The following is a 57671-nucleotide window of genomic DNA, read 5'->3' as shown; positions in this document are numbered from 1 at the left end:
TAAATGACCATGGCCCCTCAGCATTCCAAGATTTCAACCAACCCGATTCAGGACATGACCTTTACTGGTCTGCACTGGATCGAGGCTTCAGCGGGGACGGGCAAGACCTATACCTTGTCCAGCTTGATGGTGCGAATTTTTCTGGATAAATACTATCCGCATCAGGTGATTGCAACGACCTTTACCCGTAAGGCAACAGCTGAACTAAAAAGCCGGGTACGTGCGCGCGTGGAAGAAACCTTGCGTTATATCCAGCGCTATCAGCACCTCAATTCTGTAGAAATGGTACAGCAGATTGAGCAGGAAGCTGATCCGCTGTTCCAGAAAGTGCTGAAAGATTATGGTAGCCGGATGGACTATGCCCGCCGCCGTCTGGGACTGGTGTTAAACCAGTTGGATGAACTGTTTGTCGGCACATTGGATAGCTTTAGCCAGAAACTGCTGCGTGAATTTTCCTTTGAAAGCGGTCGCATTGAACGGGCAGAATTAACCGAAGATCAGGACCTATATATCCAGCAGTTGATTCATGATGTGTTACGGGAATGGATCCAGCAGCAGCCACAATATGTCATCAATCAGATGTATCTGCAAAACCAGCTAAAAGCACCAGAACAGTATGTGGGACTGGTACGTGATGCACTGAATTTTAGCGCCAATCATTTCCAGCCAGTGCAACATGTAGAATGGGACTTGAGCGAACTGGATGCCTGTATCGAGCAGCTGGTCAGAATTCCTATTGCTGATGTGATGCAAATTAATCAATATTGCCTTGAAAATAAAAAGTCTTTTCATAGTACTTTTTTGAAAAAATTACAGGAGCTCTGTGAGAATTTTAATGTCTGGACCGAACAGTTAGGTGCCCAAAAGGGCATGAGTTTCTTTGATTCCAATCTAAGCCAGTTGATTTTTAAAATATGTTATTTACTGCGAAAAGCTGGCTTGCAGCTAACTACACAACTCTTTAATAAAAGTTATTCGGATGCGGATCGGGCAGCGTTTCTGGCATGTCCATTTTTTCAGGCTGTTGAAAATTTAATTGCTACAAAATTAAAAGTCGATCAGCAGTTCAAACAGCTCACCGCTTATCTGGAATATCACCTGATTCGTAGCGTACAGCATCGATTGCCGCAAACCTTGCAGAAGCAGGGCGAAACTACATTCTCCCAGCAGATCCGTACCCTGACTGAAGCTCTGCAAGGCGAACAAGGCCGCCGTTTTGCCCAGTTTGTGCAGTCACGTTATCCCCTCATTCTGGTCGATGAATTCCAGGACACCAACCAGGATCAGGACGACCTGCTGGCCAGAATCTGGCGTGATGCAGCGCGAGTACAACTCGGCTGTATGATCATGGTCGGTGACCCGAAACAGGCGATTTACGGATTCCGCGGCGGTGACATGCTGACCTATAACAAGGCGCATGCCGATGTGCGATTAAAGCAGGGCCGGGAATATACTCTGACCCAGAACCACCGTTCGGTCAAACCTTTGGTCGAAGTGGTGGATGCGCTGTTCCAGCGGCAGATGGATTTTGGTGAAAGCGTCACTTATAGCCTGATTCAGGCCGGTAGCCGTCCGCATCCAGACTTGATTGATTCAGGGCAAAGCAATCCTTATCCCTTACGTTGGATTCAGCTGGGTGAACAGGATCAGGAAGCTGATCAGGTGGCTTGGAAAATCCGTGAATTACTGAATCAGTCCGCCCAGCAGCAACTGTATTTCCAGAAAGAAGATAGCTCTACTGCACTGACTGAAGATGACATCGCAGTATTGTCCTTTGGACACTATGCGTTGGAACAGGTGAAACAGCGTCTGCAGCGTATGGGAATAGCCTGCTACAAGGAATCCAAGCAGAGCGTTTTTGCCAGCAGTGTGGCGAAGGATGTCGCCGCGGTGCTGACTGCGATTATGGACCCGTTTAATGAAGCTAAAGTCCGTCGTGCGTTGGTGACCCGGTTGCTGGGTTTTGATCTGAAAAAACTGCTGGAGCTGCAACAGCAGCCAGTTGGCTTAAGTACCTTTATTGCCGATTTTGAAGCGATCCGGGAAATGTGGTTTGACAAGGGCTTTCTTAGCGCCTGGAACTATGCCTTAAACCTGTTTGATGTCTGGACCAATCTGGTGGCGAGCCAGAGCATTGACAATGAACGGGTGGTGGTCAATCTGCGTCATCTGACCGAAATCCTGTCACAGCAAAGTGAATATTATCAGGGTGCACAGAAGTTGTATCACTGGTATCTGCGCCAGTTGCAGTCGCCATCCGGCAAGGATAGTGAAAAAGAACGTAAGTTGTCTGGCGACCGTGGCGTGCAGCTGCTGACCATTCATGCCTCCAAAGGTTTGGAATTTAAAGTCGTGTTCCTGATGGGCGCCGATGCCCCATTTGATGTGAATAAGGGTAACTTGAACTTCTCGCTGGCAGGTCATGAGCAGGGAGATATCCTGAACCAGTCACGGGTGATTGCGGTCAACAGTCAGGATCTGCATGAACAGGCGCAGCTGCAGAATGCCGCACGGAATGCCGCAGAGAATCACCGGCTTTGGTATGTGGCGCTGACTCGTGCCAGTCACCGGGTTTATGCCATGCTGCAGGACCAAAGTGGGCAATCGGATTCCTGTCTGGCTTATTGGCGTGGGCAGGGTGATCAGGTGTTTCAGCATCCGCTCAGCTGTGTGGAAAGCCCTTTAATAACTGAACCACCACGTATTGTGGTGCAGCAGGAGAAAGCTACTCCAGAACTGATCGCGCATCCTCTGCCGGAACAGCAGTTCTATCCACGCACCAAAACCAGCTTTACTGCGCTGTCACGACACCAGCTGCATGCAGCCGTGCTGCAGGATGATCTGGTCAGTTTGCCTGAGCTGGCCGAAAGCGCCGCCGATGAAATTCATCTGGAGGCCGAAGCCGAAGTACTGCAGCAGCCACTGGACTGGATCAAGCTGAATTTTCCTAAAGGGACAGTAGCAGGAACTTTCCTGCACAGCATTTTTGAACATCTGGATTTTCAGGACAGCAGTTACTGGAATCTGGAAATCCGCCGCCGTTTTAAGAACACGGCACCGCATATCTGGACGGAATTGAAAGATCAGTTTCAGCAGGATTTCCAGATTCTGGACAGGCTACAAGATGCCTTTCAGCAGCATTATCAACAATCTACAATTAACCTAAATACACTGTTTAAGCGGGTAGCCAGCAATGCCGGGTTAAAAGCAGAAACCCTGGCTGAGACAATCATGCGTGTTATGGCCAGTGTCAATTACAAGCTGCTGACCGGGATTCGCTTGCATGACCAGAGTGCTGCTTATCGTGAGACATGGCATAGTTTCTTCCAGCAGCCCCCGTTAGACGTAAGCCTCTTCCTGCAGTTTATGACCCAATTTGAGCGTTATTTTCTGGAACTAGAAGATGATGCCTTTATTGAACAGTTTGAACAGGAGCTGGGCAAGCTGCCACGTGCTACATCCAGTCAAACTGTCGATGTTACGGAACTCATGCAGCAGTCGGCACAACTATTCTTTGAAGAGCTGAGCGAAGATATCTTGCTGAACTTGATGCATGATTGGGTCGGGGAAATTCTGAATACCCCAATCCAGAATGAGTTTCGCCTCAGCCAGCTGGACCAGCAAAGCTTCCTGTCGGAATTCCCGTTCTATCTGTCTCTGAGTGACGCACCGTTACAGATTCGCCAGATTCAGCAGCTGTTTGCCGATTACGGCCTGATCATGCCGGACTTTAATGAAGCCAAATCGGCACGTTACCTGACTGGCGCGATCGATCTGGTCTATTTTGATGGGCAGCGTTATCACATTGCCGACTACAAGAGTAACTATCTTGGGGCCAATCAAAACGATTATCTGCCGGAAGCGATTCATGACAGCATGACCCATTCCAGCTATTGGTTGCAGGCGGCCTTGTATTTGGTGGCAATGCATCGCTATTTAAGTGGCAACCTGCAGGGCTACGATATCCAGCAGCATCTCGGTGGGGCGACTTATCTTTACCTGCGTGGCATGAATGGACAGGCTGGACAGGGCTTGTATCACTGGCAACCTGAGGTGGAATTTATCCAGAAACTGGATCAAATTCTGGGCTATTATGCGGTGAATAAATCTGCATAAAATGGCTAAACTTAAAAATATAGATAACAGAAACAGAAGATTATCCTGTGGATAACTTTGAGGATAACTGTGTGGAAAATGAGCAAAATCACGTGTCACAGCTGGCTTCGCCCTTGATGCCATGGATTGAGCATTTATGTCAGCCGCCATTTAGCTCGGCACACTTTAGCGATGAAGCCAAACTGCTCATGCATGCCGTGCTGGAAGCCATGCAAAATGGCAACAGCTGTATCGATGCAACAGAAGATCAAGTTACCTTGCTGCACAATCTGGTGCGCCGTGGCGAAACTGATCAGCAAGCGATTGCACCTTTTATTTTTCAGGATCAGCAGCTGTACCTGTACCGCTACTGGAAACTGGAACAGGTCGTCGCAGCACATGTAGCACGGATTAAATCTCAGCAGTTAAAAGCTGTTCCCTTGAGTGAACGGCATCTAAGCCTGCTTTCCGATCCACAGCAGCAGAAAGCACTGGAAATGGTGGCGAGTAAAGGTTTCAGTATTATTACTGGTGGGCCGGGCACCGGGAAAACCTATACCTTGGCGCATATCATTACCGTGTTGAATGAAAGTCTGCCTGAGATCCGGATTGCTATGGCCGCACCGACCGGGAAGGCGGCACAACGGATGAAAGAAGCGCTGCAAAATGCCTTAAGCAGTCCGGCACTGGCTCAGTTTGATCTGGAAACGCTGAAACAGCTTCAGCCGGTGACCTTGCACCGACTCTTAGGCCTGGGCACGACTGCACAGCCAAGGTTCCATGCCCGACAACCACTGCCTTATGACGTGATCGTCGTTGATGAAGCTTCTATGCTTGATTTAAGTCTGTCACAAATGCTGTTGGCTGCAGTACCGGATGGTGCTCGCTTAATCCTACTGGGTGATGCCAACCAGTTAGCTTCTGTGGATGTGGGCACGGTATTGGCTGATCTGCAGCTAGTACCAGCTTTGGCCGATAACCGGGTCAATCTGATTACCACGCGTCGCTTTGCTGAAGGGGCCCGCATTGGCGCACTGGCACATTTTATTCAGGATGCTGATCCTGAGCATGATCTGCTGACCGAGTTTGAACAGCAGATCGTTGTGCCCTCTGAGCTGCATGCGATTGACCTACAACAGATCGAAATTGATCATGTACAGCTGCAATACCTGCCTGAAAATATTCTGCTGAATGATGCACAGGCTTATTATGATCAGCTGATGTATGGCTATCAGGGTTATCTACAGGCACTAAAAGCCGGGAAGGGTGACCAAGACTTTAATGCATTTGTGCAGCAGATCATTCAGCATTTTGATGATTACCGTATTTTGACCGCGATTCGGCATGGCACTTTTGGCCTGACTAAACTGAATCAGCAGATTGAACAGCGTTTGCTCACCGCGACCGGGCAGGTCAAGCAGGGTGACTGGTATATCGGGCGTCCGGTGATGATGACCTATAACGATTATCAGCTTGGACTATCCAATGGTGATATCGGCATCTGTTTTCTGCGTGAACATCTGGGGCAGCGTCGGTTTGAAGTCTATTTCCCGAGCCTGGAAAAATGGGTACTGGCAACACGTTTGCCAAAAAGTATTGAAACGGCATTTGCTTTAACCATTCATAAATCCCAGGGTTCGGAATTCCGGCATACTGCTGTGGTGCTGGACCATAAGGCAAGTAATTTGCTGAGTAAAGAACTGATTTATACAGCCATTACCCGTGCGAAAAAAGTGGTGACATTGCTGGTGGATCGTGAGGCCTTCAAGCAATCCTTAAGCCTAAGAACCACACGTCGCAGTGGATTAAGTCAAAAAATTATTGAACAGTGTTGTAATCTATCTGGTGAAAATTGAGCAGCTAATGTAAGCATTTGCTTACATGGATTCAGGAGATTTGCGGATAGAGCTGCCTGGCAGTTTTTGAGAAGATGAGCGGCATAAAGAGCTTGACAAGGAAAGTTGGGTAAAATCGCATAACAATTACAATAAAGTCGAGAGACAGCGAACTTACATGATGTAAGGAATAAAAGAGGAAACTTACAGCCGCTAAGCCTTGTAGTTTTGGGAGAGACTACAAGGCTTTTTTATTGGTTGAGATATTGGAAAGGTGCCATAAACTTTCCAATTGTTGAGCTTGCTTAAATGTGCGAACTGGTTGGCATAAGCTAAGTAAGAAAGTGTTAAATGTGCAATATTATGGGGGATTTTGGTTAATTAATGTACGAAAATGCTTACGTGATGATACGAAAAATGCTTCTATCAGCGAATTTCCATTGTGGCAAAATCAATGACACAAGGACAGTGAATAAAAACAAGGATAAGTTTTTATAAACAATAATAAAAATAAAAGCGCGAAACAGCGTAATAACAATAATAAAGAATAAAAATAATAACGAAAAAAGAAGAAACTACAGCGCACAAGAAACCCGAGCCCAGCTCGGGATTTTTTTGTTTTGAATTTGCTATCCTTATTCTTTCTATTAGATGAGCCTTATAACTTCAGCCTATAGCAAGTGAATTTGCACATGTCTTTTACATGCAATTGATTTTAAAAAATTCGAAAGGATTAAATGCAGAGATTAAAGCTGGCGAGGGGATATTTTACTCTGCTGCAGAACTGAAGCAGATCAGCTGTCGAAAGATCGATCTATTTTTGCAATCCCATGCAAATTCCCTTAAAATATGCAACTTGCTGTAGTGATGCACGGCAGTCAGTGTTCTGAATTCTCATTACATTGATTTTTATCAAGATACATAAGCATCTCGGAGAAATCGAATGGCTTTAACAAACGCAGATCGCGCAGAGATCATCGCTAAATTCGCTCGCGCTGAAAACGACACTGGTTCACCAGAAGTTCAAGTAGCTCTTTTAACTGCTCAAATCAATGACTTACAAGGTCACTTTAAAGAGCACAAACACGACCACCACAGCCGTCGCGGTCTGATCCGTATGGTTAACCAACGTCGTAAGCTGCTTGACTACCTGAACGGTAAAGACCACGGTCGTTATGTTGCTTTGATCGGTGCTTTAGGTTTACGTCGTTAATTCGATTTAAGCTTTATTTTCGGGTTTATTGCATGCATTGTGCTGTATTACTGAAAACTAAAGTTGGCTTGGCCATTGGCTAGGCTTGGGGAAGGGGCGAATGTTTCGCTCCTTCTTTGTGTTTAAAAATAGTGTTTATTTCTAGTGAGGTCGGCTTCTAAGCTTTGTCATTTACTCAACCGATTGGGTGTGAATGCCAAACCTTAGGGGTCTCCACTAGAATAAAATCAGGAAAAAATAAAACATGTCGATGTTTAATATTGTTCGTAAAGAATTCCAGTTTGGTCAACACCAAGTGGTTCTAGAAACTGGTCGTGTTGCGCGCCAGGCAAACAGTGTATTGATCACTATGGGTGGTGTATCGGTACTGGTTGCTGTTGTGGCGGCACCTACTGCTAAAGCAGGTCAGGACTTCTTCCCACTGACAGTTAATTATCAAGAGAAACAATACGCAGCAGGCCGTATTCCGGGTGGTTATGGTAAGCGTGAAGGCCGTGCATCTGAAGCTGAAACACTGATTTCACGTCTGATCGACCGCCCAATCCGTCCATTGTTCCCAGAAGGTTACTACAACGAAATCCAAGTCACTGCGACAGTTGTCTCTTCTGACAAGACTATGGAAGCTGATATCGCTGCGATGCTGGGTACTTCTGCAGCACTTGCGATTGCAGGTACTCCATTCCGTGGTCCAATCGGTGCAGCACGTGTTGGTCTGATCAATGGTGAATACGTTCTAAACCCAAGCTTTGAACAATTGGCTCAATCTGATCTTGACCTTGTTGTTGCAGGTACAGAATCTGCAGTACTAATGGTTGAATCTGAAGCGAAAGAACTGTCTGAAGACCAAATGCTGGGTGCAGTTTTGTTCGGTCATGACGAAATGCAAATTGCAATCCAAGCGATCAAAGAATTTGCTGCAGCTGCTGGTGCAAAAGAATCTGACTGGGTTGCTCCACAGAAAAATGAAGAACTTCGTGCCAAACTGAAAGAAGCTTTCGAAGCGAAAATTTCTGAAGCATATACCATCGCTGTTAAACAAGAGCGTTATGCTGCGCTTGATGCACTTCAAGCAGAAGCACTGGCTCAATTCGTTCCAGAAGGTGACGAAACTGGTCTGGCTGACGAAGTGAATGAACTGTTTGAAGACCTGAAATACCGTACTGTACGTGACAACATCCTGTCTGGTAAGCCACGTATCGATGGCCGTGATACCAAAACTGTTCGTGCACTGGACATCCAGGTGGGCGTATTAGACCGTGCTCACGGTTCTGCACTGTTTACTCGTGGTGAAACTCAGGCATTAGTCACTACTACACTGGGTAACACTCGTGATGCGTTGATGGTAGATACCCTTGCAGGTACCAAAACTGACAATTTCATGTTGCACTATAACTTCCCTGCATACTCTGTAGGTGAAACTGGTCGTGAATCTGGTCCTAAACGTCGTGAAATCGGTCACGGTCGTTTGGCGCGTCGTGGTGTACAAGCTGTGCTTCCACCAGCTGACCGCTTCCCGTATGTGATTCGTGTGGTATCTGATATTACTGAATCTAACGGTTCATCTTCTATGGCTTCTGTATGTGGTGCTTCTCTGTCACTAATGGATGCAGGTGTTCCACTGAAAGCGCCAGTTGCAGGTATCGCAATGGGTCTGGTGAAAGAAGGCGAGCGTTTCGCGGTTCTTTCTGACATCCTGGGTGACGAAGACCACCTTGGTGATATGGACTTTAAAGTTGCAGGTTCTGCCAATGGTATTACTGCACTGCAAATGGATATCAAGATCGAAGGGATTACCGAAGAGATCATGGAGGTTGCATTGAACCAGGCTTATGCAGGTCGTATGCACATCCTGAATGCCATGAACCAAGTGATTTCACGTGCTCGTCCAGAAATCTCAATCTTTGCGCCGACTTTCCAAGTGATCAACATCAACCCTGACAAGATCCGTGACGTGATCGGTAAAGGTGGTGCGACGATTCGTCAAATCACTGAAGAAACCAAAGCTGCGATTGATATTGAAGACAATGGTACAGTACGCGTATTCGGTGAAACCAAAGCTGCTGCACAAGCTGCGATTGCGAAAATCCAAGCGCTGACTGCTGAAGTTGAGCCAGGTACCATCTATGCAGGTAAAGTGATTCGTATCGTTGAATTCGGTGCGTTCGTCAACATCTTGCCAGGTACTGATGGCCTGCTGCACATTTCTCAAATCTCGAATGAGCGTATTGCCAATGTTGCAGACGTTCTGAAAGAAGGTCAAGAAGTGAAAGTACAGGTTGCTGACGTAGACAACCGTGGTCGTATCAAACTGACCATGAAAGACATCGAACAAGCATAATTCGATGGCTTTTTAAGTCTGAAGAAGCCCGCATTAATTGCGGGCTTTTTTATATGCATTTTTGGATAATCAATTAAGTGAACAATATTTAAATATTGGCAGAGGTGTTGTTGACCTCATTTTTAAAATTTCGATTATCAAAACAATTCGGTCTATTCCTTCATCGTTTAGCTTAAAGGATTGGCTTCAGAACTCCTCAGTAAGCGGTACATTTCATCTTTGAGTTTCAGTTTCTTGCGTTTAATCGCTTCAATATCAGTATTGATATGATTCACGGGATCCAATTCGAGCTGTGCAATTTGCCGATCCAATTCACCATGTTCCTCGAAAATCTGTGCGAAATAGGGATTTTCATCACGCATCTGAACAATCCGATCACGGTATTCCGGGAACATATGTTTCAATTTTTTATTGCAGTCTCTGGTTTTCATAATGAGTTGCTAACCTAAAAAAGAATATAAATCATTCCTATGCCGTCTCAGCACAGACTGAGACAGAACAGGGGGTAAATAGATTATTTGAAATGTAAATGCTTCACTTCACGACGCAATTCTTGAACTTCATCGATTAGATCTAGCATCATGGCGACGGCACTAAAGGATGCATCGAAGTCACGTTGCAGCCGGTAAGCGCGTTGTGCGCGGGTGATATCTTCACCTAGAAAACGGTAAGTATTGTTCTGATCACGGTTCGGCAAGATGCCATGTTCAATCAGTTGCATAACCCATTCAGGACTCTGACCACAGGCATCGGCAAAATGCTTCAGGTCAAACTGGTAGTCATCCATGATTTCAGGAGGAATGAAACTATTAGAACCGTTAGGAAAACTTTCATTATATTGAATGGTAGTCATGGCCTGCTCCTTGAATGTTGAAACTGAAGTCATAGCTGTGAACCAGATTCGATGTATGTGTGGATGGGTATTGAGTAAAAGCGTACTGAGAATCTGATTGCCCATGATTCAATATAGATACAGCACGATGAATGGATGTGCTGATCATACCAATGCAGCTAAAAGTGAATTTAAGCAGCTGCTGGTGTAATTGCTGTGCTTTGCAATTCAGGGAATTTGTAACAACTAGGAATCTGTTGCGGAAAATGTCAAAGAAGAATTCATCGAGTTTATTGTTTTTTGGCAATATCCATATGCAATGGCTACATGCAGTGAATGAGCCAGAAGATCGGTGCAATAAGAGGTCATGCGATCTGAACATAGTAATGGATAAAAAATAACCGTGTTCAAGTCATTATTATCAGTTCTGGTGAGTCACAACAGTGCAGATTTGTACCTTATTGTTTCAAATCATGACAAAGCTCATCCTAAGGGCTAGCACCTAAGAATAAGTAATTGTTATCTTGGGATTTTATCTAGGCCACACTTCGTCTGATCATAGAAATAGCCACACAGCTATGCAAAGTGGAGTGCTTGTTCTTGGTGCTGAGTCTAGCTTTTGGCTTATAAAAAAGCCCAAAATGGGCTTTTAAAAACTTTAAAATATTTTTTATTCTTTGATCCAGGTCATGTTGCGGCCGACCGGTGCACCTTCAGTGCGGCTGTGAATCGCCAGATGACGGCCATTATTTTTTAAGCGGGCGCGTGCCTGATAAACCTGACCGGAAACTGGATCGAGCAGGGTGCCGTTAATAAATTCCTGTTCATTGTCCGGATTGATGCTTAGTCCTTTCAGCATGGTCAATCCCACTAGTGGCTGATCCTTGAGTGCACCTTTGCATTGGCTACAGGTCTGCTGTCGGGCCGCCCCAGGGATTTCACGCACGTGTACAATCTTGGCGATATAACGGTTCTGACTATCCTTACTAATGACTACATCGGCTAGGGAGTAACCGGTACGGTCATCAATAGTTTTCCAGTGCCCGACTAGGGGATCGCTATTAGTAGAAGCCGCGAGGCTGATAGTACTTACTGCTGCAAAAATTATGGAACCGAACAGTTTGAATTTCATAGCCATATATCCCCCAATTGATTTCAAAAAAGCCGCTTTAAAATAAAACCATAAAAATATTATGGGATTAATATAGCGTGAAAAATAGATTAATTACCAGAAAATAATTCAATAAAAGTGAATAAAATTAGAGCCAAGTCTGATGAAAAATCACACTAAATAGGGAATATGCGACCAAGTTAAAATTTAAGTGATCAGGAAATTGAAAAATAAAGAGCGAAACGCTGCCTAGATAAATTCAGACCTTATCTAGACAGCAGGAATTATTGTAAATCAATGAAATAGGACTTTAATGGGCTCTGACCCAAGATACCGTACGTCCCAGGATCGGGGTGCCGACATAGCCACGCAAGGTCAGTACATTCCCGCGTGAATTCAGTGTTCCCTTGCTTTTATACACGTTGCCGTTCAGTGGATCCAGGATAGAGCCATCGATAAATTCATTTCTCTTGTTGGGACTCGGTTTCAAACCGCTCAAGATAGATAAACCTAAAATAGGGGCATCTTTGAGTTCCCCTTTGCATTTAGTGCAATGGGTATTTGCCGGGCGATTAGGAATAGCATGGATACGAACCACTTTGCCGGTATAGGTGCCGTCTTCGAGTTTGCTGATTTCAACATCTGCGCGTGCGTAGCCGGTTTTGTCATCAATGGCTTTCCATGTACCGCTAATGTCCGCTGCATTCGCGAAGCCTTGAATAACACACAGTGCCAACCCCATCCAATATTGAATTTTCATCTAAAGCCTTCCGTTTATTTTTCGATTTTTTGTTTTGCGTGCAAAGCACCGTTACTATTTTTGACTTTTATCGGTATAAAGATTTTAACCAGATTGCAGATTTTAAATAAATTACATTTGTATATTTTTATAAGGACATTTGGGTCAATGTTCGAAAATAAAAAAGCACCCCAATGGAGTAATGCCAGTCAGTTAAGAGATTGACTGGCTTTTTCTTGGGTATTTTTGAGGTTTTCCTTTTACAACCCTTGGATAACTCCTCACTCTTCTCTCAGGTATAACATACCGATTAGATTTCTCCATTAAACTTTCCAGATGTTTGGGTAGATTACCTGCAGAAGCCAAAGAGTCGAATCTGAGTAAATTAAGAAGGGCAATAGATGCAATATGAAAACTGATCCTCAACGGGCTTACTTTGGCACGTTGAGCCATATATTTCATTTGTCTTCTTAGAACATTATAAGCAATCAAGACACCCCATAATTCTTGATAAATTAAGTCTGGCTGTTTGCTCCTTAAGTGCTTACCTTCCTGTAAATTGCTTTTAATTTCTCGGTAACACATTTCAATTTCCCAACGCTGAGCATATAACTTTGCCAAGGCTATAAGTGGGTATGTCTTTGAATCTAATAATGAAGTAATGTAACGTCTGATTTTTCCTGCCTGCTCAACTTCAATTAAACGTGCTTCCCAGTAATCTCCTAATGCTGGATTAAGTTTTTTGGCTCTTGCTGATATTGGCATCCTGATATGAAAATCATGTGGGGAATTCCGTTTAATTATGTCATAACGTAAATTATCTTTTGCTCGCATCAGCCAATGACTTGATTCTCCACGTGTTTGCCAGCCTATTAAAAAATCAGCAGAGAAATAAGCTCGATCAAACAAAGTAATACTTTGTGCTGGAGGAGATAATTGATTTACTAATGTGAGTTCACCTTGATCCATACTGCCTATTTGGGCATCTATGATTTCATGAGTATTGGTATTCACTAGACACGTGGCTCTAACTTGTGGGTAAGGTGCTACAGCAGTTTTACCTTTAGATGAGCCAAAATGATTAAAATTCTCCTTGGTCAGTGGCATAGACCAAACCACCCCGTCAACAGCACATACACTAAGACCTTGAAAGGTTGAATATTGTTGTTGTGATTCATCAAACCATGCTTGGCTGATTAAGGAGAATAAGGCGGCTAAGGGTTCTCGACCTAAACGTTGTCGAGCTTGGACAGCTGCACTAGGAACACAATAATCTGTTGTACCAAACACGAGTTTTAATTGTTCTACCACATAGCTGATGGGTTGATTGCGAAACAAGGCAAGCCCAAGAACAAGCCAAACCACGTGCTCAGCAGGTAATTTTCTCCTTCTGATCGATGCCTTACCTGTTTGATGCAGAGATGTTTCAATCCAATTTAAGTCAATAAGTTCACAAAAATGGCTAAGTGATGGGAGAGCATGTTCAAGAGTGGATTCTAAATGTTCAGATAAAGACATAAAAAAATGAGCGTATTTACATACACTCATTTTTACTACATTTTTCTAATATTTGCTTAACTGACTGGCATTACCCCAATGGAGTGCTTTTAAAAGACCTGTTTCAGTCATTAACTGAGATGTTCACCAAATAAACCCAGCGCTTCTTCAGCGGTAAAAGTGTAGTGGCTATTACAGAACTGGCAGTTCATTTCAATCGGATTCTGGAATTCCAGGGTCTCACGTACTGCTTCTGCACCAATCTGCTGTAGGGCAAGGGCACAACGCTCTTTGGAACAGGTACAGCCGAATTTCAAATGTTCGACTTCCGGTAAACGTACCTGTTCTTCGTTATACAGGCGATACAGGATTTCATTGGCATCCAGACCAATCAGCTCTTCGGCTTTCAATGTTTCGGTCAGCATGGTCAGACGTGGCCACAGGTCTTCATCGACACGGCGTTGCTCTTCTTCGCTGTTACGTGGCAACAGCTGGATCAGCAGACCGCCAGAGCGTTTCAGGTCACTCGCCAATACAATATGGGTCGGAATCTGGGCAGACAGGTCATAGTATTGCATCAGGCAACCAGCCAGCGTGTCACGATCCAGCGGAACAATCCCCTGATAACGTTCACCAAATTCTGGTTCGATATTGATAAATAGCACCGGATTGGTCAGGGATTTTAAAACGGTACTGCTGTCTTCAGCGACCTGAAAACGTGGGTCTTCTTCATAATCTGCCAACGCACGGACTTCACCCAGATGGTTACATTCAGCCATGGCCCATTTAAAGGTACCCGAAGCCTGAATCTGCAGACTGATACGGCCCTTGATTTTCAGGGTGCTAGCCAGTAGCGCCGTCGCACTGAGCATTTCACCAATCAGGATTTGTACCGCAGGGGCGTAGTTACGCTGTGCCAGAATGGTTTGTAAAGTTTCCTGAAGATGCACTACTTCACCACGAACAGGGCTATCTTCAATAAAAAAGCGTTGGCGTAAATCAGACATAAAATTCTCCATAACCCTGCTTTAATGGTGGCACTATTGTAAAACACAAGTTATGACAGATCATCTGTTAAAGCATCAATTCCTGTGCCGTTTGAATTCTGTTGTTTCTGTATTAGCTTGTTGATGGTTTTGCCATGCTGATCCTGTTCAAATAGATGGCTGAGTTCAGCCATGCTGCTGTGGTGCTGTTCATATAGTGGGGCAGAACCCGGTTCAGCTTGCTGCTGAGCTGTAAGCAAAGCTTCATCGTGTTTTTTGAATTTTAAAACTGCCTGTTTGGCGTCCTCGACAGACTGAATGGTTTCGGTCAGAAATGCTTGGGTCAGCGCCAAGGCAGAGAGATAGGTTTCCCGGAAAATCTGTTCCACACCCAGTTCACTCAGCAAATGTGCATGATGACGATCCCGGGCACGTACCCATAATTTCAGATCGGGATAATTCCAGCGTAGATGACGTACGACCAGTAGCGAGTCTTCAATATCATCAATCGCAACGATGATCTGCTGTTTAGAATCAATATCAACTAACTGTAATGAAGTGGGTTCAGTTGCATCAGCCTGATAAAAGGGAATGCCTTGTTCTTTGAGTAGATTAGAGGCTTCCACGCTATTGTCCATGACGCTAAAGCTCAGACCTTGTTGATGCAGAATCCGTCCGATGATCTGCCCAAAACGGCCAAAGCCGATCAATAGAATCGGCGTAGTAGGCAGACTTTCACTCTGCTGTTCAAAGTCTGTGACCAGATAAGATGGCTTGTTCAGTCGGGGCAAAATTTGACGATCCAGCAGCCAGTATAAGAGTGGCGTAAACAGCATGGACAATGAAACTATTGCCAGCAATAGGGACAGTAATTGTTGATCCAGTATTTGATGGTTTATGGCAATGATCAAGGCAACAAAGGCAAATTCACCACCCTGTGCCAGACTGGCGGCCATCAAGCTGCTGGTGCGCCAGCTGTTTTGGTAATAACGGGCAATCGCCAGACTCAGTGCAAATTTACATAGAACCAGCAGCAAAGTACCGCCAATGATCAGTCCCGGTATGTTCAGTACATCGGGTAACTGAATCGCTAGACCGATACTAATAAAACATAATCCGATCAGTAAGCCTTGAAATGGCTGTACCGCATGATCAACATGGGATTTAAATTCAGAATCTGCTAACAGGATACCGGCAAATAGAGCACCCAGATAGAGATTCAGTCCCAGAGTTTGCATTAGAACTAGCAGCCCTAGCGTTACAGAAATCGCGACGACTGCATGTAGGTCATGACTGTGGCTACGGGCGATCCAGCGATAGAGGGGCTGCATCAAATAACGATTGCACAGGAATAACCCGGTAAAGGTCGCGATGATCGCAGCAAAATAGGCCACGCCATGTTCGGTAGAGTTCATGCCCGCAAACAGGGGAATCACAGCGATTAAAGGAATCACGAGCAGTGCCTGAATCAGCAGGCTGCTATAGCTGAGCTGTCCATGGCTGGTATTGAGCTGATCCTGACGTATCAGCTGCTGAATACTTAGGCTCATGGCAGACAAGCTGCCTGCTAGCCCAATGACCACACTACTGACCAGACTTTGCTGTAGCAATAGAGCAGCTAATAGGGTGAATACTGTCGCGGAACCAAAGACTAGGACTGCCGTTGAAATCCAGGTCGATTGCTTGATCTGGAGAAAGCGTTGTGGCTGTAGCTGCAGGCCCACCCAGAATAATAATGTCAAAATGCTGACTTCGAGTAATCTAGATTGCAGGGCAGGATCAATTTCTAGCCCTAATACACCGGAACCCAGCAACAGTCCAACCAGTAAATAGCTAAGTACCGCAGGCAATTTCAGATATCGGGCTATGGGAACGAACAGCAGGGCCATCGCCAGAATCAGGGTCATTTGCAACAGTATCGACATTTCTAACCTTAAATTTTATTTCATGTACCACAGACAGGCTTAGCTCAGCTCTTGAGGATCGACATCTAGCGTGAGTTTCATGGAAGAGGGTTTATCCTGCAGCATGGCCTGCCACCATGCCCGGACATAATAGTGCAAGCGGGCACGCTCAGCAGAGAGCAGTACCATATGCGACTGGTAACGTCCCGCCTTGCGTTCCATGGGGGCCGGAATTGGTCCCCAGATCTCTAGATCAAGGTCCTGATATTGCCTCAACAGCGCTGCATGTTTCTGTAGGAATTCAGTATTTAAGTTCTGGTCACGTGATTCACAGCGGATCATCACCGCATAGCGATAGGGTGGCATGCGGGCAATTTGCCGCTGTGCCAATGTCTGTTTGGCGAAAGCACGGTAATTTTCATTGACCAGAGTATTCAGCAAGGCATGATCGGGACGCAAGGTCTGTAAATAGACATCGCCTTTACGTTCACCACGGCCAGCACGGCCCGCCACCTGTACAATCAGCTGGGCGGTACGTTCCGTGGCTCGAAAATCGACACTCAGCAGGCCAGAGTCAATATCCAGGATTGCCACCAGCGTCACATAAGGGAAATGGTGACCTTTGGCCAACATTTGGGTGCCGAGCAGAATTGCCGGTTCGCTTTTCTGAATCTTGTCATAGATTTTCTGCCAGCTGCCGACCCGGCTGGTCGAGTCGCGATCGACCCGGATCACCTCATGATTCGGGAAGAGTTCATTCAGCTGTTCTTCAACCTTGCCGGTGCCCATGCCTAGGGTTTTTAGTTCGGTATGGTTACAGCTCGGACAATGATCCGGCATGCGGTGAATGGTACCACAGTGGTGGCAATGCAGATGCTGATAAGGCTGGCGGTGCACCGTGAAATTCGCATCACAATGCGGGCATTGCGCCTGCCAGCCGCAGCTGTCACAGATCAGTACCGGTGCATAACCACGACGGTTCAGGAAAACCAATACCTGTTCCTTTTTATCCAGCCGTTTCTGCATTTCCTGAATCAAATGCAGACTGATGCCATGCTGCTTCTGAGCAACTTTCAGGTCCAGAATATGCAGTTTTGGCATCAATGCCGCACCGGCACGCTGGTTCAGTTCCAGCACCTGCATCTTGCCATTTTCCACTAATGCATAACTGTCGATGCTTGGCGTGGCAGAACCGAGCACGACGGGACATTGCTGTAAATGTCCACGATACAGGGCCACGTCCCGAGCATGATAGCGGAAGCCTTCCTGCTGTTTAAAAGACAGGTCGTGTTCTTCATCCAGAATAATCAGGCCCAGATTCGGCATTGGGGTATAAATTGCAGAACGGGTGCCGAGTACGATCGAGGCTTTACCGGTTTCTGCGGCCTGCCAGGCTTGCAGACGTTTCGAGTCATTCAGGCCAGAATGCAGCAGGGCAATATGGCAATGGAAGCGTGATTGGAAACGACTGATGGTTTGCGGGGTCAGGCCAATTTCCGGTACCAGTACCAGCACTTGTTTGCCCTGTTTCAGTACCTTTCCCATGATCTGTAAATAGACTTCGGTCTTGCCGCTGCCGGTCAGGCCATCCAGCAAAAAAGCCTGGTATTTATTTTTGTATTTTAATACCTGCTGAATGGCATGCTGCTGTTCCGGGTTTGCAGTCAGTGGCATCTGTGCCAGCTGAACAGGTGGTGGGCTAAAATCCTGCGCTTCCAGCACACATTCACAAATACCTTTTTTCTCTAAAGCCTTCAGGGTTGCGGTATCAACACCCGCCAGATTCAATATGGTTTCTGTAGTACCGACAGGATGCAGTTTTAAAATCTTATAGGCTTCTTGCTGACGTTCGGAACGACGAACTTTGGCTTCAGCCTGATCATCCAGCAGTTTCCAGGTACGTGCCAGCAGGTTATAAGGTTTGCCTTGACGGAGTAATGTTGGTAGGGCACTTTGCACCACTTCACCAATCGGGAACTGATAATACTGCGCCGACCAGTTCAGCAGATTGAGTACTTTGGCATCAATAATCGCCCGATCATCCAGCAGCTCGGTAATGTCTTTGAGCTTGAAACTGCTATCCAATGGAGCATCTGGAGGCAATTTTTCCATAATTACCCCAACCAGATGCTGCCGACCAAAAGATACTGCCACGCGTGCGCCAACTTCGGCCTGCTGGTATTGTCCTGCACTTAGGCTGTAATCAAAACAGTCAAACAGATGTACAGGCACGGCGACACGGACGCGATAAATCGGAGCAGGGGAAACAGGCTGATCGGGCATGGGTAAATGAGGCATCCTGATGAATTTTCGTCGTGCTGAAAAGTCAGTTGTGTTAGAGTGAGCAGATAATTTATATCTAAGAATATGAATGATTTTGATGGTCTGACGCAACTGCGTTAGCGCAATTTTTGGGAAAATTAGAGCATTACAATGCCTGCATATCAATTTATCGCGCTTGATGCCTCGGGCAAGCAGCAAAAAGGCGTGCTTGAAGGAGACTCTGCACGTCAGATCCGTCAGCAATTACGTGACAAAGATCTGATTCCGGTCTCCGTCGATCCGGTCGAGCAGAAAGACAAGCACTACCGGCCACGCTGGTTTGAAAAAAGCATCACGGCTTATGATCTGGCACTGATGACCCGACAATTATCGGTGCTGGTGGCTGCCGGTATTCCGCTGGAAGAAGCGATTCGTGCCGTGGGCAAGCAGAGCGAAAAGGTGCATGTGCAGAACCTGCTGATGTCCGTGCGTTCCAAGGTGCTGGAAGGGCACAGTCTCGCGCAGGGTTTGCAGCAATCTGGACGGTTTCCGGAACTATATATTGCCACCATTGCGGCGGGTGAGCGTTCTGGACATCTGGATCTGATCATGGATCAGCTGGCGGACTATACCGAAAACCGCTTTGCCATGCAGAAAAAAATTCAGGGCGCGATGATCTATCCGATCATTTTGCTGCTGATGTCCTTTGCCATTGTCATGGGACTGATGACTTATGTGGTACCGGACATTGTCAAAACCTTTGACCAGAGTAAAGATGCCTTGCCGTGGATCACCGTGGCTTTAATGAAAGCCAGCGATTTTATTCGGATGGCTTGGCCTTTTCTATTAGCGGGTAGCGCCGTCGGTATTTTCCTGTTAATCCGTTTTCTGCGGACGACAGCAGGGCATTATGCCTTTGACCGGCTGACTCTAAAATTACCGCTGTTTGGGAAATTATCGCGTGGCATTAATGCCGCACGTTTTGCCAGTACCTTATCGATTCTGACCCGTTCTGGCGTACCACTGGTTGATGCACTAAAGATTGGTGCAGCGGTAAGTAATAACTGGGTGATTCGCGATGCAGTGAATCTGGCAGCAGAAAAAGTGACTGAAGGTGGCAATTTGGCGACTCAGCTGGAGCGTAGTGGTTATTTCCCACCGATGATGGTACAAATGATTCGTAGTGGTGAATCTTCCGGTGAGCTGGACCGGATGCTGGAGCGGGCATCGACTATGCAGGACCGCGAAGTGACCACACTGATTTCGACTTTACTGGCTTTGCTGGAACCACTGATGTTGGTGCTGATGGCGAGTATTGTATTGGTGATCGTGATTGCAGTGATGCTACCAATTGTAAATATGAATAATATGATTTAAACCGGATATGGGTAAAATTCCAATTATAGAAAGCCCAAACAGATTTTTGAAATTAAGCAATGAGAGACATTGAATGAAAAGGACTGACATGATGAATCAACAGCTAGGTTCTTCAAAAGTAGGTGCATGTATGACGCGTATCAAACATGCTTCAGGTTTTACCCTGATTGAAGTGATGGTAGTGATCGTGATTCTTGGCGTACTGGCTGCACTGATCGTACCAAATGTGATGGGCCGTGGTGAAAAAGCCAAAGTCGATACAACTGTCATTAAGCTGCAAAGCGTGGCTGGTTCACTGGACCAGTACAAGCTCGACAATGGCAAATATCCAAGCATGCAGGATGGTGGTCTAGATGCTTTAGTGAATAAACCAGCTTCAGCAAAAAACTGGCTGCCAGGTGGCTATGTCAAAGGCGGTTATCCGAAAGACAGCTGGGATAATGACCTGCAATATGTGATTCCGGGCACCAATGGTCGTCCATTTGATCTGTACTCATTTGGTGCCGATGGTCAGTCTGGTGGCGAAGGTACTGATGCTGATATTTATTATCAGCCTTAACTGAGAATCATTATAAATTTCCAGTAATGGAATATATCACTTCACTTGATTGGATATCTCTATTTTAAGTGAAGTGATAATAACTCTTAATTATAAAATATAATCTAAAATTTTGAATCTTATATAAATTTTATAATAAGCTTTATTTGAGAGTTATAATAAGAATTATTCCCATATTGATTGATTACAAATATCGTAAAATATGGAGATATATAGACTTTTCATTTTTCTAAAAAAGCTCATAATGATCTCAATGGCACTTATTTAGCCAAAGGAGATGAGTATGAAAGCATTAATTTTAGGAGATGAAATAAACCAGTTTCATTGGTCAATGCTGAAATCTGTCCTTTTGGTTTTGAGTATTCTTCCAGTCAGCCAAGGGATGTTGTATCTATGGCAAAGCACTGAAGGTAGCAGCCAGATTATGGTAGGTTTCTTTGCCTTGAGCCTGATGAGTAGCCTGTTGGCTTTGTGTTTCTGGTCTGCCTTAAAAGCTAGTGTGAGCTATGTACATCAGGAAGATGTATCATCTTTTGAGCGTACCATCGTTCAACTCTATCGTTACCTGCCGATGCTGTCTTTGGCGAGTATGATGTCTTATCTCACTACACAGATTTAATCATCTCTCCCAATAAAAAAAAACCGAGGATTGCGCCTCGGTTTTTTTATAGCTCCTCCCTTTTAAAAAGGGTGAGAAGCAATGCTTCGTAAAGGAGGGATTAAAAATAAGCTATAAATTTAATCCCCCTAAATCCCCCTTTGATAAAGGGGGACTTCATAGGTGAATTACCTTCTCGACTTAAAGCTGACATCTACTTTACGCGGACGGAAACGCCATCCAATCAATAGCAACAGTGCCGAGAAGATCAGTACCGGCCAGTCGCTCAGTTTCATATACAGGGTTTCACCCTGCATGGCAGGCAACTCACCACGTAACACAGCTTCTTTGTCCATTGGTGCGCGTTTTACGATATGCCCGTTATGGTCAATAAAGGCAGTCACACCGGTGTTGGTTGCTCGGATAAACCAGCGGCCATTTTCCTTGGCACGCATCTGTACCATTTGTAAATGCTGCTGTGGACCAGCAGTCCCGGTAAACCAGGCATCATTGGAAACGGTTACCAGAAAATCACTCTGGCGGGCATTGCGACGGGTCAGGTTTGGATAAGCCACTTCATAGCAGATCGCAGAACCGAGGTGATGCTGTTTCACATTTAACGGTTTTTGATCCCGTGCACCACGCGAGAAACCACTCATAGAGGGGTCATTCTGCAAGGCAGGTAGTACCCAACTGAGCGCACCAGAAAGTGGAATATATTCCCCGAAAGGTACCAAGCGTTGTTTCTTGTATAGACCACTCGCTTCATCACCGCTGGCCATGATGCTGTTGTAGTACATCGGACGGCCTTCAGCTTTGGTCTCCGCCAGATCCCAATATGGCAGGCCCGTCACCCAGGAGGTTCCAGATTTTTCTGCCTGATTTTTCATGGCATCCAGAAAATCTGGAATATCGGTCTGGAACATGGGAATCGAAGATTCCGGCCAGACAATCAGGTCACGTCCCCATTCAGTCTTGGTCAGGTTGGCGTAGATCAGCAGGGTTTTGATCTGATATTCGGTCAACCATTTCAAATCTTGCGGAATATTGCCCTGAATCAGAGAAACACTCAGTGGTTTGCTGCCGGCCTTTTGTTCCACAAAATTCAGCTGAGAAGCACCCCATGCACCCAATAATAGAAGTACAGAAGGCACCGCCCAGAACACACGGCGATTCAGGATTTCCACCAGTGCACAGGCCAAGGTAATGACTACAAAGGACACCCCAAACACGCCGAACAGTGGTGCATAACCATCAAGGAAGCGTTCGGTGAAGGCATAGCCGGCAAACAGCCATGGGAAGCCGGTAAACACCCAGGTTTTTGCCCATTCAAATAACACCCAGAGTGGGGCAAAGGTCAGCGGAGTTTCCGGGAAAAAGCGACGGTAAAGAAAGGTCTGTACCGCGGTAAACAGTCCCATCACCAGTGCCATGATCAGGATCATCAGCACGCTGAGAGTTGAGCTGGTATCCCCATATTCATGGATCGAGGTATACAGCCAGAAGGCACCGACAAACCAGAGACCAATCCCGTATGCCCAACCAATTCCAAAAGCTTGTTTGGCAGAGCGCTGACGCAGGCAGGCATACAGCAGTGCTGGAGACAGAATTGCCAGCCACCAGTAATGATAGGGTGCCAGGGCAAGGCTAAAGATTGCACCTGCCAGAAGAGACAGCAGCAGTGGGTAAATCAGCGGAAGCTGTTTGGAGTCTTCGGACAGCTTGAGCAGTTTGTCAAAATGTGCCCTCATTGACGCACAGCCCGGATCGAGTGAATGGAGCGTGCATCTGCTTCCAGAATGGTAAATGCCCAGTTATCCAGTTCCACGACCTGACCTTCCAGATCACTCACCAGGCCAATTTCCTGTAACAGCAAGCCACCCATGGTTTCGACTTCATCATCCGGGAAATTGGCATCCAGCAGATCATTAAAATATTCAATTGGTGTTAAGGCTTGCACGATCCAAGTGTTAGCCGTTTTGGAATCATTATCTGGAACAATGTATTGTGCTTCTTCATCAGCAATATCGTGCTCATCTTCAATTTCGCCGACAATCTCTTCCAGAATATCTTCCAGGGTGACTAGACCAGAAGTCGCACCATATTCATCAATTACGATCGCAATATGGGTCTGGGTGTTTTTCAGCATACGCAGAACCTGGTCAGAACGGGCACTTTCTGGCACGAATAGAGGCTGGCGCATCAAGGCACGAATATCCACCTTAGACGTTGGTTCGGTCAGGAACGGTAACAGGTCTTTGGCCAGCAGGATGCCGACAACATTATCCGGCTGATCGGCGGAAAAGACTGGGAAGCGGGAATGAGCAGATTCCACCAGCACATGCAGGATATCCAGCAGTTGGTCATCTTCCTGCAGACTGATCATGGAAGTTCGTGGAGTCATCACTTCACGAATCTTGGTCGCTGGAAGGTCGAGTACACCTTCCAGCATCGCCACTGTATCGGGTTCTAAAAATCGACGTGAATCTTGTACTAATTTTAACAGTTCGTCGCGGGTTTCGGGTGCAGTTCCCAGCCATTTGCGTAAGCCGCGCATGCCCCACGACGGGCCTGATTCCTCGTGCATGATTTTTCCTAAAGACTCTTAATATCTAAAAAAACGTGATTTTATCATACCGCAGAAAACGTGCTTGTCTATCGCAATTATTGAGGTGCTTTGTGACCATTACAGTCAGGTCTTCTTAGCTAGAATAGCGGGGAAATGCAGGCATGGGTACAAACACAGGTTTATGCTAAAATAGGCCCGTCTTTCTTTCTGAGCATGCTAATGTCTGACGCTGAAATTACCCCAAGCCTGCAATTGAATACCCGTGGTTTACGCTGTCCTGAGCCAGTCATGATGCTGCATCAGGCGATCCGTAAGTCCAAGTCAGGTGATGTAGTTGAGGTCTTTGCAACGGATAATTCAACGTCATGGGATATTCCAAAATTCTGTATGCATTTGGGGCACGAATTATTGCTGCAGGAAGAGCGTTTGGATGAAAATGGCAATAAAGAGTTTCATTATCTGGTGAAGAAAGGCTAATTCTTTTTAATTCAGAGGCGGATTCAAGCGGCAAGTGCAACAGTATAAAAACCAGCCATAACTTCACTCGGTGTATACCAACCTAGCGTTTTTCTAGGACGATGGTTGAGTGCAAATTCTATCTGCTCTATTTGTTCGTTTGACACGTCATCAAACGATGATGATTTTGGCAGATATTGACGGATTAAACCATTCGTATTTTCATTTCTAGCTCGCTGAATAGACTTGTAAGGATCAGCAAAATACGTCTCTATCCCGGCATCAGTAATTCTTTTGTGTTCGGAAAATTCTTTACCATTATCAAATGTCACACTATAAGCATGGCTCATTCGTAAACGATCTAACGCACAAGTAATCGTTTGAGAGGATGCTCTCGTTGATCCTAAATGAACAATATGTACATACAGGCTCTTTCGATCAACAAGGGTTAATAAAGCACCTTTATGATGTTTACCAATCACCGTGTCACCTTCGAAATCTCCTAAACGTTGTCGTTGATCAATGACCTGGTCTCGACAGTGAATACTTGTTTTATCAATGATTTGCCCCCTACGATCCGTGTTTTTGTAACCTCGTTTTCGATATTTCTTCTGATGCCTTAAGTGTAGATGGAGTTTACCGCCTTTTGATTTATCTTGATAAATGTACTGGTAAATCCACTCATGTGAAGGTACATCCAGCCAACCGCGTTGTGTTAAAGCACCTGAAATTTGTTCTGGTGACCAGTCCAAGCCAATTAAATAATCAATATAGGCGAAGGCAAATGCTGTCATTGATGAGGAAGGACGGTACCGTCTTTGACTTGCAAATTTAGCTGCCTGTTGAGCCCTATATCCACGTTGCCCAGTATTTCTTTTTAATTCACGGTAGATGGTTGAGCGTGAACGCCCTAACTCCCGAGCAAGGTTAGCGATTGAGCTTTTACTTTTCAAAGTAGCATAAATTTCGTATCTTTCATCTTGAGAAAGTTGGGTGTATTTCTTCATTGTGTGCTTTCCAATTGCGAGTTGAAAAAGTCTAATGATTCTATGAATACACCTAACTTTTTCAACTAACTACAAATGTGTCGCACTTGGGATTTGAATCTGCGAGATATAAAAAATCCCTGCACTTGGCAGGGATTTTTTTATGGCTTAAGAAAAATCACAGATTTTTCTCTTGCGTGATGACCGAGCAGTGCTCAATCATCACTCATATCCAAATTACATATTAGGGTAGTTCGGACCACCCGCACCCTCAGGGGTTACCCAAGTGATGTTTTGAGATGGGTCTTTGATGTCACAGGTCTTGCAGTGTACACAGTTCGCTGCATTGATCTGGAAGCGTTTCGAACCGTCATCATTTTCCATGATTTCATAAACGCCGGCAGGGCAGTAGCGCTGAGCAGGCTCATCCCATTTTGGCAGGTTTACGTTCACTGGAATTGAAGGATCAGTCAGTTTCAGGTGAGCAGGCTGGTTCTCTTCATGTACCGTATTCGAAATAAACACTGACGACAGACGGTCAAAGGTCAGTTTGCCATCCGGTTTCGGATAATTCGGTTTGAAGTTCACTGCATCAACAGTTTTCAGCGTCTTGAAGTCTGGCACCAGGTCATGCAGGGTAAATGGAACCTTGAAGACGTTCTGGTCAATAAAGTTGAATGCACCACCGATCCATTGACCAAACTTGTGCATTGCAGGGCCGAAGTTACGCGCGCTATAAAGCTCTTCTTTTAGCCAGCTGTTGTTGAACTTGTCGGTATAAGCAGTCAGTTCTTTTTCGAAGAAGTCTTCACCTTCAGTCACACGAGCAACCGCAAGGTCACCACCTTTTTCTACACCAGCCTTAATTGCTTCAAACACTGCTTCACCACACAGCATGCCTGATTTCATCGCAGTGTGTGAGCCTTTGATCTTGGCAAAGTTCAGGAAGCCAGCATCATCACCGATTAAGCAGCCGCCTGGGAAGGTAAATTTAGGCAGAGAGTTGAAACCACCTTTGACTACTGCACGCGCACCATAAGAAATACGTTTACCGCCTTCCAGATACTGTTTAATCAGTGGATGGGTTTTCCAGCGCTGCATTTCCATGAATGGATACATATGTGGGTTTTCATAAGAAAGATCCACGATCATGCCCAGAGTCACCTGGTTGTTTTCAGCGTGGTACAGCCACCAGCCGCCTGAAGAACCGGTTTCAGATAAAGGCCAGCCGGCACCGTGCATCACCAGACCTGGTTTGTGCTTGGCAGGATCGATTTCCCACAGTTCTTTAATCCCGATACCGTAGTGCTGAGGATCAGCATCTTTGTCCAGATTGAATTTCTGGATCAGGCGTTTACCGAGATGACCACGGCAGCCTTCAGCGAATAAAGTATATTTCGCATGCAGTTCATAACCTGGAGCAAAGTTATGGGTTGGTTCACCATCTTTACCAATGCCCATATCACCAGTCTGGATGCCTTTCACTGAACCATCTTCATGGTACAGAATTTCAGCAGCAGCAAAGCCCGGGAAGATTGATACTTCCAGCTCTTCCGCTTTCTGGCCTAACCAGCGAACTACGTTACCCAGTGAGATCACGTAGTTACCATCGTTATGCATGGTTTTTGGCACCATCCAGTGCGGTGCTTCTTTATAAGTAGTTTCAGACAGGGTGAAGTAGGTTCTGTCTTCGGTCACAGGAACATTCAGCGGAGCGCCTTCTTCTTTCCAGTTCGGGAAAAGTTCATTGATCGCACGCGGTTCCAGCACAGCACCGGAAAGAATATGAGCACCCACTTCGGAGCCTTTTTCCACGACACAAACGGACAGATCATTCAGGTTGTTTTCAATTGCAAGCTGACGGATTTTGATCGCCGCAGAAAGACCCGCAGGGCCTGCACCTACGATGACTACGTCAAACTCCATCGATTCGCGTTCGATGTGCTCCATGTAGGACTCCTCATATTACATTCGGTGGCAACCAAAATCGGGGTGATCAGGTGCTGCCATGAGTATTTATAATTCCTGGACACAAAAAGCTTAGTGTCTTTAATCTTGTGGGCTAGTATAGTTTTAAACCCAGTTGAAGCCAATTGGCTGAAACATATTATTTTTCCGTCATTAAGGTCTTCTACGATGAATAACGCAGCAGAGAACAATCATTCGACGAAAAATCCAGCCATGAGCGATGATAAAAATTTAACGAATATTGCACAATACATAAAAAATGCACAGGGCAGTCACAAAAGGTCAATCCCCCCTCTAGAGCAGTGGCATCCAAAGCATTGTGGGGCAATGGATCTCAAGGTTTTTGCTAATGGAGAATGGTGGCACGAAGGTCAATTGATCAAACGCCAGGCCATGATTGACCTGTTCTCGACTGTACTGTGGAAGGAAGATGGCAAGTTTTACCTGAAAACTCCGGTTGAGCAGATCGAAATTGAAGTGGAAGATGAACCGCTGTTTGTCAATCAGGTGGATCAGGTTGAGATTGAAGGGAAGACTTATCTCCAGCTCACTACGACAACGCAGGATGTGATTATTGTAGATCAAGAGCATCCGATTTTTATGCGGGCTTTTGGTGATGAATTGCGTCCTTATGTGCATGTGCGTTTCGGCATCAATGCATTGATCCAGCGTGCTGCCTTTTTACACCTGGTGGAAATGGGGGAGCTCAGTGAAAATTCGGATGGAGCGACAGTTTTAAGCTTGAAAAGTGGAGATTTAGACTTGCAATTAAGCACCTGAGGTTTAAGCTTTGTGGCATGTCCGTCCACTTGAGCACATAGCCCCGGTATGAGCGCCATTTATCCGATTTCTTCAACACTTGATCCCGTCCTTGATGTTACTGCAGACGCACCCATTGGGATTTTTGATTCAGGAATCGGAGGACTGTCAGTGGCGCTCGAAATTGCGCGATATTTACCGAATGAGCGCTTCGTTTATTATGCCGATACTGCCAATGTACCCTACGGTCCGCGTGAAGATCAGGACATTCGTGAGCTGACTGCGCATGCAATTGAATGGCTGTATCGTCGTGGCTGTAAAGCCGCTGTAGTGGCTTGTAATACCGCTTCAGCCTTTAGTCTGGATTATCTACGTGCCCATTATGGTGAACGTTTTCCCATTATTGGACTGGTACCCGCTTTAAAACCCGCAGTCCTGGCGACCAAATCGAAAACGGTGGCCGTTCTCGCTACGCCGGCGACCTTTCGCGGCAAGCTGATTAAAGATGTCATGACCCGTTTTGCCGAGCCGGCACAGGTGAAAGTCATTCCGGTGACCTGTCTGGATCTGGTGCCCTTTGTGGAGGCCGGAGAACAGATGAGTCCCGCGTGTCTAGCGACATTACGCCTGCTTTTACAACCAGTTGTGGACCAGGGCGCGGATTATTTGGTGCTTGGATGTACACATTACCCCTTCCTAAAATCGTCAATTCAGTATATTTTTGGTCATAAAATGACATTGATTGACTCTGGTTTGGCAGTTGCGAGACAAACTGCCCGCGTTCTGATCAAAAATGAGCTATTATTTGGAAGCGAACGTGAAGAAAACGTGCGGATTGAACTGTTTGTCAGTGGTCAAAATGCTGAGCAAATGCAACCGATTATCCAGCGCCTGATTCCAGACGATATTTCGTGGTCTGTGAATAATATTGAAGCTTGAATTTAGTTTAGTTGTCAGTCAGTGAATTACATTATTTTAAAATTTGATATTTTTAATTGGGGCACGCTTGTGCAACAGCTCATGGAGTTAGAGGTGAACTGTGCACATTCGCGGTAATTGGAGAGGGTTCGCAATGCTCGATAAACGCTATCAGGTCTTTATATCGACCTCTGGTCAGGATATGCAGCCGGAGCGCATCATCTTGGCACAGACGTTGGTGGGTATGGGGTTCTTCTCCTGGGGCCTAGAGCAGCGTACACCTCTTAGTACAGCCTTTGCTCGTCGTCAGATTGATGACTGTGATTATGTGGTAATTCTGCTCGGTAGCCAGTACGGTGAACAGTCCGTCTCTGGCGTAGGTTATATGCATCTTGAATATATCTATGCAGTGAGCAAGCAGAAACCGGTGATAGTGTTTATGCATGATGACCCGGATTCACGGGATGAATCGCTGCATGATGCCAAACCGGAACTACGTGAAAAATTCAATGAATTCCGTAAACTGCTGCAAAACGAAGTTGACCAGATCTTTACCTACCGCAGCCTGCGTGACTTGGAAATGGCTGTTCGCCTGAACATGCCGCAAATGCTGGAGCGTTATCCAGTCACGGGTTGGGTTCGTCCGCAAAATACGCAAGCGTTACATGATGAAATTGATGAACTGAAAGCTAAGATCGCGCAGATGGAAGCGGATGCCGATAAAAGCGAACCGGATCCGTTCCTGACTTTGCCGAAAGTGTCGATGCATGAAGTATTTTCCTTTGAATACCGCATGCATGCCTATCAGGATGGGAATTTCAAGGAATTAAAAGTTCAGAAAAAACTGACCTGGGCAGAATTGCTGGTCATTCTTGGCGATACCTTTATCAATCCGACACCAGAAGAATTTTTCTCTAAGCGCATGAATGAATATCTGAATGAAACTGGTCTGGAAGATGCACGGGTGGAAATGCCACGTGCCCATGCGGTTGCTCGTGCCCAGATGAATATTCGTGCCTTGCATAGTCTGAAATTGCAGATGCGTCAGAATGACTGGATTGTGCCAACCGGCCGGGATGACCGTCAGCGTTTGCTGTGGCAATTGACCTCAAAAGCGCAAAAATTGATGGAAAGTAATTTGCTGGATAAAGATCGTCTTCTTCCATATAAATCAGCGTATTAATCCATACTGTAAATACATAGAAAGCTGTTAAAGTACAGAGGTTGTCCTTCAAGACGGAAGATCTGCATGTTTGCTAAACCGAAAGTCACCATTATTCTGGCCAATCTCGGTACTCCGGATGCACCTACAGTTCCCGCAGTACGTGCATTTTTGCAGGAATTTCTGTCCGATCAGCGCGTTATTGAAATTCCAAAACCAATCTGGCAGATCATTCTGCGTCTGTTTATCTTGCCGTTCCGTCCTAAACGCGTAGCCCATGCCTATGCAGCCGTCTGGGGCAAGGATTCGCCAATGCGTGAAATCCTGTCGCAGCAGGTCGAAACGGTTAAGGCTGAACTCATTTCACGCTATCCACAGTTTGAACTAACTGTTGTTCCTGCCATGACCTATGGCAATCCGAATATTCGGGCAGTACTAAACCAGCTCAGTGCCAATCCGCAGGATCATGTCATTCTATTGCCGTTGTTCCCGCAGTATTCAGCCACTTCGACTGCACCACTGTACGATGCTGTAGCGAAATGGGTCTTGACCCAGCGTAACCTGCCAGGTCTTTCCATCATTCGGGATTATTATCAGCATCCGCTATTTATTCAGGCACTAGCGCAAAGTGTACGAGACTACCAGGCCGTGCATGGTAAGCCGGAAAAGCTGCTGATGTCTTTCCATGGTATTCCACAGCCTTATGCTGATAAGGGAGATCCGTATGCGGATCGTTGCCGCATTACTGGAAAATTGGTGGCAGAAGCTTTGAGGCTATCTGATGATGAATATGGCATCAGTTTCCAGTCACGTTTTGGCAAGCAGGAATGGGTCAAGCCTTATACTGATGCCTTAATTGAAGACTGGGCCAAGCAGGGTGTGAAATCGATTCAGGTGATGAGTCCGGCATTTTCTGCGGACTGCCTGGAAACGCTGGAAGAATTGGCCATGCAAAATGCAGAGACTTTTAAAGCCCATGGTGGTGAGCAGTATAGTTATATTCCGGCTCTGAACAGCCGTGAAGATCATTTGCAATTGCTCAATTCCCTGCTACAGGCTAATCTTGACGCATTAACCCATACTCTTGCTCACTAATTTGAGGTTTTGCAGCCTATGCTCCAAGTCAAAATTGTTCCTGTCACTGCCTTTCAGCAAAACTGTTCTATTCTTTGGGATACAGACAGTAAAGAAGCAGTTTTGATTGATGCGGGTGGTGAGCCAGAAAAACTGAAAGCCGAAGTGGAAGCGCTAGGACTGAAAGTAAAAGCCCTGTGGCTGACCCATGGGCATTTAGACCATGCCGGTGCTGTTGGTGCTTTGAAAAAAGCTTGGGATGTCCCGGTGATTGGCCCGCATAAAGACGATGCCTTCTGGCTGGATATGATTCAGGAAGTATCTGCCCGTTACGGCTTCCCGATTCCGGAAAAAGTGGAAGTGACTGAATGGCTGCAGGGCGGTGAAGTGCTGAAACTGGGTGATGAAGAGTTTGAAGTGCGTTTTGCACCCGGCCATACCCCCGGGCATGTGATGTTCTATAACCAGAAACATGGCCTGCTCTGGACCGGTGATGTACTGTTTAAAGGTTCGATTGGCCGTACCGATTTCCCGCGTGGCAACCATCAGCAACTTTTGGATTCGATCCAGCGGGAATGCTTTAGCCTGCCGGATGATACCCAGTTTATTTCTGGACATGGTCCAATGAGCACGATTGGCTTTGAAAAGCAGCATAATCCATTTGTGGCGGGTACTGCGGGTTAATCACAGCCATGTTCATATAAAAAGGAATCCATCTGGGTTCCTTTTTTATTGTAGGGGATTTATCTGAATGCGGGTTAAGCAAAAGGATTGTGTTGTAACTGACGGATCTGAAGATAGAGTATCCAAAGTGCCAAGGCCAAAAGGATACTAACAGCAATAAAAATATAATCCTGTTTCCAGATGCCAAGAACAAAGCTGGTACAGCACATCAGAAATAAGAACAACATCAATACTCTAAGCAGGAGGATAAACATAGATCAGTCCTCATTTTATTTTTGTTATTTTGAGAGAATGATTATTTAATTTTTATTTTAAAAATCAAATAGATATATTTTAAACCAAGTCTAGCATCAAATAAAAAAGGAATTCAATCCGAATTCCTTTTTTCTGGTCAGTACTTAATACTGATCTTCCTCACTGCCGCCATCCGCTTGAGGTGCATCCTGGGTTGGCAGTTTGTATTCTTCATTGGCCCAGGCACCAAAATCAATCAGCTTGCAACGCTCGGAACAGAAAGGGCGGAACGCATTGTCTTCCCAGGTGGTCAGTTCACCGCAGTGTGGGCAGGTTAAGGTGGTTGGCATCGACAATACTCCAACAAAAATCCAGGAATCAATTAGGCAAATATAGCCGCACTTGTTAGACTTATGCGGTTTTCCTTAGTTTGATCTGATTATGCTAATTCGTCAATTTCAAGCGCAGCGCATGCATGCCCCTCGTGATTTTCAAAGCATCAGCCCTGAACCGATTTGTGTAGAAATTGGAGCCGGCAAAGGGAAGCATGCATTGCTCTTTACCCGGAATAATCCAGAGCGTCAACTGATCGCGATTGAACGTACCCGGGAAAAATTCCTGGCGATGCAGAAGCAACATGCCTTGGAAGGGCAGAGCAATTTACAGACCGTACATGCCGATGCCTTGCCGTGGGTGGTCCATGCGCTTTATCCGGCACAGGTGGAACAGTTTTTTATCCTGTATCCAAATCCGGAACCGCATAATCCGGCGCAGCGCTGGGCCAATATGCCATTTTTTGAATTTCTGATTTCCCGCCTGCAAACGGGCGGTACGATTACGCTGGCGAGCAATATTCCAGAATATATTGACGAAGCAGAACAGCAGATGAAAGCGCTGTGGAAGCTACCTTATGTCAAAGAGGTGATTCCTCAAGATTCCGCCCGTACCCATTTTGAAATTAAATATCTGGAACGGGGTGAACTGTGCCAGCAGCTGATTATCACCAAGCCGGAAGGCTATAGCACCCGTTTTGATGAGTTTCAGCCTCTGCATGGGCAAAATGCAACGGCTGCGGAATAAGCTATGAGTAAACGCATTGCGATTGTTGGTGCCGGACCTGCTGGATTAATGGCCGCGGAAGTGTTGAGCCAGCAGAATTTTGAGATTTATGTCTATGAGCAGAAGCCATCTGCTGCGCGCAAATTCCTGATGGCGGGAAAAACCGGACTGAATATCTCCCATGCCGAACCAGTGGATCAGTTTGTCCAGCGTTATGATCAGTCGGACTGGCTGGCACCGTGGGTGAAACGTTGGGATGCGGTCTGGATCCAGCAGTGGATGCGGAACTTGGGCATTGAGCCTTATATCGGCTCATCGGGTCGGGTGTTCCCGACGGAAATGAAAGCAGCACCGCTATTACGTGCCTGGCTAAAACGTCTGGTTGAGAAGGGTGTGCAGTTTCATTACCGGCATCAGGTAACACAGCTTCAGCAGAACCAGCTGCAGCTACTCGACCTGAAAACAGATGAGTCACCCACTGAATCTTTTGATGCGATTATTCTCGCCTGTGGGGCAGTGTCCTGGTCGCGGCTCGGCAGTGACGGCAAATGGCAATCTTGGCTGCAAGCCGAAGAAATCGAACCTTTTCAGGCCAGCAATGCCGGGGTGGAATACCCATGGTCCAAGTTTATGCAGCCTGTTTTTGGTCAGCCGCTCAAACGGGTAGCAGCCTGGGTGGAAGGCGGTGACAAGGCCATGGGGGATATTGTCATCAGCCATTATGGTCTGGAAAGTGGCTTGATCTATAAACAGGGCCGGGGGCTACGTGAACAGGTCAAACGTGGTCAGCCAATGCAGCTGTATTTAGATCTGTTTCCGGATCAAACAGCAGCACAGCTAGCCAAAAAACTGCAGCCGAGCAAAAAGCAGTCCTTAAGCAATGTCTGGCGCAAGGCCGGGTTAGAGGGGGCCAAAGCCGCACTAGTACGCGAGCTGATGCCAAAAAATATTTGGCAGGATGCAGAACAGTTAGCACAAAGCATCAAGCAACTGATGATTCCTTTAACTGGTTTCCGCCCAATTGAAGAAGTGATCAGTTGTGCTGGTGGGGTAAAGCGTGAAGCACTCACTGAACAGCTGCAATTAATATCCAATCCGCATGTATTTTTGTGTGGGGAAATGCTGGACTGGGATGCGCCAACGGGTGGCTATCTGCTCACTGCCTGTATGGCCACCGGTCGTGCTGCAGGGGAAGGCGTAGTGGCTTATCTGACCAAAAAATCTTAAGTTTTCTTCAGTTTAAGATATTCACGCCCGTTCTAGGTTTGCGTTATATTGAGCAAAAATCATGCATCAGGATGTTTTGCTTATGTCTACGCAAGCGCATTATGCCGGGAGCTGTCTTTGTGGTGGAATCCAGTATGAGGTTCGTGGGCCACTTGGCTATATTATGCAGTGTCATTGCCGCCGTTGCCGCAAAGCCAATGGCAGTGCTTTTGCTGCGAATAGCCCGATTGCCAAGGCCGATTTCCAGTTGTTACAGGGTGAGCAGTTGCTCAAAGCCTTTAATCCGAATACGGGCGTGATCCGCTATTTCTGTAGTGACTGTGGTTCCCCGATCTATAGTGTCAGAACCGATGTACCAGACATCTATCGCTTACGCATCGGCACGCTGGATACTCCAATCGAGCAGAAGCCGGTCTGTCATATCTTTACTGGCTCCAAAGCGGAATGGGAAGACATCTGCGATGCCTTGCCACAATATGCTGAGCGTCCTTAAGGCCGGTAGTTTCTAGCTTCTTATTTTCTGGTTTGGGTTTGGCCATACTGGCTACGCCAGTGGTCTAACTGTTCCTGTGCCTGAATATATTGTCCCAAACCTTTCACGGTTTCTTTAGCATCATTCTGGCTAGCCGGTTCTGAAGCTGGCGAACTCAGAAATTTTTCCTGCTGTTCCCAGTATTTATACATCAGACCTTGGATATAGCGTCCCTGTTCGGTTTTCAGTTCCAGACTCTTGAGCAGGGCCAAAGCGCCCTGTACATGGTCAAGTTGACGCTGCTCGACCATCTCTTCACTCAAATTACCTTCACTGCGAATCCGGGCCATTTCCGTTTCAATTTCGTCATTCAGGGTCTGCATGCGCTGTTCATAATCATCCAGCACGGCAATGTCATGCTGGTCATCCGCCGTTTTCGGGAAGTCTTTGACTGGCTCGGTCTTCAATTCCCTCATCATTTCTTCAGCCGCTCCATCTTGCTGAGTGGCTTCCTGCTTAGGAGCATCTTTCTGGTTACAGGCAGCCAGTAGCAGAGCAGAGGCCAGTAGGCTGATGCGAGTCATATTTTGCAGTTTTGGCATGATTAATCCTTTAATGATTCCTAAGATATTTAAATTTTCTGAAAGACATAGACGTAAGTGACATAAGGAAAGTCGATGTGATCCTGTGGCTGCTTGCCGGTATATTTTTCGACAATCTGTTCAAACTGCTGTTTTAGTAACTGTTGCTCTTTTTCAGGCTGTGCAGCAATAAAGCTGGTCGAGAGCAGTCGTTTGGACACGACCTGCTCCACCGTGCCGGAATGAAAGTGCTGCAAGGTGGTTTCAGCGACTGGTTTAAACAGGTATTGCTCCTGAAAAACTTCGCGCCATTTTCCGCTATGGTAACGCGGTGTATCGCCTTCCATCGGCAGAATAAAGTCTGCCAGTGCCTTGACCCAGTCCACCGTGATATCACGCTGGTTCCAGACCAGTACCAGATAGCCTTGATTCTTAAGTACCCGATGAATTTCTTTCAGGCTGTCCAGATGGGCAAACCAGTGAAAGGATTGTGCACAGAACACCGCATCAATCGAGGCATCCTCCAGAGGCATTGCATCACTCATCGCTTCTAGGGTTGTAATGTCTGGATGTGCCAGCTTGAGTTGCGCTAACATTTCCGGCACCGGATCAACTGCCAGAATATTCTGGCTCAGCTGTTTTAAATGTGGCAGGAATTTTCCGGTGCCAGCACCAAGATCGAGCAGCTGGGCATCTTGAGTTAACGTAAGTTGCTGTTGCAACCAGGGCGTCAATGCTTCAGGATAGCTCGGTCGCACCTGCTGATAGCGTTCAGCAGCTGTACTAAAACCCTGTTTTGCAGCGGGATGCAGAGATTGTGTCATTTTTTGCGCTTTTTAATCCTGGTCTTCGCTATAAAATAGCATATTCATTTGGGCGGTAGATTTCGCCACAGAAATTGTATTGGAAGCGTTCGTTTAACAGGCACGGGAAAGTTATGGAAAAACAAATTGTCTTTGAAGATGAGCATATACGCGCAATCTTTATGCCGGGATCATCTTCAGAACTGATCTTTTCTTTTGGAGATCTGATTACCCGTGCCAAGGGCCTGACCATTAATGCCGAGAAGTCATTACAGAAATTTGACTTCAATGTGCTCGGGATTATGCCCAAGGACAAGTCCTGGTTCCCGCAAGGTTCCATGTGGAACATGCTGGAAGCTGTGACAGAACTGATCGCGCCATTCACGAAACGTATTGCCTATGGCGGTTCCATGGGCGGTTATGCCGCAATCAAATATTCCAATCTGCTGGATGTGCAGCGCGCCGTGGCGATGGTGCCGCAGTATTCGATTGACCCGGAAGATGTGCATGATGCGCGCTACAACATGTTTTTCCAGTCAGAGCTGAATGCTGACATGCGCATCAAGCCGGAAGATGTCAGTAGCGAACGCGAATACATCATCATTTATGACCCGCACTATGCACAGGACCGCGCGCATTACCAGAAACTCAAAGAAGTCCTGCCGGCACATCATGTGCTGCATCTGGCTTTTACCAATCACGATGCCATTGCCGTGCTGGCCAGCTCGGAACTGGTGAATGACTTCCTGCTGCATGAATTTGATGCCAGCTATTTCTACCAGAAGATGCGCCGGGTGAAAAAAAACAGCAAATTCTATTACCGCAAGGTGATTGAAAACCTGCTGCCACGGCATCGCATGGCACTGGGCCGGATTCTAAAGAATAATGACCTGCAGCTGGATGCCCAGTTCTTTGATGCCAGCCAGAAACAGACCATTCTGCGTGAGTTGCTCAGTAACAAGCAGGTCGATCAGTATGACCTGATGAAGCTTGGCATCCAGCTGAATTTGCCACAAGAAAACCGCCAGATCTTGCTGGACTGCTATGGGCATGGTCTGGTATTTAATGTGATTAGTAACAAAATTGAGAGCTATGCCGATCAGGCCATTGCACTGAATCACAAGTTCCTGATCCCGATTTATGCGCGAGGGAACGGGCTATTAACCATCACCTTAAATGACGAACGTTATCTGGTGGTGATGAATGACCGGCATATTATGAAACTGGTCAAGGAACAGGATGCACTTTCGGTCGGAATGCACCCAATTTTGATGAAACGTTATGCAGATTACTATATGTTCAGTTATAAGGAACTGAATCTCAGAACTGATGAATACGGGGCTGCGACATTCGTTGACGACAGTGACAAAAATACGCACTTTGTGACACGCAGTGAAGTGAATTAACTTAAAAAAACAATAACTTGACTTATTGTTTTGTCATCATAAGATGTACTTATGCGGTACTTAAATAGACAGTATCGCACGCGATGATTTTCGTGAAGGAGGGGTACATCTTATGCAATCCAAATCGTTTGTTGCTGCATGTTTTATGTTGATGTCAGGTCTGCCTAATCTGGCCTATGCCCGGGATCACGTTCACCCAACCATTATTTTTCTGAGTGCGACCATCATCTTTCTGATGATTTTGACCGTGTATATCGTGTTTAAAATTCGCCGTTCTTTACGCAACGATTTAGACAAGCCAGCCAATTAAAATGGCCCAAATAAATTTTATAAATCATTTAAAAAATAAAATTAAAACACTGCTTCGGAAAATATGATTGCAAAGCGGTCCTGAGTTGCTTTAAATGGTCTACCAATAAGATCTAGCAATGTGAGGGGACTGTGAAAGCGGTATATCTAGATTATAAATCCTTGGATCAAGATGATTTAAACCTGCAGGGCTTGGCGGCTATTTTTGACGAGCTGACCCTGTATCCAAGCACCGCCAAGGCGGATGTCCTTTCTCGCGTGCAAGATGTGGATGTGATCATTACCAATAAGGTGCTGATCGATGCCGATCTCATTGCACAGTGTCCAAATTTAAAAATGATTCAAGTATCTGCCACCGGTACCAATAATGTCGATTCAGCCGTAGCCAAAGCACGTGGCATCGTGGTGTGTAACTGCCAGGCTTATGGCACTGCTGCAGTGGCGCAGCACACCATCATGCTGATGCTAAATCTGGCGACCTCTTTCTTACGTTACCAGCAAAAAGTACAGCAGGGTGAATGGCAGAAGACTGACCAGTTCTGCCTGCTGAATGCACCGATCGTTGAGCTGTCTGGCAAGACGCTTGGGATTTTGGGTTATGGTGAGCTGGGTAAAGCAGTTGCAAAACTAGCAGAAGCCTTTGGCATGAAAGTCATAATTGGATCATTGCCAAACCGTCCGGGTGATGCTTCTCGTGTGCCATTTCAGGAGTTACTACCACAGGCGGATTTCCTCAGTCTGCATTGTCCACTAACAGAAGAAACCCGTGATCTGATCAGCCATGCTGAGCTGGACGCGATGAAATCAGGTGCATTCCTGATTAACTGTGCGCGGGGTGGAGTGATCAATGAAGCGGCACTAGCTCAAGCCTTGCGTGAAGGCAAAATTGCTGGAGCAGCAGTGGATGTGCTGACTGTAGAGCCGCCAAAAGAAGGCAACGTGCTGCTCGATCCAAGCATTCCGAATTTGATTGTCACTCCGCACAATGCCTGGGGCAGTGTCGATGCACGTCAGCGTATTGTGGATCAGATGATCGAAAATATTAAAGCTTTTCAGTCGGGTCAGCCGATCCGTCAGGTCAATTAAAACCAGTTTATGAAAACAAAAATGCTGATCCGAGGATCAGCATTTTTTCTGGTTTTCAGGTGTGACGTATTTTTTTAACAGGTTAGCAAATTCCATCTGTACTAGTTCAGAATTTGGATTGAACACAGTTTCCTGATAAATCCGTTTCGATTCCGGTGCCTTCTGATCAGGAAATTCCTCAAAAGAAGTCCGATATTGCGTTTCAAACATATAGCTCAGACGGTTTTGATGGAAATAGGCAGTTCTGAAGTTATAAGCAGTTTCACCATAAATGCTAATCTTTAACTTACACATGCCAGCCAACTGATACAGGTCGGCATTATTTCCGGATGCTGACTGAAACTGCTCTTCATCCAGATGTTCGATATGCTGGATTTTCTTGCCTTCTGCCTCATGGCTATATTCATTTTTGCCATTAAACAGGCTGCGTTGTGGTCGTGGTGCCTCACCATTTAAAGCGGTGATGGAAGTGAGGAGGGTTTCGCTGGAAAACAGCAGAACCAGGTAGAGGATACCGACACCGGTGAGAATGCCGACTATAAAGCTGAGGAGAATCTTTTTCATTTTTATAATCTTCTTGTGGGGTGCCTAAGTATCAGTCTAAATCCAGCTTCTGAGATGTTCAATGCTGCAAAATAAAAAGCCCATAAAGGGCTTTTTTTGAAGAGATTTTTTACAGATCGGTCACGGCATAACTGGTGGCACCACCTGAGCTGGACTCTTGCTGCGGTGCTGTGCTTTGGGTTGCAGAAGAAGATTGGCTTAGAGGCTGTTGCTCAATCGGTGCTGGCTGCTCCGGACTGCCGAGCCAAACGTCTTTGGTTTTCTGAATTTTCTGGCCAGTTTGCTGTGCTGCTTGAGTTGCGGTCTGGTCTACTTTTTCAATGGTGGTTGCAGCGGTAGATTTGGTGCTGTTCCAGGCACGGTCAACTTTTGGTCTGACTTTCTCTACCCCTTTTTCAGCTGCCTGACCGACTTTTTCAGCGGTATTGATCACGCCTTCCTGAGCTTTATAAGCAAAGACATGCAGCAGGTTTGGATTATCGCCATACGGTTTGATTGGCTTGCCTGAGCCTTGCTGCTCGGTGCTTTCACTAGCTTGAACGTTTTGAATCACAATAGGTGCGCACAGCAACAATGCGGTGCCGAGGATCATGCTTTTTTTCATCATCATTTTTTTCATGGTCATAGGGTAGTCGACCTCATCATTCGCTGGTGGTCTTTAATTGCTGTATTTCAGTGTAATGGAAAGGGATGTAAAAACAATGGATTTTCTGTGCAATTCACTTAACTGAGCGCGTGCAAAAGGAAGCAAGTTGTTTTGGTTTTGAAGAAGAAAAATCAGTGAATTTTTGTGGGAAGAATTAAAGGGGGGAATGCCCTGTATTAGTATTCAATACAGGGCGGTGACGCTTAGTCACATTGTTCGATCGCTTCTTTGGCAAAGTGGTTGCGCAGTGCCAGGAAGTTCTTCTGCACGGTCTCGCTGTGCAGTTCAAATTTTTGTGCAGTACTGGTTTTGTCGCGCTGGAAGGTTGCTGAACCAGCGTCAATTAAAGTCAGACCTTTAAATGACCATTGTTCGATCACGCGGCCTTCTTCAAGCTGGCCTTTAAATTCGATGACGCATTTGTCCATGAATTTGGTCAGTTTTGCACTGTTATTGGCGGTTTCAGGATAAACGTCAATATTTTGAACTTCCTGTAATACCCCAAGTTCCAGTTGTGGAATGGTTGGCTGTGATGTACATGCTGTAAGTGCGATACCCGCAAGAGTCGTCATAATGAGAGTTTGAAATTTCATGTGCTTCTTTCTTGTAGAGTGTTGTTAAGGTGAGTATAGGCAATTCAGATGAAATTGCCTATGATCTAAAAACTAATTTTTAAACAATAATCTACCCTTATAGATATGAATCACCTACTAGACTTATTAGATCAAATAGAAAATTTAGAAGATCAGTTACGTGATCATATTAATCGGGGAGTTCTTCATTACCAATTATTAAATGATAAGCATAAGTGGTGGATGCTATGTAGTGCTTTAGATGTTTTGGGCGATACATCTATAGCCTTTAAAGATTATTTGCAAACGGAGTTCCCTAAAGAAACAGGGCTGAAATACATTTATTGCTATGGAATTTTGCAATGTTTCATTCTTCAACAAGATAGTTTGAAGCATCTATATGAAGTATTTGCAGTTCAGTGGGAAGTAACTAGTGAGTTGAAGCAAATTCGTAAAGTTAGGAATGCTTCGATAGGTCATACAGTTTTAAACAATGAAGGAGGAAGAAGCGAAAAGGATAGGAATGAATTTAATAATTTTATTTCCCGTATCACTATTAATAAATTTGGTTTTGATCTACTGAGATATTCAAAAAAGACGAAAGATACAGTTTATGAAGAAATTCATATTCATGAGTTGCTTACGAAGCAACTGGATGAAGTGATTGTTCTATTAAGACGACTAATAAAAGAAATCATTACTATGGAAAACGAAGAAAAAAAGAAATTTGAAAATGAAAAATTAGTTGATTTACTGCCAATTTCTTATTGGTTTGAAAAAATTCATAGCATTTATGATGAGCAAAATAAGTTATTTGCTTATACAGCTTTGGATCATATCCAAAAGCAATATTTAGAGTTGAAACAGTCTTTAGAAAATAGATTATTGCAGGGTGAAGACTGGTTTAATGAAATTAAAGATTATCTAGTCGCAATTGAATTAATGAGAAAATCAATGTTAGATAATGATGAGCATACTGCACGTATATGTAATTTTTATCTTGATGAAAAGAATGATTATTTCAAAAGATTAATGGCGGAAATTGATGAAAAGTATGAAATAAGAAATGATCTCTAAAGCGGATTTTTTTTAAATAATAAGTCTATGTGAAAAATACTCTATCTCAAAGCATGCTTGATCCGAGAGTAGAATCTAAATATAAAAACTAGAAAGAAAGATATGAAAAGTTTTACTCAGATTTTTGCAATATGTATGTTGCTTGTCTTACCCATCATTACGCATGCGGATGGGGTTATGCCATTAGGCCAACTATTCGTGATGAGATTCTTTATCTTGGTTGTGATTGCATTCCTAGCGCTGTTATTGCATAGGTATCTACACAATTTCCATGTTTTGCGTTAAATTGAAGAGCATGCTCTTCAATTTTAACATCTCTCGCTTAGATCAGCGCCTTGTCAAACGTTACAACAACCTCGTTCAACTCAATATGAATCCTCTTGCTTCACTTGCTCCTGCAATCAAAGATATTGCCTCTGCTCAAAAAAAATAGTTTCGCAACGACGCAAGCTGTATGGCGGTTTTTAAATAATGATAAAATCTCATTTAAACAATTAAATGAACCTATTCAAAAACTTGCTTGTGATCAGATTAAGACATCGCTGCATCGTTATGCTTTAGTTATTCATGATTGGTCACAAATCCAATATGTGACACATCGTAATAAAACCCAAAAACTCCAAAGGACACATCAGTACGACTCAGGCTATGAATTACAAACGAGCTTACTTGTTGATGCTGCTTCTGGACTACCTGTTGCTCCATTAGCTCAGACCCTTTCTAGTGCTTCAGGTTGCTATTCGACATTCAATGAGCAACAGACCGAACGTAAAACCCATTTAGACTCCCTTTCTGAACAAATTCAAAAAGTTGAACAGTTTCCTCTTGATAAAACCTGCGTACATATTATTGATCGTGAAGGAGATTCCATTGCTCATCTCAGGGAATTAAGCAGTCATGGTTTTCAATGGCTTATTCGAGCAAAGGAAGGAAATCGGATTGAGCATCAGGGTGAAATATGTAAAGTTGGAGAAGTTGCTGAACGTATCGAAATACAGCAAGTGAAACCCATTTCTTATAAGGGTAATCAACATATGCTTTATGTTGGAGAAACCAATGTTCGGCTTACCCGTGCTGCAAAATCAAATAAAAAAGATTGTTTAGGTCAAAGAGTTGCTCCTCAGAAAGGTGCTGCAATTGAGGCTAGACTGATTATTGCGGTGGTTAAAGATATTAATGAAAAGACAGTTGCAAGATGGTCATTGATCAGTAATGTACCAACTGAGATTACCGCAGTAGAACTGACGACTTGGTATTACTGGCGTTGGTCAATCGAATGTTATTTCAAACTTCTCAAGCAAGCAGGCCATGATATTGAGTCATGGCTTCAGACTACGCCAGAAGCGATTTTAAGGCGTTTGCTAATCAGTTGTATGGCTTGTGTGTTGACGTGGAGAGTACAGCGTTGTACAGATGAACAAAATCAGAAAGTCCGTGCATTTTTGACTAGACTTTCAGGTAGACAACAGAAAAGAGGCAAGGTAGAGAGTGCGCCTGCCATATTGGCAGGACTCTCGATTTTACTAAATACTCTTCAACTGCTCTCAGAATATTCAATAGATGAACTGAATGAAATCGCAACTATTGCACTAGGTACCTAAAGATGTGTAGATACCTATGGCTGTTATTGGGTGGGGAGTTTGATGTTAAAGACGATAAAAATCAGGATAAAGACAAGTAAGAAATTATTTTCACCATAATAAAAAAAACCCGCTCTAAAGCGGGTTTTTTTATTGAATCAGAACTTAGTGTTGAAGCACTGAAATATCTGCAACTTTAGTGAACAGGTCACGCAACTGAGCAAGCAGACGTAAACGGTTTGCTTTCAGGTTAGCATCATCCGCCATTACCATGACACCGTCAAAGAACGCATCTACTGGCGCACGCAGGGCAGCCAATGCAGACAACGCCGCAGTGTAATCTTTAGAAGCAAATAGTGGCTCAACCACTGGTGTGATTTTTTGCAGTTCAGCGAACAATGCTTTCTCAGCATCTTCAACCAAGTTTGCTTCAACCACAGCACCTTCAGGTGCTGCTTCTTTGGCAAGGATGTTCGCAACACGCTTGTTCGCAGCAGCAAGCGCAGCAGCTTCAGGCAATGCACGGAAGTGATTTACCGCATTTACACGCTTGTCAAAATCAAGTGGAGATTTTGGTGACAACGCTTGAACAGCCTGGATCACATCAACATCAACGCCTTGGTCTTCGTATTTCGCACGGTAACGACCTTCCAGGAATGTAACTGCATCCGCCAGAGTCTTATCGTGGTCTTTCAATATGTCGCCATACGCAGCCAATGCCAACTTGATCAGGTCTTCAATAGATACATCCAGTTCATTTTCAGTCACCAGACGTAGGATACCAATGGCAGAACGACGCAGCGCAAACGGGTCTTTAGAACCTGTAGGTGCCTGCCCGATACCGAAAATACCAGTCAAGGTATCTAGACGGTCCGCAAGGGCAACGGTTGTACCTGTTTTAGTCTTAGGCAGAACATCACCTGCGAATTTAGGCAGGTACTGTTCACCCAACGCTTCAGCCACTTCGAGGTTTTCACCTTCAAGACGTGCGTAGTAAGTACCCGCGATACCTTGAAGTTCTGGGAATTCGCCCACCAGCTCAGAAGTTAAGTCGCATTTCGCAAGTAAAGCTGCTTTTTCAGCATCTTCCGCTTTGGCACCAGTAATCGGCGCCAGTGCGACAGCCAGTTTGGCAATACGTTGAGATTTGTCCCAAAGTGTACCCAGTTGTGCCTGGAATACCATATTGGCCAGTTTCTCTTTGCGAGAAGCCAGTGGCTGTTTCTGGTCTTGCAGGAAGAAGAACTCGGCATCAGATAGACGTGGACGAACCACTTTTTCATTACCTTCAATGATCTGGCTTGGGTCTTTAGACTCAATGTTCGAAACGGTAATGAAGTAAGGCTGTAATTTATTTTCAGCATTCACCAGACAGAAATATTTCTGGTTGTCCTGCATGGTGGTGATCAGGGCTTCTTGAGGAACCGCAAGGAAGCGTTCTTCGAAGCTTGCACGTAATGCTACAGGCCATTCCACCAGTGCAGTGACTTCGTCACGAAGATCCGCAGGAACGATGGCAATCGCATTCACTTCATCCGCCAGCGCTTTTACTTGCTGGTCGATGATGGCTTGACGCTCTTCAAAAGACGCTACCACTTTCGCAGCGCGTAGGGCATCCAGGTAAGCATCAGCATTTGCCAGGGTAATCGCTTCAGGAGCGTGGAAACGGTGACCATAAGTCACGTTGCCTGCTTTGTGATCCTGAATCGTTGCATCAATCACTTGATCATCTTTCAGCAAGACTACCCATTTTACTGGACGTACGAATTCGGTACGGCTTGCTGCAGAACGCATGCGTTTTGCGATTGGCAACTGATCCAGTGAATGTTGCAGGATTTGTGGCAGTAAAGCGTCCAGGCTTTGACCTTTGACATCTTTCAGGTAGCAAACTTTTTCAACTTTACCGGCCTGGAAAGTAGATATCTGATCAATGGTGATGCCTTGACCACGCATAAAGCCTTCAAGCGCTTTGGTTGGTTTGCCGTCGCTATCATAAGCGGCTTGCACAGCAGGGCCGTCAAAACGTTTTTGAGTGTCGGCTTGCGCACCATCTACATTCACGATTTTCAAAGCCAGACGACGTGGCGCTGCATAGGCTTCGATCGCATCGAAAGCCAGACCCGCATCTTTTAAGCCTTTTTCAGTTTCGGCTTTTAACGCGTCACGTAATTTTTTCAGGCTTTTTGGTGGAAGTTCTTCACAGCCAAGTTCAAATAAAACTGTATGTTTAGACATTATTTGTTCTCCGCTGATTTTTCTGCTTGAGCAGCTTCGGCTTCCACTTGAGCTTTAAGCTGGGCCAGGACTTCGTCACGTAGGTGTGGTTCTGCCATTGGGAAACCAAGTTTCGCGCGTGCAGCCACATAGCTTTGTGCAATTGAACGTGCCAGAGTACGGACACGCAGGATATAACGTTGACGTTCAGTCACAGAGATCGCGCCACGTGCATCCAGCAGGTTAAAGCTGTGTGATGCTTTGACTACCTGTTCGTATGCAGGCAATGGCAGTTCAGCTTCCATCAGGCGAGTTGCTTCTGATTCATAGAAGTCGAACAGTTCAAACAGTTTGTCGACTGGTGCATATTCGAAGTTATAAGTCGATTGTTCCACTTCGTTTTGATGGAACACATCGCCATAGGTCACTGTACCGAACTGGCCTTTGGTCCAAACCAGATCGTAAACCGAGTCTACGCCTTGCAGGTACATGGCCAGGCGTTCCAGACCATAAGTGATTTCACCGGTTACTGGGTAACATTCAACACCACCAACTTGCTGGAAGTAAGTGAACTGAGTCACTTCCATACCGTTCAGCCAGACTTCCCAGCCTAGACCCCAAGCACCCAGTGTTGGAGATTCCCAGTTATCTTCCACGAAACGGATGTCGTGAACGAGAGGATCAATCCCGATCGCTTTTAAAGAATCCAGATACAGCTGCTGGATGTTGTCCGGGTTTGGCTTCAGGACTACCTGGAACTGGTAGTAGTGTTGCAGACGGTTCGGGTTTTCACCATAACGGCCATCTTTAGGACGACGTGATGGCTGAACATAAGCGGCATTCCAGGTTTCTGGACCGAGCGCGCGAAGGAATGTTGCAGTGTGGAATGTCCCTGCACCCATTTCCATGTCGTAAGGTTGTAAAACGACGCAGCCTTGCTCCGCCCAGTAGTTTTGTAAGGCAAGAATTAAGCCTTGGAAGGTATCAATATGCGATATGGCGCGACTCATGGTCATCCACTTAAAATTAGAGAAAAATTGCGCTCAATTATAAGGATTTTAAGGGGGAGTGGCAAAGGTTAAACCGCTGTTCGGCAGTTTTTATCGAGAATAAGATAAATGCACGACAGTGGATGAATACAGTCATAAATTACATTGTGATTCTTTGAAAATGGGTCGGTCTCATGAAAATTTTTCATCTAATAAAAAGATTGCAATGAATAAGATAGAAAAAATGAATATTTTTTGCTCTTTATTTTGATTTAATTTCTTTAAATGAATTAAAAACTTACATTTTTATAAGCAAAAAAATGATTATTTAAAGATGTAAAATTAATACATCTTTAAGGTGGAGAGTTTTATAATGCCGCGACTCCCCAAAACAACAATTCAGGCCAACCGTGTTTCATAGCTCTTCAGAATGGCTACTCAGCCTTAAGCCGAATTTTAAGATTCTTCCTGTCAAAGACCGACTCCTGTGTGGCCTTGGTGCACTGATTGGTCTGGCACTTTCGTCCCTGATCAGCTGGTGGGTGCTGGGTGATTTTCAAGCCTGGTATATTGCGCCGATGGGAGCTTCATCGGTACTGCTGTTTGCTGTACCTGCCAGTCCATTGGCACAGCCGTGGAATATGGTGGTCGGGAATACCATTGCCGCGATTGTCGGGGTGACTTGTACTTTGCTATTCCCAAGCTTAACACTGGCATTCAGTTTTGCCGTATCGATTGCGATTATCCTGATGCTGAGCACAGATTCGCTGCATCCACCAAGTGGTGCGGTAGCGATTACCGCAGTGCTGGGTGGCGATGCCGTGCATGAGCTGGGTTATGCCTTTGTGTTCTATCCGGTCTTGCTGAACTCGGTATTGTTGATGGTCGTGGCGATTGTGTTTAACCGGATGCTGGGGAAGGCCTATCCGCAGCAGATCCAGATCAATACCCGTTCCAAAGACCCGACACCAACCCAGAAAGTCACCATTCAGCCACAGGATATTCAGGCGGTGCTGGATCAGCAGACCCAGTTACTGGATATCAGTGAATATGACCTGCAAAAAATCATTCTGGAAGCGCAGAGCAAGGCCAGCGAACGTGCCGATAGCCCGTTCCTGTGTCAGGACATTATGAGTAAGGATGTGGTGAGCCTGCAGGAAACTAATGATATTCAGCATGCTCTAGCCAAATTCAGACAGATGAACCTGATGAGTCTGCCGGTGATCAATGCCGAGAAAAAACTGGTCGGCACGCTGGCCATGTATCAGGTGGTGGAATGGTTCCAGCGGGCCAGTGATATCCGTAGCGGCTGGGAATCTGAAGTGGGGCATATCATGAGCCGCAAGGTGGTAACAGTGCAGCCAAACCAGCCAATCAAGGATCTGGTGCCGTATTTTGTAGAACGCTCATTTAACTATATCCCGGTACTGAGTGAAGAGAGAGTCGTGGGCATTATCAGCCGTGCCGATATGATTGCTGCGCTGCATCAGGAGCTGAATGCATTTAAGTTGAGTGCCTGATCTGGACTGATTCCCAAAATAAAAAAGCACGCCGTGGCGTGCTTTTTTATGCGCTGAAGTTACAGGAAGAACCAGTAAATAAACAGTGAAACGATGAATACGCACATGATATTCAGCACGACACCCACCTTCATCATTTCAGACTGCCGGATATGACCGGAACCAAACACAATCGCATTTGGTGGTGTAGCCACAGGCAGCATGAAGGCACAGGAAGCACCAATACCAATCACGATCACCAGAATTTCCTTCGGCATCCCCATCTGGTCGGCAATGGCCGCGAAAACTGGTACCAGCAGGGCAGCAGAAGCCGTGTTACTGGTAAATTCGGTCAGGAAGATAATGAAGGCTGCCACGACAAAGATAATGAGCAGAGGGGAAGCATCACCAAAGGCATTGGCCAGGGTTTGACCCAGTACCAGCGAGCTGCCGGAATCTTTTAGAACCGCACTTAAGGTCAGACCACCACCAAACAGGAACAGCACGCCCCAGTCGGTATTGTCTGCCACCTGTTTCCAGGTGGCTGTACCTAGAATCACCACCATACAGGCGGCCAGAATCGCGATCCAAGTATCTGGCTGGCTGATGCCAAAGTTTTCAGTCAGCTTTTTACTGAAAATCCAGGCCAGTGCAGTACAGATAAACAGCACCATCGTCGCAATACGGGTGCGATTCCATGGAATGTCTTCAGTGACAAAATTTACTTTATGATTCAGCTTCGGACGTAGCACCAGATACAGGCTGACCAGCATGGCAGGCAGGATGATGAACATCATTGGCAAGCCGATTTTCATCCAGTCTGCGAAGGTATAGTCTAAAGCCTTGGCAGCAATCGCATTTGGCGGTGAACCCACGATAGTGCCCAGACCACCAATACTGGCGGAGTAGGCAATCCCCAGCAGAATAAAGACAAAGGTTTTGCGGTCTTTTTCTTCATCCAGATGGCTGAGTAAGCCCAGGGCTAGCGGTAACATCATGGCTGCGGTGGCGGTATTGGAAATCCACATCGACAGTGCAGCAGTCACAATGAAGATCGCCAGTACGGCAGCACCCAAGTGACCACCAGACATCGAGATAATCCACATGGCGATTTTTCGGTCCAGCTTCTGGATATGCAGTGCCGACGCAAGCGCAAAACCACCAAAGAACAGGAAGATGGTTGGGTCTGCAAAGGTGGTCAATGCAGCCTGTGTGGTGATCGGTACCAGTTCATCCCCTTTGGCCATGGGCATGGCCAGAATCACGGCCAGGATCGGCACAAGTAGGGCGGTAATGGTGATATGAATCGCTTCGGTTAGCCAAAGGATGCCAATGAAGCACAGCAGGGCCAGACCTTTATTGGCATTCTGGTCATAGGGCAAAATCTGGTACAGGCCAAAGGAGACAATGGCGGCGATAATAATCAGCACCCATCCTTTGACAAGCCCCTTGGGTATGGCATCGGTGGGAGTGGCGAGGTTTGGGCTTGTCATAAGCACCCTCCGTAGTGTTATCTAGCTAATTTTTATTAAGAATATATTGCTACTATATAGGCTTTTCAGTGCAGAGGAAGTAGATCACGGCAAAAATAAATTGTTCGAATGTTGTAATAGGCCGACGCTTTGCCAAAGGGTCTCCACGCCCAGCACCATCAGTAGACTGAGAATCAGGAGCTTGAAATGATGTTGGGACAGGCGATGCCGGATTTTGCTGCCGATCCAGACTCCGAACAGGGCAAAAATTGTAATGCCCAGTAGCAGGGACTGCTGTTGCGGGTTGATCTGAACCAGAATGGGAAATAGCAGCAATAACTGGATCAGTTTGCTGGCAATAAAGTTCAGGTTGCTGATAATCACAATATCGGTTTTGCTGAGCTGGCAGCTAAGCAGATACATCATCAGGAAGGGGGCCATGGCATTGGTGGCACCACCAATCACTCCGGCAAGCAGACCAAAACATAACATGCTGATCACATGGGGACTGGTTTTAAAGGATTTATCCCGTAGCTGATCCAGAACATAAAAAAGAATGACCAGACCCAGCAACAGTTTCAAATAGCCTTCATTCAGCCACAGCAGCAGTTGGACACCCAGCAAACTGCCCAGCAGACTGCTTAAAATCAGCGGCCAGTACAATTTCAGATAATGGCGAATGCTTTGCAGCAGGCTATGCTCTGAATCTGAATTCAGCATCAGCAAGTTGAGCATCAGGCAGGGCAGAATTACCAGTGTCACCGCCAGGTTTAAAGAATATTGTGTTGACAGTACTGCTGTGCTCAGCATTGGAAAGCCGAAACCGCTCAAGCCATGCAATAGCGCGGCAAGGGCACACAGGCACAACACAATCCATTCTGCTTGACTCATCCTGAATCCATTTTTTACTTGGTGTTTTATTTAACTTATCGATAAAACAGGCTTTTGGCAAAGCCTGAAGAAATAATTTAACAATCTGATAGGTTTCCCAAAAAACAGGCAAAAAAATGCTGTGGTCATTAGGGGAAATGCCACAGCAGAAAAGGGGTAAACGGACTAACTTTGATTAAGAATAAACTTCAATCAACTTCCTTTAAGAGTAACTTACAGCGGATCTTTGTTGATATCCCGGATTGGTCGCTGATACCCCATGGATTGATAGGGGGTATGTTCAACCATTTCCTGTTTTTTAGGGATCACCAGCCACAACACCAGATACACCAGAATCCCTGGAAAGGCCGCGCTCATAACGGATATCAGCACGAAAATCACGCGCAATAAATTTGCATTCCAACCAAAACGTTCAGCAATACCACCCATTACACCAGCAATCATGTTTGAGCGGTTAGAGCGATATAAACCAGTATTGGCCATCCAGGTCTCCTTAAAACTTGGGAAGAAAGAACAACAATGTTCTTAAATAAATATGGAGATTCATTCTGCTTTTTAAAGTGTCTGAATTCAGTTTATTGGTAAAGTTATGTAAAGGGCGATTAAGTATTTTTCCATAAATCATTAACATGAAGCCGAGGGGACTGTAATTCAATAATAACGTTATGTCCATCACTTTATAAAAACATCTGCAAGTATGTAATCTGGTTGAAATTAAATGAAATTTAAGCTTTTAAATGGAGTGAAAGTGCTGAGCTACGTGTCCAGTGCTGCGCTGCTCAGCATGCTGACCGTTGCCGGATGTGAAAAGCATTCCGGGAAGCCGATTAGCGATGCTGATCTGGCCTTGATTCCGAAAGAAGGTGTGCCGGTATCGATGGCCAATCAGGAGATGACATCTGAAAGTGCGGCAGCCAAAAAACTTACCGATATTGCCGGTCAAGCGACCATGCCTTTGCGGAATGATTCAACAGTTGGACCTGTGCCGGATTATGCCAAGGATTTTGTCGGGCGTTATTATACCGAAGTGTCCTGTAATGACGGTTTCTCTCCGTGTAGTGGTGGCAAGGCGATTTTTGTGCTGACTTTGGCTCAGGATGGCACCGTGTATCGCAGCATCCTGCAGCATGGCAAGGTGTTTACTTTCCAGAATAAGGTTGAAGCACCCAATTCAACCTATACCAAAGACCGTTGGGAAATGAACCCAAGCCTGAAGGAATTGAAGGTTTACCGCAAAGAAGGACTGGTGCTGTATTACGATGTCAAAGATGACACCACCTTGGTGATGAATATTGCGAAAACCCAGCAAGAAAACCAGCAGGAACTGATGGAAATGCATTACAAACTGCTACGAATTTCGTATCAGCTGACCAAAGATGTGAGGAATACTTTGCCTTAAAGGGTGAGATGGGAATATTGATAAAAATTAAAAAGCTAAAATAAGAATTATTAGAAAGTATAAAAAATATTTGTTTTAAATCAATCAAATAATCTTGGTGGGTTGTGTGGGGTTCGAACCCACGACCAATAGATTAAGAGTCTACTGCTCTACCAACTGAGCTAACAACCCTGAGTAAGGATTAGTGAACTTAAAGCAAAGCTTTAAAATTTCACCCGACCACAAGAAAAAATCTAAGACTTTTTCACAGTACATTCAAGTACTGTAGGTTTGCAATCGGTAAGCAAAATTTCGAGAATGGCAATACAAAACCGGGAATGGTTTGTTGTCTTGGTCGGAATATGCAGGTTTCGTTATCTTCGCAGACTGGAAGAAAGAAGCCCTAAGAAAGAATGGTGGGTCGTCCGCGACTCGAACGCGGGACCAACGGATTAAAAGTCCGCTGCTCTACCAACTGAGCTAACGACCCATTCGGATAATCAAAGTAGCTTTGATTGAAATTTCTAAAAAGAGTTTTTAGAAATGATGGTGGGCCGTCCGCGACTCGAACGCGGGACCAATGGATTAAAAGTCCACTGCTCTACCAACTGAGCTAACGGCCCATCAAGGGATATCAAATTTAATGGTGGGTCGTCCGCGACTCGAACGCGGGACCAACGGATTAAAAGTCCGCTGCTCTACCAACTGAGCTAACGACCCATATCATTTGATGGAGCGTATTGTAGCAAGATATGAAATCAGCGCAAGTAAAAAATAACAAAGTTGCCCATGTTTGATTATAAATACAACAATTTGAATTTATGTACACAAAAAATAGGCAACTTCAGCGTTTAGAAACGATATTGATAGGCCTGGATATTGGCAAAGATCTCAGGAGTTACATCGGTATAGGCATCGGTTCCTGGCAGCCAGACCAGCAGGCGCTCATCGGTTTTGCTTGGATCAAATGCTTGCTCTTTCAGTTTATTTTTCTGGTATTTAAAGGTACCAGTGGTCTCAACCTGTTTCTGTACCCGCAGGAATACCGGGACTGCATAAGCGGGCAGGCATTTCTTGAAACAGCTTAGCATTTCTTTCAGATCAGCCTCGTTCAACTGCGTATCTGGCTTCAAAGTAATCGCAGCCATACCGGCACGGCCATTGGTATTGGGAATTTCCACACCATAAACCACGGCTTCCACGATCTTGTCGTACTCGGTTAGCATGTTTTCCACTTCGGTTGTCGAAACATTCTCGCCTTTCCAGCGAAAAGTATCACCGAGACGATCGACAAACTGAGCGTGGCGGAAACCGATATCACGCACCAGGTCTCCGGTGTTGAAATAGGCATCGCCTTTGCAGAACACGTCTTTCATGATCACGGACTTGTTTTTTTCCGGGTCGGTATAGCCATCAAATGGTGAACGACGGGTAATTTTACCTATTAACAGACCAGTTTCGCCTTTTTTGACGCGTTTGCAGCGGCCTTTGGCATCACGGATTGGCTCGTTTTTATCCTTATCGAATTCAATGATCGCATACGGCGTTGGTGAGAAACCGACGGTGTTGTCAAAGTTGAATACATTACTGAAGCCAACGTTGCCTTCACTAGAAGCATACAGTTCCAGCACTTCTTCAATGCCAAAGCGTTCCTTGAACTTATCCCAGATATTTGGACGCATGCCATTCCCGATCATCTTTTTGACGCGGTGGCCTTTTTCCAGCTCAGATGGTGGCGCATCCATCAGGTAGCGGCATAGTTCACCAACATAGCCGATGGCAGAGGCATCGAATTTTTTCACGTCTTTCCAGAAGGAAGAAGTCGAGAATTTACGGCGAATGGCAAAAGTACCGGCACCGGCAATCACGCCACACCAGCACACCACCATACCAGTCGCGTGATAGAGCGGCAGGGTGCAGTACATCACGTCATCTGGTCCCAGATTCAGCACATGACCATAAGTCCCATAAGCCAGTGTCCAGCGGCTATTGGTGAAGATCACCGCTTTAGGCAGGCCTGTGGTACCTGAAGTATAGATATAGAACAGGCCATCCTTACCTTGCACAGTGTGGGTGGTCGATGGATTGAATTTCGGGAAGCTGTCAATCACTTCGGCCAGATTGACAAAACCTTCGGGTGCAGTGCCAACATCTTGTCGGGTCGGCTGATCTGCAAACCATTGGAAGCGGTCAGCGGCAATATTCAGGTCATTACGAATTTCTTCAACTGCATGACGGCATTCTTCACCAACAATCACAGCAATCGGTTTAACCAGATTAATGCTATGGGATAGTACTTTACCGACTTGAGAGGTGTTGAGCAGGGCAATGGTGACACCAAGTTTGGCCAGACCAATCACGCTGGCGACCATTTCCGGACGGTTCTCGACCATCACCGCAACCACATCACCTTTTTTTGCGCCGAGCGACAGGTAGTAATGCGCAATCTGGTTGGCCCAGCCATTCAGTTCTGAATAGCTAAAACGCTGGTCTTCAAAGTGCAGAGCAATCCCGTCCGGATTACGCTGCACCGCTTTTTCAAACGCCAGGCCCAGACCGGCAGGAGTATTCGGGGTACGTAAATAGGCCTGTTTCAGTCCATTTACCAGGTTCGGTACTTTTTTCAGGAAAGCAGGGATTTTGGCAGCGACATCAGCAATACCAATCAGATCATGTTGTGTGGTTTGGCTCATGGTAATCCTATTTCTTCTACGTATCCGATACGCGCAATAAATATGCAGTAACTGTCCATTGTATTTTTAATCGTTGATTCCAAGAGTAATCAACCTAATTTGACAGAATCTAGCAAAAAAAACCTAGCCACCGGAATGACTAGGTTTTTTTAGTTCACTGCAATTCGGCAAATTATGATTCAGTTGCAGTATTGGCTTTTTTCGGTGGACGACCACGTGGACGACGTGGGCGGGCAGGCGATTTCTCAGCTTTCGCTGGTGCTGCTTCCACTGTTTCAGCCTTTGGCTTAGCTGTTTCAGCTGCATTTTCTTCTGCAACTGGCGCTGCTTCTGCTGTTGATTGCTCAGCTTCCGCAGTTGCTGGTTCAGCCTGTTCAGCCAATTCTAGCTGTGCAGGAGCTTCAGCTACCTGTTCAGTCTTCAGCGCCTCTACAGTTTCAGCAGGCTCTGCTGCAACTGCTTGAGCTTCTGCAGCCGGTTCAGCTAGCGGCTGTTCAGCTTGTGCTTCAGCTTTTTCTTCAGTTTGTTGAGCTGCCTGTTTAGCCTGCTCAAGTGCTTGTTCTGCAGCAAGTTTTGCCAGACGACGACGTTCACGTGGATCATTCGCTACACGTTTGGTTGCTACAGGTTTAGGTGGAGTCAGATCCAGTACCGGAGCTGGCTCTGGTTCAGGCTGAGCTTTCGCTACTTCTACATCACGCGTTACGGGTTTCTTCTCAACAACTGCTTGAGCCGCAAGGCTTTCGTTGTACTGTTGAGTGAACTTGTCCAGTGCACGGTTGAAGGTTGCCATCAGGCCGAACTGTTCGATCAGCACTGAGCAGTCTTCACCGTAAACATGACGGATCAGCGTGCCGACAGTGTATTGACCAAGGGTTGGTACCTGACTTGGACGCACTTGTTCAACCTGAGCCTGCTGACCTTGTGCGGCACGACGGTCACGACGACGTTGACGTGGGTCATTGCTGGCACGGGTTTTTTCCGCAGCTTTCGGCGCTGCCTGTTCAAGTGCAGCCGCTGGAGCAGGTGGTTCAGTCAGTTCAACCGCTTCAGTTTTCTGTTCCAGTTCTGCTGCCATGGTAGCTACCGCTGGCGCCTTTTCAGGTGCAGTTTCAGCTGGAGCAGCAACCACAGGTGCAGTACCGTTCAGTGCCACGATTTCGCTTTGACCCTGGTCAATGTTCACGACCATCGCAGTTGCAGTTACTTCCTGACGCGGTGCATCAACAAGTTCGACACGCACTTGCTGTTCATTCACGACCGGAGCTTCAACCACTGGCGCTGGCGCAGCAGCTTGCTCGTTCAGCACGCTTTGATCGCGGTGGCGATTTGGACGTTCTGGACGTGGCTGGTTACGGCGGTCACGACGTGGCACATTTTGCTGTTGCTCATTGCCCTGATTATCACCTTGTTGTGCAGACTCGTTATGGTGCTGACGGCGAGAACCACGTTGTTTATTTTCACGTGCTTCCTGGCGTTGTTCCTGGCGAGACAACTGAACCACTTCTTCATGCACCTGATGTTGTGCATTGTCGTGCTGCTGAGAATCACGTGGCTCTTTGTGCTTGTTACGCTGTTTCTTGTTGCGTTGTGATTTCTCATGTTCAGCTTTTTCAGTCTGATCACGTTCAGGTTTGTGGACTACAGTCGATGGTGCCAGATAAGCATTGCTAGCCGCTGCAGGTGCGACTGCTGGAGCTGCCTGGACTGGCGCTGCTGCTGTAGGTGCAGCAACCTGACCGAACTGACCACGACTTACTGCGCCGCTGTTGACCATCTGTTCAATCGCTGCTGCGGCATTGTTTGCAGTACGGGATTGATCAATTGTGGTTGCCTGTTTTTGTACAAACAGGTTTTCTAGCCATGCACATGGGCTGGCAGTTGGAGCAGTAGCAGCTTGTGCAGGTGCTGGTTGTGCTGCAGCAGGTGCCTGCTGTGCATTCTGGTTATTGCGGCGTTTGTTGTTTTTGCCGTTTTGCGGTTGTGCTGGAGCCGATGCAATAGCAAGTGCGTGCTGTTCTTCTTCCAGATGCCATTCAGAAGCTTCGTAGCCCAACTCTTTTTCGCTTGAACGGGTTGCTTCAGTGCGTTCATAACTGGTTGGTGCAAAGCCTTCTGGGTTATAAGAAATCTCGTAATGTGGAGTTTCTAAGTGAGGGTGAGGCAGTACAGTCACACGAACATTGGAAGTCTGTTCCAGATATACTAGGCTGTGACGTTTTTCATTGAGCAGGAATGCCGCGATTTCTACTGGTACTTCAACCTGAACTTCACCATGACGTTCACGCAGGGCAATTTCTTCCACTTTACGCATGATTGAAAGGGATAGAGAACGCAGGTCACGAACCATACCGGTACCATGACAACGTGGGCAAACATAGCCAGTTGCTTCTTCAAGTGAAGGACGCAGACGTTGACGGCTCATTTCCATCAGGCCGAAACGTGACAGCTGGCCGAACTGGATCCGTGCACGGTCGCTTTGCGTTGCTTCACGCAGTTTCGCTTCTACCATACGCTGGTTGCGGTCTTTGGTCATGTCGATAAAGTCGATCACCACCAAGCCACCGATATCACGTAAACGTAACTGGCGTGCAATTTCTTCTGCAGCTTCAAGGTTGGTGTTCAGCGCGGTGTCTTCAACGTCCTGACCACGGGTTGATTTTGCTGAGTTGATGTCGATTGAAACCAATGCTTCAGTCTGGTCAATCACGATCGAACCGCCAGAAGGTAGTTTTACTTCACGTTCATAAGCAGTTTGAATCTGGCTTTCGATACCAAAGTGAGCGAATAAAGGCTCATTTAAAGTATAGGTTTTCAGCTTGTCTAACTGGCGTGGCATGACCGCTTTTACGAAGTTATAGGCTTCGTTGTAAGCTTGTTCAGAGTCAATCAGGATTTCAGCAACATCATCACGTAAATAGTCACGGATGGCACGAGTCACCACACCTGCTTCCTGATGTACCAGCATTGGTGATGGACCAGAGTTAGCCGTGCTTT

Annotated in this window: 48 protein-coding genes, 4 tRNA genes and 1 pseudogene (2 of these 53 running past the window's edge); 24 read left to right on the top strand and 29 right to left on the bottom strand. The window is 45.9% G+C overall.

Annotated features, from left to right (window positions below):
- The 5 genes from ABEF84_RS13815 to pnp all read left to right on the top strand — a co-directional run.
- Nucleotides 1–3 carry the final stretch of an exodeoxyribonuclease V subunit gamma gene (locus ABEF84_RS13815; RefSeq protein ID WP_347453237.1) on the top strand. 3705 nt of this gene lie to the left of the window's left edge, so 3 of the gene's 3708 nt are visible here — the last part of the coding sequence; the start codon falls outside the window, past its left edge; its stop codon occupies nucleotides 1–3.
- Nucleotides 4–4116 (top strand): UvrD-helicase domain-containing protein, encoded by a 4113-nt coding sequence (locus tag ABEF84_RS13810; protein ID WP_347456030.1) that lies wholly within the window; start codon nucleotides 4–6, stop codon nucleotides 4114–4116.
- 71 nt (nucleotides 4117–4187) lie between these two features.
- Entirely contained in the window at nucleotides 4188–5951 is a 1764-nt protein-coding gene (gene recD, locus ABEF84_RS13805) for an exodeoxyribonuclease V subunit alpha (RefSeq protein ID WP_347456028.1), read from the top strand.
- 922 nt (nucleotides 5952–6873) lie between these two features.
- A complete protein-coding gene (gene rpsO / locus ABEF84_RS13800) occupies nucleotides 6874–7143 on the top strand; it encodes a 30S ribosomal protein S15 (RefSeq protein WP_004637724.1) in 270 nt (89 codons plus the stop codon).
- Nucleotides 7144–7393: 250 nt separating this feature from the next.
- Nucleotides 7394–9481, top strand: a complete 2088-nt coding sequence (pnp, locus tag ABEF84_RS13795) for a polyribonucleotide nucleotidyltransferase (protein WP_171077697.1) — start codon at nucleotides 7394–7396, stop codon at nucleotides 9479–9481.
- Between the two features lie 167 nt (nucleotides 9482–9648).
- Here pnp and ABEF84_RS13790 read toward each other — a convergent pair whose 3' ends face one another.
- From ABEF84_RS13790 to ABEF84_RS13755, 8 genes are all read right to left on the bottom strand, one after another.
- Nucleotides 9649–9912 (bottom strand): YdcH family protein, encoded by a 264-nt coding sequence (locus ABEF84_RS13790; RefSeq protein WP_034587039.1) that lies wholly within the window; start codon nucleotides 9910–9912, stop codon nucleotides 9649–9651.
- Between the two features lie 83 nt (nucleotides 9913–9995).
- Complete coding sequence (locus ABEF84_RS13785; protein ID WP_034587041.1) at nucleotides 9996–10334, bottom strand: chaperone modulator CbpM; 339 nt, start codon at nucleotides 10332–10334, stop codon at nucleotides 9996–9998.
- 649 nt (nucleotides 10335–10983) lie between these two features.
- Nucleotides 10984–11451, bottom strand: a complete 468-nt coding sequence (locus tag ABEF84_RS13780) for a DUF2147 domain-containing protein (RefSeq protein WP_227504162.1) — start codon at nucleotides 11449–11451, stop codon at nucleotides 10984–10986.
- 283 nt (nucleotides 11452–11734) lie between these two features.
- A complete protein-coding gene (locus ABEF84_RS13775) occupies nucleotides 11735–12184 on the bottom strand; it encodes a DUF2147 domain-containing protein (RefSeq protein ID WP_034587043.1) in 450 nt (149 codons plus the stop codon).
- 192 nt (nucleotides 12185–12376) lie between these two features.
- On the bottom strand, nucleotides 12377–13681 hold the full coding sequence (locus ABEF84_RS13770; protein ID WP_347464086.1) for an IS4 family transposase: 1305 nt from the start codon (nucleotides 13679–13681) through the stop codon (nucleotides 12377–12379).
- Nucleotides 13682–13791: 110 nt separating this feature from the next.
- Nucleotides 13792–14667, bottom strand: a complete 876-nt coding sequence (hslO, locus tag ABEF84_RS13765; protein WP_034587856.1) for an Hsp33 family molecular chaperone HslO — start codon at nucleotides 14665–14667, stop codon at nucleotides 13792–13794.
- Between the two features lie 50 nt (nucleotides 14668–14717).
- Entirely contained in the window at nucleotides 14718–16571 is a 1854-nt protein-coding gene (locus ABEF84_RS13760) for a cation:proton antiporter (protein WP_034587857.1), read from the bottom strand.
- Between the two features lie 39 nt (nucleotides 16572–16610).
- Nucleotides 16611–18833, bottom strand: a complete 2223-nt coding sequence (locus ABEF84_RS13755) for a primosomal protein N' (RefSeq protein WP_034587858.1) — start codon at nucleotides 18831–18833, stop codon at nucleotides 16611–16613.
- Nucleotides 18834–18983: 150 nt separating this feature from the next.
- Here ABEF84_RS13755 and gspF point away from each other — a divergent pair, with 150 nt between their 5' ends.
- The 3 genes from gspF (at nucleotide 18984) to ABEF84_RS13740 (ending at nucleotide 21367) form a co-directional block, all read left to right on the top strand.
- On the top strand, nucleotides 18984–20189 hold the full coding sequence (gene gspF, locus ABEF84_RS13750; RefSeq protein ID WP_034587860.1) for a type II secretion system inner membrane protein GspF: 1206 nt from the start codon (nucleotides 18984–18986) through the stop codon (nucleotides 20187–20189).
- A gap of 91 nt (nucleotides 20190–20280) precedes the next feature.
- A complete protein-coding gene (gene gspG, locus ABEF84_RS13745; protein WP_347454182.1) occupies nucleotides 20281–20748 on the top strand; it encodes a type II secretion system major pseudopilin GspG in 468 nt (155 codons plus the stop codon).
- Between the two features lie 283 nt (nucleotides 20749–21031).
- Nucleotides 21032–21367, top strand: coding sequence for a hypothetical protein (locus ABEF84_RS13740; RefSeq protein WP_034587861.1), 336 nt, complete (start codon nucleotides 21032–21034; stop codon nucleotides 21365–21367).
- 167 nt (nucleotides 21368–21534) lie between these two features.
- On the opposite strand, the gene lnt is transcribed toward ABEF84_RS13740, so the two are convergent.
- Nucleotides 21535–23097, bottom strand: a complete 1563-nt coding sequence (gene lnt, locus ABEF84_RS13735; protein WP_034587863.1) for an apolipoprotein N-acyltransferase — start codon at nucleotides 23095–23097, stop codon at nucleotides 21535–21537.
- The gene (locus ABEF84_RS13730) at nucleotides 23094–23933 is read right to left on the bottom strand and encodes an HlyC/CorC family transporter (RefSeq protein WP_034587865.1); all 840 of its coding nucleotides are present in this window, start codon (nucleotides 23931–23933) and stop codon (nucleotides 23094–23096) included. Before ABEF84_RS13730 ends, lnt begins: the two co-directional genes overlap by 4 nt.
- 201 nt (nucleotides 23934–24134) lie before the next feature.
- On the opposite strand from ABEF84_RS13730, the gene tusA reads away from it, so the two are divergent.
- Nucleotides 24135–24392 carry a sulfurtransferase TusA gene (gene tusA, locus ABEF84_RS13725; protein ID WP_034587933.1) on the top strand — a complete coding sequence of 86 codons (258 nt, stop codon included), beginning with the start codon at nucleotides 24135–24137 and terminating at the stop codon, nucleotides 24390–24392.
- Nucleotides 24393–24415: 23 nt separating this feature from the next.
- Here the strand turns inward: tusA and ABEF84_RS13720 are convergent, their stop codons facing one another.
- Entirely contained in the window at nucleotides 24416–25378 is a 963-nt protein-coding gene (locus tag ABEF84_RS13720) for an IS30-like element IS18 family transposase (protein ID WP_075174500.1), read from the bottom strand.
- Between the two features lie 216 nt (nucleotides 25379–25594).
- A complete protein-coding gene (locus tag ABEF84_RS13715; RefSeq protein WP_034587868.1) occupies nucleotides 25595–27307 on the bottom strand; it encodes an electron transfer flavoprotein-ubiquinone oxidoreductase in 1713 nt (570 codons plus the stop codon).
- Nucleotides 27308–27493: 186 nt separating this feature from the next.
- Here ABEF84_RS13715 and ABEF84_RS13710 point away from each other — a divergent pair, with 186 nt between their 5' ends.
- From ABEF84_RS13710 to ABEF84_RS13690, 5 genes are all read left to right on the top strand, one after another.
- A complete protein-coding gene (locus ABEF84_RS13710) occupies nucleotides 27494–28105 on the top strand; it encodes a DUF1285 domain-containing protein (RefSeq protein ID WP_034587871.1) in 612 nt (203 codons plus the stop codon).
- A 48-nt stretch (nucleotides 28106–28153) separates the two neighbouring features.
- Nucleotides 28154–29023, top strand: coding sequence for a glutamate racemase (murI, locus tag ABEF84_RS13705; protein ID WP_034587873.1), 870 nt, complete (start codon nucleotides 28154–28156; stop codon nucleotides 29021–29023).
- Between the two features lie 133 nt (nucleotides 29024–29156).
- The gene (locus ABEF84_RS13700; protein WP_034587875.1) at nucleotides 29157–30185 is read left to right on the top strand and encodes a DUF4062 domain-containing protein; all 1029 of its coding nucleotides are present in this window, start codon (nucleotides 29157–29159) and stop codon (nucleotides 30183–30185) included.
- 66 nt (nucleotides 30186–30251) lie between these two features.
- Nucleotides 30252–31259 (top strand): ferrochelatase, encoded by a 1008-nt coding sequence (hemH, locus tag ABEF84_RS13695; protein ID WP_347453233.1) that lies wholly within the window; start codon nucleotides 30252–30254, stop codon nucleotides 31257–31259.
- Nucleotides 31260–31277: 18 nt separating this feature from the next.
- Entirely contained in the window at nucleotides 31278–31922 is a 645-nt protein-coding gene (locus ABEF84_RS13690) for an MBL fold metallo-hydrolase (RefSeq protein WP_347453232.1), read from the top strand.
- Between the two features lie 398 nt (nucleotides 31923–32320).
- On the opposite strand, the gene ABEF84_RS13685 is transcribed toward ABEF84_RS13690, so the two are convergent.
- A complete protein-coding gene (locus ABEF84_RS13685; RefSeq protein ID WP_347453231.1) occupies nucleotides 32321–32506 on the bottom strand; it encodes a DNA gyrase inhibitor YacG in 186 nt (61 codons plus the stop codon).
- Between the two features lie 85 nt (nucleotides 32507–32591).
- Between ABEF84_RS13685 and ABEF84_RS13680 the strand changes: the two genes are divergently transcribed.
- From ABEF84_RS13680 to ABEF84_RS13670, 3 genes are all read left to right on the top strand, one after another.
- Nucleotides 32592–33236: an SAM-dependent methyltransferase gene (locus tag ABEF84_RS13680; RefSeq protein WP_347454181.1), complete on the top strand. Its 645-nt coding sequence runs from the start codon at nucleotides 32592–32594 to the stop codon at nucleotides 33234–33236.
- Between the two features lie 3 nt (nucleotides 33237–33239).
- A complete protein-coding gene (locus tag ABEF84_RS13675) occupies nucleotides 33240–34442 on the top strand; it encodes a TIGR03862 family flavoprotein (protein ID WP_347453230.1) in 1203 nt (400 codons plus the stop codon).
- An 82-nt stretch (nucleotides 34443–34524) separates the two neighbouring features.
- Nucleotides 34525–34935, top strand: coding sequence for a GFA family protein (locus ABEF84_RS13670; protein WP_347453229.1), 411 nt, complete (start codon nucleotides 34525–34527; stop codon nucleotides 34933–34935).
- A 20-nt stretch (nucleotides 34936–34955) separates the two neighbouring features.
- On the opposite strand, the gene ABEF84_RS13665 is transcribed toward ABEF84_RS13670, so the two are convergent.
- Nucleotides 34956–35516 (bottom strand): hypothetical protein, encoded by a 561-nt coding sequence (locus ABEF84_RS13665; RefSeq protein WP_347453228.1) that lies wholly within the window; start codon nucleotides 35514–35516, stop codon nucleotides 34956–34958.
- Nucleotides 35517–35545: 29 nt separating this feature from the next.
- Nucleotides 35546–36319 (bottom strand): class I SAM-dependent methyltransferase, encoded by a 774-nt coding sequence (locus ABEF84_RS13660; RefSeq protein WP_347453227.1) that lies wholly within the window; start codon nucleotides 36317–36319, stop codon nucleotides 35546–35548.
- A gap of 113 nt (nucleotides 36320–36432) precedes the next feature.
- On the opposite strand from ABEF84_RS13660, the gene ABEF84_RS13655 reads away from it, so the two are divergent.
- The 3 genes from ABEF84_RS13655 to ABEF84_RS13645 all read left to right on the top strand — a co-directional run bounded on the left by ABEF84_RS13655 (nucleotide 36433) and on the right by ABEF84_RS13645 (nucleotide 39099).
- A complete protein-coding gene (locus ABEF84_RS13655) occupies nucleotides 36433–37704 on the top strand; it encodes a hypothetical protein (protein WP_347453226.1) in 1272 nt (423 codons plus the stop codon).
- Nucleotides 37705–37816: 112 nt separating this feature from the next.
- Nucleotides 37817–38014, top strand: coding sequence for a hypothetical protein (locus ABEF84_RS13650; protein ID WP_034587891.1), 198 nt, complete (start codon nucleotides 37817–37819; stop codon nucleotides 38012–38014).
- Nucleotides 38015–38145: 131 nt separating this feature from the next.
- Nucleotides 38146–39099, top strand: coding sequence for a 2-hydroxyacid dehydrogenase (locus ABEF84_RS13645; RefSeq protein WP_347453225.1), 954 nt, complete (start codon nucleotides 38146–38148; stop codon nucleotides 39097–39099).
- Between the two features lie 36 nt (nucleotides 39100–39135).
- On the opposite strand, the gene ABEF84_RS13640 is transcribed toward ABEF84_RS13645, so the two are convergent.
- The 3 genes from ABEF84_RS13640 to ABEF84_RS13630 form a co-directional block, all read right to left on the bottom strand.
- On the bottom strand, nucleotides 39136–39663 hold the full coding sequence (locus ABEF84_RS13640; protein ID WP_347453224.1) for a hypothetical protein: 528 nt from the start codon (nucleotides 39661–39663) through the stop codon (nucleotides 39136–39138).
- Nucleotides 39664–39772: 109 nt separating this feature from the next.
- The gene (locus ABEF84_RS13635; protein WP_034587935.1) at nucleotides 39773–40273 is read right to left on the bottom strand and encodes a hypothetical protein; all 501 of its coding nucleotides are present in this window, start codon (nucleotides 40271–40273) and stop codon (nucleotides 39773–39775) included.
- Nucleotides 40274–40512: 239 nt separating this feature from the next.
- Entirely contained in the window at nucleotides 40513–40902 is a 390-nt protein-coding gene (locus tag ABEF84_RS13630; RefSeq protein ID WP_347453223.1) for a hypothetical protein, read from the bottom strand.
- 105 nt (nucleotides 40903–41007) lie between these two features.
- Here ABEF84_RS13630 and ABEF84_RS13625 point away from each other — a divergent pair, with 105 nt between their 5' ends.
- Nucleotides 41008–41958 carry a hypothetical protein gene (locus tag ABEF84_RS13625; RefSeq protein WP_347464090.1) on the top strand — a complete coding sequence of 317 codons (951 nt, stop codon included), beginning with the start codon at nucleotides 41008–41010 and terminating at the stop codon, nucleotides 41956–41958.
- 370 nt (nucleotides 41959–42328) lie between these two features.
- Nucleotides 42329–43559 (top strand): annotated as a pseudogene (locus ABEF84_RS13620) (transposase).
- A gap of 144 nt (nucleotides 43560–43703) precedes the next feature.
- On the opposite strand, the gene glyS reads toward ABEF84_RS13620, so the two are convergent.
- Nucleotides 43704–45773, bottom strand: a complete 2070-nt coding sequence (gene glyS / locus ABEF84_RS13615; RefSeq protein ID WP_034587905.1) for a glycine--tRNA ligase subunit beta — start codon at nucleotides 45771–45773, stop codon at nucleotides 43704–43706.
- Nucleotides 45773–46762, bottom strand: coding sequence for a glycine--tRNA ligase subunit alpha (glyQ, locus tag ABEF84_RS13610; RefSeq protein ID WP_034587908.1), 990 nt, complete (start codon nucleotides 46760–46762; stop codon nucleotides 45773–45775). The genes glyS and glyQ overlap by 1 nt, the downstream gene beginning before the upstream one ends.
- Nucleotides 46763–47151: 389 nt before the next feature.
- Between glyQ and ABEF84_RS13605 the strand changes: the two genes are divergently transcribed.
- Complete coding sequence (locus ABEF84_RS13605) at nucleotides 47152–48261, top strand: HPP family protein (protein WP_347453221.1); 1110 nt, start codon at nucleotides 47152–47154, stop codon at nucleotides 48259–48261.
- 59 nt (nucleotides 48262–48320) lie between these two features.
- Here the strand turns inward: ABEF84_RS13605 and ABEF84_RS13600 are convergent, their stop codons facing one another.
- The 3 genes from ABEF84_RS13600 to ABEF84_RS13590 form a co-directional block, all read right to left on the bottom strand.
- Nucleotides 48321–49733, bottom strand: coding sequence for a DASS family sodium-coupled anion symporter (locus tag ABEF84_RS13600; RefSeq protein WP_347453220.1), 1413 nt, complete (start codon nucleotides 49731–49733; stop codon nucleotides 48321–48323).
- 84 nt (nucleotides 49734–49817) lie between these two features.
- Nucleotides 49818–50603 carry a TSUP family transporter gene (locus ABEF84_RS13595; RefSeq protein ID WP_034587911.1) on the bottom strand — a complete coding sequence of 262 codons (786 nt, stop codon included), beginning with the start codon at nucleotides 50601–50603 and terminating at the stop codon, nucleotides 49818–49820.
- Between the two features lie 213 nt (nucleotides 50604–50816).
- The gene (locus ABEF84_RS13590; RefSeq protein WP_034587912.1) at nucleotides 50817–51086 is read right to left on the bottom strand and encodes a PspC domain-containing protein; all 270 of its coding nucleotides are present in this window, start codon (nucleotides 51084–51086) and stop codon (nucleotides 50817–50819) included.
- 235 nt (nucleotides 51087–51321) lie between these two features.
- Here ABEF84_RS13590 and ABEF84_RS13585 point away from each other — a divergent pair, with 235 nt between their 5' ends.
- A complete protein-coding gene (locus ABEF84_RS13585) occupies nucleotides 51322–52002 on the top strand; it encodes a hypothetical protein (RefSeq protein ID WP_347453219.1) in 681 nt (226 codons plus the stop codon).
- Nucleotides 52003–52097: 95 nt separating this feature from the next.
- On the opposite strand, the gene ABEF84_RS13580 is transcribed toward ABEF84_RS13585, so the two are convergent.
- The 6 genes from ABEF84_RS13580 to ABEF84_RS13555 form a co-directional block, all read right to left on the bottom strand.
- Nucleotides 52098–52173: transfer RNA gene (locus tag ABEF84_RS13580), tRNA-Lys, on the bottom strand.
- A 222-nt stretch (nucleotides 52174–52395) separates the two neighbouring features.
- A tRNA-Lys gene (locus tag ABEF84_RS13575) sits at nucleotides 52396–52471 on the bottom strand.
- 57 nt (nucleotides 52472–52528) lie between these two features.
- Nucleotides 52529–52604 (bottom strand) — tRNA-Lys (locus ABEF84_RS13570).
- 21 nt (nucleotides 52605–52625) lie between these two features.
- Nucleotides 52626–52701 (bottom strand) — tRNA-Lys (locus tag ABEF84_RS13565).
- Nucleotides 52702–52832: 131 nt separating this feature from the next.
- The gene (locus ABEF84_RS13560; protein WP_347453218.1) at nucleotides 52833–54674 is read right to left on the bottom strand and encodes a long-chain-acyl-CoA synthetase; all 1842 of its coding nucleotides are present in this window, start codon (nucleotides 54672–54674) and stop codon (nucleotides 52833–52835) included.
- A 172-nt stretch (nucleotides 54675–54846) separates the two neighbouring features.
- A protein-coding gene (locus tag ABEF84_RS13555) for an Rne/Rng family ribonuclease (protein WP_034587917.1) crosses the window boundary here: on the bottom strand, nucleotides 54847–57671 show its 3' portion. The gene runs 577 nt beyond the window's last position; the window shows 2825 of its 3402 coding nt (coding positions 578–3402); its start codon lies beyond the right edge, outside the window — the gene reads right to left on this strand; the stop codon is at nucleotides 54847–54849.

This window comes from Acinetobacter sp. ANC 7912 (assembly GCF_039862785.1).
GTDB classification, from domain to species: Bacteria; Pseudomonadota; Gammaproteobacteria; order Pseudomonadales; family Moraxellaceae; genus Acinetobacter; species Acinetobacter thermotolerans.
This window is presented reverse-complemented; position numbering and strand designations above follow the sequence as displayed.

Excerpts from the sequence above, each read along its gene's own strand:
- ABEF84_RS13810 (WP_347456030.1), top strand. The coding sequence starts at position 4 with ATGACCATGGCCCCTCAGCATTCCAAGATTTCAACCAACCCGATTCAG.
- rpsO (WP_004637724.1), top strand. The coding sequence starts at position 6,874 with ATGGCTTTAACAAACGCAGATCGCGCAGAGATCATCGCTAAATTCGCT.
- pnp (WP_171077697.1), top strand. The coding sequence starts at position 7,394 with ATGTTTAATATTGTTCGTAAAGAATTCCAGTTTGGTCAACACCAAGTG.
- ABEF84_RS13790 (WP_034587039.1), bottom strand. The coding sequence starts at position 9,912 with ATGAAAACCAGAGACTGCAATAAAAAATTGAAACATATGTTCCCGGAA.
- ABEF84_RS13785 (WP_034587041.1), bottom strand. The coding sequence starts at position 10,334 with ATGACTACCATTCAATATAATGAAAGTTTTCCTAACGGTTCTAATAGT.
- ABEF84_RS13780 (WP_227504162.1), bottom strand. The coding sequence starts at position 11,451 with ATGGCTATGAAATTCAAACTGTTCGGTTCCATAATTTTTGCAGCAGTA.
- ABEF84_RS13775 (WP_034587043.1), bottom strand. The coding sequence starts at position 12,184 with ATGAAAATTCAATATTGGATGGGGTTGGCACTGTGTGTTATTCAAGGC.
- ABEF84_RS13770 (WP_347464086.1), bottom strand. The coding sequence starts at position 13,681 with ATGTCTTTATCTGAACATTTAGAATCCACTCTTGAACATGCTCTCCCA.
- hslO (WP_034587856.1), bottom strand. The coding sequence starts at position 14,667 with ATGTCTGATTTACGCCAACGCTTTTTTATTGAAGATAGCCCTGTTCGT.
- ABEF84_RS13760 (WP_034587857.1), bottom strand. The coding sequence starts at position 16,571 with ATGTCGATACTGTTGCAAATGACCCTGATTCTGGCGATGGCCCTGCTG.
- ABEF84_RS13755 (WP_034587858.1), bottom strand. The coding sequence starts at position 18,833 with ATGCCCGATCAGCCTGTTTCCCCTGCTCCGATTTATCGCGTCCGTGTC.
- gspF (WP_034587860.1), top strand. The coding sequence starts at position 18,984 with ATGCCTGCATATCAATTTATCGCGCTTGATGCCTCGGGCAAGCAGCAA.
- gspG (WP_347454182.1), top strand. The coding sequence starts at position 20,281 with ATGAATCAACAGCTAGGTTCTTCAAAAGTAGGTGCATGTATGACGCGT.
- ABEF84_RS13740 (WP_034587861.1), top strand. The coding sequence starts at position 21,032 with ATGAAAGCATTAATTTTAGGAGATGAAATAAACCAGTTTCATTGGTCA.
- lnt (WP_034587863.1), bottom strand. The coding sequence starts at position 23,097 with ATGAGGGCACATTTTGACAAACTGCTCAAGCTGTCCGAAGACTCCAAA.
- ABEF84_RS13730 (WP_034587865.1), bottom strand. The coding sequence starts at position 23,933 with ATGCACGAGGAATCAGGCCCGTCGTGGGGCATGCGCGGCTTACGCAAA.
- tusA (WP_034587933.1), top strand. The coding sequence starts at position 24,135 with ATGTCTGACGCTGAAATTACCCCAAGCCTGCAATTGAATACCCGTGGT.
- ABEF84_RS13720 (WP_075174500.1), bottom strand. The coding sequence starts at position 25,378 with ATGAAGAAATACACCCAACTTTCTCAAGATGAAAGATACGAAATTTAT.
- ABEF84_RS13715 (WP_034587868.1), bottom strand. The coding sequence starts at position 27,307 with ATGGAGCACATCGAACGCGAATCGATGGAGTTTGACGTAGTCATCGTA.
- ABEF84_RS13710 (WP_034587871.1), top strand. The coding sequence starts at position 27,494 with ATGAATAACGCAGCAGAGAACAATCATTCGACGAAAAATCCAGCCATG.
- murI (WP_034587873.1), top strand. The coding sequence starts at position 28,154 with ATGAGCGCCATTTATCCGATTTCTTCAACACTTGATCCCGTCCTTGAT.
- ABEF84_RS13700 (WP_034587875.1), top strand. The coding sequence starts at position 29,157 with ATGCTCGATAAACGCTATCAGGTCTTTATATCGACCTCTGGTCAGGAT.
- hemH (WP_347453233.1), top strand. The coding sequence starts at position 30,252 with ATGTTTGCTAAACCGAAAGTCACCATTATTCTGGCCAATCTCGGTACT.
- ABEF84_RS13690 (WP_347453232.1), top strand. The coding sequence starts at position 31,278 with ATGCTCCAAGTCAAAATTGTTCCTGTCACTGCCTTTCAGCAAAACTGT.
- ABEF84_RS13685 (WP_347453231.1), bottom strand. The coding sequence starts at position 32,506 with ATGCCAACCACCTTAACCTGCCCACACTGCGGTGAACTGACCACCTGG.
- ABEF84_RS13675 (WP_347453230.1), top strand. The coding sequence starts at position 33,240 with ATGAGTAAACGCATTGCGATTGTTGGTGCCGGACCTGCTGGATTAATG.
- ABEF84_RS13670 (WP_347453229.1), top strand. The coding sequence starts at position 34,525 with ATGTCTACGCAAGCGCATTATGCCGGGAGCTGTCTTTGTGGTGGAATC.
- ABEF84_RS13665 (WP_347453228.1), bottom strand. The coding sequence starts at position 35,516 with ATGCCAAAACTGCAAAATATGACTCGCATCAGCCTACTGGCCTCTGCT.
- ABEF84_RS13660 (WP_347453227.1), bottom strand. The coding sequence starts at position 36,319 with ATGACACAATCTCTGCATCCCGCTGCAAAACAGGGTTTTAGTACAGCT.
- ABEF84_RS13655 (WP_347453226.1), top strand. The coding sequence starts at position 36,433 with ATGGAAAAACAAATTGTCTTTGAAGATGAGCATATACGCGCAATCTTT.
- ABEF84_RS13650 (WP_034587891.1), top strand. The coding sequence starts at position 37,817 with ATGCAATCCAAATCGTTTGTTGCTGCATGTTTTATGTTGATGTCAGGT.
- ABEF84_RS13640 (WP_347453224.1), bottom strand. The coding sequence starts at position 39,663 with ATGAAAAAGATTCTCCTCAGCTTTATAGTCGGCATTCTCACCGGTGTC.
- ABEF84_RS13635 (WP_034587935.1), bottom strand. The coding sequence starts at position 40,273 with ATGATGATGAAAAAAAGCATGATCCTCGGCACCGCATTGTTGCTGTGC.
- ABEF84_RS13630 (WP_347453223.1), bottom strand. The coding sequence starts at position 40,902 with ATGAAATTTCAAACTCTCATTATGACGACTCTTGCGGGTATCGCACTT.
- ABEF84_RS13625 (WP_347464090.1), top strand. The coding sequence starts at position 41,008 with ATGAATCACCTACTAGACTTATTAGATCAAATAGAAAATTTAGAAGAT.
- glyS (WP_034587905.1), bottom strand. The coding sequence starts at position 45,773 with ATGTCTAAACATACAGTTTTATTTGAACTTGGCTGTGAAGAACTTCCA.
- glyQ (WP_034587908.1), bottom strand. The coding sequence starts at position 46,762 with ATGAGTCGCGCCATATCGCATATTGATACCTTCCAAGGCTTAATTCTT.
- ABEF84_RS13600 (WP_347453220.1), bottom strand. The coding sequence starts at position 49,733 with ATGACAAGCCCAAACCTCGCCACTCCCACCGATGCCATACCCAAGGGG.
- ABEF84_RS13595 (WP_034587911.1), bottom strand. The coding sequence starts at position 50,603 with ATGAGTCAAGCAGAATGGATTGTGTTGTGCCTGTGTGCCCTTGCCGCG.
- ABEF84_RS13590 (WP_034587912.1), bottom strand. The coding sequence starts at position 51,086 with ATGGCCAATACTGGTTTATATCGCTCTAACCGCTCAAACATGATTGCT.
- ABEF84_RS13585 (WP_347453219.1), top strand. The coding sequence starts at position 51,322 with ATGAAATTTAAGCTTTTAAATGGAGTGAAAGTGCTGAGCTACGTGTCC.
- ABEF84_RS13560 (WP_347453218.1), bottom strand. The coding sequence starts at position 54,674 with ATGAGCCAAACCACACAACATGATCTGATTGGTATTGCTGATGTCGCT.